Annotated in this window: 50 protein-coding genes, 1 tRNA gene and 2 pseudogenes (1 of these 53 only partly in view); 30 read left to right on the top strand and 23 right to left on the bottom strand. The window is 64.7% G+C overall.

Translation table 11 applies throughout. The annotated features are described in order from the left end of the window. The 4 genes and pseudogenes from IE191_RS17060 to IE191_RS17045 all read left to right on the top strand — a co-directional run. Nucleotides 1-441, top strand: partial view of a RecX family transcriptional regulator gene (locus IE191_RS17060; RefSeq protein WP_229815554.1) — the 3' portion only. Its footprint begins 141 nt before the window's first position; 441 of the gene's 582 nt are visible here — the last part of the coding sequence; the start codon falls outside the window, past its left edge; its stop codon occupies nt 439-441. Next, nucleotides 425-946: a DUF192 domain-containing protein gene (locus IE191_RS17055; protein ID WP_191325586.1), complete on the top strand. Its 522-nt coding sequence runs from the start codon at nt 425-427 to the stop codon at nt 944-946. Before IE191_RS17060 ends, IE191_RS17055 begins: the two co-directional genes overlap by 17 nt. Before the next feature lie 123 nt (nt 947-1,069). Next, on the top strand, nt 1,070-1,483 hold the full coding sequence (locus tag IE191_RS17050; RefSeq protein ID WP_191325585.1) for an NADH:ubiquinone oxidoreductase subunit NDUFA12: 414 nt from the start codon (nt 1,070-1,072) through the stop codon (nt 1,481-1,483). After that, a pseudogene (locus tag IE191_RS17045) lies at nt 1,483-1,911 on the top strand (DUF2155 domain-containing protein); the annotation flags it as partial. The gene IE191_RS17050 and the pseudogene IE191_RS17045, both read left to right, overlap by 1 nt. 35 nt (nt 1,912-1,946) lie before the next feature. Here IE191_RS17045 and aat read toward each other — a convergent pair. Then, a complete protein-coding gene (gene aat, locus IE191_RS17040; protein WP_191325584.1) occupies nt 1,947-2,750 on the bottom strand; it encodes a leucyl/phenylalanyl-tRNA--protein transferase in 804 nt (267 codons plus the stop codon). Nucleotides 2,751-2,819: 69 nt separating this feature from the next. Here aat and IE191_RS17035 point away from each other — a divergent pair. The 6 genes from IE191_RS17035 (at nt 2,820) to IE191_RS17010 (ending at nt 6,489) form a co-directional block, all read left to right on the top strand. Further along, nucleotides 2,820-2,895, top strand: a tRNA-Trp gene (locus IE191_RS17035). Nucleotides 2,896-3,145: 250 nt separating this feature from the next. Beyond that, entirely contained in the window at nt 3,146-3,340 is a 195-nt protein-coding gene (gene secE, locus IE191_RS17030) for a preprotein translocase subunit SecE (RefSeq protein WP_191325583.1), read from the top strand. A gap of 32 nt (nt 3,341-3,372) precedes the next feature. Further along, nucleotides 3,373-3,909, top strand: a complete 537-nt coding sequence (gene nusG, locus IE191_RS17025; RefSeq protein WP_191325582.1) for a transcription termination/antitermination protein NusG — start codon at nt 3,373-3,375, stop codon at nt 3,907-3,909. Between the two features lie 229 nt (nt 3,910-4,138). After that, nucleotides 4,139-4,570 carry a 50S ribosomal protein L11 gene (gene rplK / locus IE191_RS17020; RefSeq protein WP_191325581.1) on the top strand — a complete coding sequence of 144 codons (432 nt, stop codon included), beginning with the start codon at nt 4,139-4,141 and terminating at the stop codon, nt 4,568-4,570. A gap of 4 nt (nt 4,571-4,574) precedes the next feature. After that, nucleotides 4,575-5,276 carry a 50S ribosomal protein L1 gene (rplA, locus tag IE191_RS17015; protein WP_191325580.1) on the top strand — a complete coding sequence of 234 codons (702 nt, stop codon included), beginning with the start codon at nt 4,575-4,577 and terminating at the stop codon, nt 5,274-5,276. An 85-nt stretch (nt 5,277-5,361) separates the two neighbouring features. Then, the gene (locus IE191_RS17010) at nt 5,362-6,489 is read left to right on the top strand and encodes an FUSC family protein (protein WP_191325579.1); all 1,128 of its coding nucleotides are present in this window, start codon (nt 5,362-5,364) and stop codon (nt 6,487-6,489) included. Here IE191_RS17010 and IE191_RS17005 read toward each other — a convergent pair. The 4 genes from IE191_RS17005 to IE191_RS16990 form a co-directional block, all read right to left on the bottom strand. Further along, nucleotides 6,462-7,019 (bottom strand): hypothetical protein, encoded by a 558-nt coding sequence (locus IE191_RS17005; RefSeq protein ID WP_191325578.1) that lies wholly within the window; start codon nt 7,017-7,019, stop codon nt 6,462-6,464. The two genes, IE191_RS17010 and IE191_RS17005, sit on opposite strands and share 28 nt — an antisense overlap. After that, nucleotides 7,016-9,085, bottom strand: coding sequence for a DUF3857 domain-containing protein (locus tag IE191_RS17000; RefSeq protein WP_191325577.1), 2,070 nt, complete (start codon nt 9,083-9,085; stop codon nt 7,016-7,018). The genes IE191_RS17005 and IE191_RS17000 overlap by 4 nt, the downstream gene beginning before the upstream one ends. 94 nt (nt 9,086-9,179) lie before the next feature. Beyond that, on the bottom strand, nt 9,180-9,941 hold the full coding sequence (locus IE191_RS16995; RefSeq protein WP_191325576.1) for a competence/damage-inducible protein A: 762 nt from the start codon (nt 9,939-9,941) through the stop codon (nt 9,180-9,182). Further along, on the bottom strand, nt 9,938-11,473 hold the full coding sequence (locus IE191_RS16990; RefSeq protein ID WP_268249451.1) for a flavin-containing monooxygenase: 1,536 nt from the start codon (nt 11,471-11,473) through the stop codon (nt 9,938-9,940). Before IE191_RS16990 ends, IE191_RS16995 begins: the two co-directional genes overlap by 4 nt. Nucleotides 11,474-11,550: 77 nt before the next feature. On the opposite strand from IE191_RS16990, the gene IE191_RS16985 reads away from it, so the two are divergent. The 3 genes from IE191_RS16985 (at nt 11,551) to IE191_RS16975 (ending at nt 15,473) form a co-directional block, all read left to right on the top strand. Next, nucleotides 11,551-12,540, top strand: a complete 990-nt coding sequence (locus tag IE191_RS16985; RefSeq protein WP_191325574.1) for a magnesium and cobalt transport protein CorA — start codon at nt 11,551-11,553, stop codon at nt 12,538-12,540. A 120-nt stretch (nt 12,541-12,660) separates the two neighbouring features. Next, the gene (locus IE191_RS16980) at nt 12,661-14,439 is read left to right on the top strand and encodes a methyl-accepting chemotaxis protein (RefSeq protein ID WP_191325573.1); all 1,779 of its coding nucleotides are present in this window, start codon (nt 12,661-12,663) and stop codon (nt 14,437-14,439) included. A gap of 149 nt (nt 14,440-14,588) precedes the next feature. Next, entirely contained in the window at nt 14,589-15,473 is an 885-nt protein-coding gene (locus IE191_RS16975) for a cation diffusion facilitator family transporter (protein ID WP_373299320.1), read from the top strand. An 18-nt stretch (nt 15,474-15,491) separates the two neighbouring features. On the opposite strand, the gene rimO is transcribed toward IE191_RS16975, so the two are convergent. Then, nucleotides 15,492-16,904 carry a 30S ribosomal protein S12 methylthiotransferase RimO gene (gene rimO, locus IE191_RS16970; protein ID WP_229815552.1) on the bottom strand — a complete coding sequence of 471 codons (1,413 nt, stop codon included), beginning with the start codon at nt 16,902-16,904 and terminating at the stop codon, nt 15,492-15,494. Nucleotides 16,905-17,143: 239 nt separating this feature from the next. Here rimO and IE191_RS16965 point away from each other — a divergent pair, with 239 nt between their 5' ends. Beyond that, nucleotides 17,144-17,530, top strand: coding sequence for a DUF1761 domain-containing protein (locus IE191_RS16965; protein WP_229815550.1), 387 nt, complete (start codon nt 17,144-17,146; stop codon nt 17,528-17,530). Between the two features lie 130 nt (nt 17,531-17,660). On the opposite strand, the gene IE191_RS16960 is transcribed toward IE191_RS16965, so the two are convergent. Beyond that, nucleotides 17,661-18,434, bottom strand: coding sequence for a M23 family metallopeptidase (locus tag IE191_RS16960; protein WP_229815548.1), 774 nt, complete (start codon nt 18,432-18,434; stop codon nt 17,661-17,663). 4 nt (nt 18,435-18,438) lie between these two features. After that, complete coding sequence (gene serS / locus IE191_RS16955; RefSeq protein WP_191325571.1) at nt 18,439-19,719, bottom strand: serine--tRNA ligase; 1,281 nt, start codon at nt 19,717-19,719, stop codon at nt 18,439-18,441. 74 nt (nt 19,720-19,793) lie between these two features. Between serS and IE191_RS16950 the strand changes: the two genes are divergently transcribed. Then, entirely contained in the window at nt 19,794-20,630 is an 837-nt protein-coding gene (locus IE191_RS16950) for an enoyl-CoA hydratase/isomerase family protein (protein ID WP_229815546.1), read from the top strand. A gap of 281 nt (nt 20,631-20,911) precedes the next feature. Continuing rightward, entirely contained in the window at nt 20,912-23,869 is a 2,958-nt protein-coding gene (locus IE191_RS16945) for a TonB-dependent receptor (protein ID WP_191325570.1), read from the top strand. 118 nt (nt 23,870-23,987) lie between these two features. On the opposite strand, the gene IE191_RS16940 is transcribed toward IE191_RS16945, so the two are convergent. The 4 genes from IE191_RS16940 to IE191_RS16925 all read right to left on the bottom strand — a co-directional run bounded on the left by IE191_RS16940 (nt 23,988) and on the right by IE191_RS16925 (nt 29,212). Next, nucleotides 23,988-25,199, bottom strand: a complete 1,212-nt coding sequence (locus IE191_RS16940) for a M24 family metallopeptidase (RefSeq protein WP_191325569.1) — start codon at nt 25,197-25,199, stop codon at nt 23,988-23,990. Nucleotides 25,200-25,240: 41 nt separating this feature from the next. Beyond that, on the bottom strand, nt 25,241-25,888 hold the full coding sequence (locus tag IE191_RS16935; RefSeq protein WP_191325568.1) for a GntR family transcriptional regulator: 648 nt from the start codon (nt 25,886-25,888) through the stop codon (nt 25,241-25,243). A gap of 126 nt (nt 25,889-26,014) precedes the next feature. Beyond that, nucleotides 26,015-27,829 (bottom strand): DUF885 domain-containing protein, encoded by a 1,815-nt coding sequence (locus IE191_RS16930; protein WP_191325567.1) that lies wholly within the window; start codon nt 27,827-27,829, stop codon nt 26,015-26,017. A 45-nt stretch (nt 27,830-27,874) separates the two neighbouring features. Then, nucleotides 27,875-29,212 (bottom strand): peptide MFS transporter, encoded by a 1,338-nt coding sequence (locus tag IE191_RS16925; protein WP_191325566.1) that lies wholly within the window; start codon nt 29,210-29,212, stop codon nt 27,875-27,877. A gap of 102 nt (nt 29,213-29,314) precedes the next feature. Here IE191_RS16925 and IE191_RS16920 point away from each other — a divergent pair, with 102 nt between their 5' ends. From IE191_RS16920 to IE191_RS21370, 5 genes are all read left to right on the top strand, one after another. Further along, nucleotides 29,315-29,506 (top strand): hypothetical protein, encoded by a 192-nt coding sequence (locus IE191_RS16920; RefSeq protein ID WP_191325565.1) that lies wholly within the window; start codon nt 29,315-29,317, stop codon nt 29,504-29,506. A 327-nt stretch (nt 29,507-29,833) separates the two neighbouring features. After that, a complete protein-coding gene (locus tag IE191_RS16915; protein ID WP_191325564.1) occupies nt 29,834-31,027 on the top strand; it encodes a helix-turn-helix domain-containing protein in 1,194 nt (397 codons plus the stop codon). Nucleotides 31,028-31,109: 82 nt separating this feature from the next. Then, nucleotides 31,110-31,757: a ParA family partition ATPase gene (gene parA, locus IE191_RS16910; protein ID WP_191325563.1), complete on the top strand. Its 648-nt coding sequence runs from the start codon at nt 31,110-31,112 to the stop codon at nt 31,755-31,757. Nucleotides 31,758-31,761: 4 nt separating this feature from the next. Then, on the top strand, nt 31,762-32,052 hold the full coding sequence (locus IE191_RS16905; RefSeq protein WP_191325562.1) for a ribbon-helix-helix domain-containing protein: 291 nt from the start codon (nt 31,762-31,764) through the stop codon (nt 32,050-32,052). A gap of 308 nt (nt 32,053-32,360) precedes the next feature. Continuing rightward, complete coding sequence (locus IE191_RS21370; protein ID WP_373299319.1) at nt 32,361-32,546, top strand: efflux RND transporter permease subunit; 186 nt, start codon at nt 32,361-32,363, stop codon at nt 32,544-32,546. Here the strand turns inward: IE191_RS21370 and IE191_RS16895 are convergent. After that, nucleotides 32,539-33,666 carry a sulfite exporter TauE/SafE family protein gene (locus IE191_RS16895; protein ID WP_191325561.1) on the bottom strand — a complete coding sequence of 376 codons (1,128 nt, stop codon included), beginning with the start codon at nt 33,664-33,666 and terminating at the stop codon, nt 32,539-32,541. The two genes, IE191_RS21370 and IE191_RS16895, sit on opposite strands and share 8 nt — an antisense overlap. Before the next feature lie 146 nt (nt 33,667-33,812). Between IE191_RS16895 and IE191_RS16890 the strand changes: the two are divergent. Further along, nucleotides 33,813-33,986 (top strand): annotated as a pseudogene (locus tag IE191_RS16890) (transposase); the annotation flags it as partial. A 71-nt stretch (nt 33,987-34,057) separates the two neighbouring features. On the opposite strand, the gene IE191_RS16885 reads toward IE191_RS16890, so the two are convergent. Both IE191_RS16885 and IE191_RS16880 read right to left on the bottom strand, forming a co-directional pair. Continuing rightward, nucleotides 34,058-34,411 (bottom strand): hypothetical protein, encoded by a 354-nt coding sequence (locus tag IE191_RS16885; RefSeq protein WP_191325560.1) that lies wholly within the window; start codon nt 34,409-34,411, stop codon nt 34,058-34,060. Nucleotides 34,412-34,553: 142 nt separating this feature from the next. Beyond that, nucleotides 34,554-35,450 carry a LysR family transcriptional regulator gene (locus tag IE191_RS16880; protein ID WP_191325559.1) on the bottom strand — a complete coding sequence of 299 codons (897 nt, stop codon included), beginning with the start codon at nt 35,448-35,450 and terminating at the stop codon, nt 34,554-34,556. Nucleotides 35,451-35,725: 275 nt separating this feature from the next. Between IE191_RS16880 and IE191_RS16875 the strand changes: the two genes are divergently transcribed. The 4 genes from IE191_RS16875 (at nt 35,726) to IE191_RS16860 (ending at nt 39,030) form a co-directional block, all read left to right on the top strand. After that, nucleotides 35,726-36,346: a glutathione S-transferase family protein gene (locus tag IE191_RS16875; protein ID WP_191325558.1), complete on the top strand. Its 621-nt coding sequence runs from the start codon at nt 35,726-35,728 to the stop codon at nt 36,344-36,346. A gap of 23 nt (nt 36,347-36,369) precedes the next feature. Then, a complete protein-coding gene (locus tag IE191_RS16870) occupies nt 36,370-37,467 on the top strand; it encodes an alkene reductase (RefSeq protein ID WP_191325557.1) in 1,098 nt (365 codons plus the stop codon). A 118-nt stretch (nt 37,468-37,585) separates the two neighbouring features. Beyond that, complete coding sequence (locus tag IE191_RS16865) at nt 37,586-38,260, top strand: peroxiredoxin-like family protein (RefSeq protein WP_191325556.1); 675 nt, start codon at nt 37,586-37,588, stop codon at nt 38,258-38,260. Nucleotides 38,261-38,313: 53 nt separating this feature from the next. Beyond that, nucleotides 38,314-39,030, top strand: a complete 717-nt coding sequence (locus tag IE191_RS16860) for an SDR family oxidoreductase (protein ID WP_191325555.1) — start codon at nt 38,314-38,316, stop codon at nt 39,028-39,030. Here IE191_RS16860 and IE191_RS16855 read toward each other — a convergent pair. Continuing rightward, entirely contained in the window at nt 39,027-39,965 is a 939-nt protein-coding gene (locus IE191_RS16855) for a LysR family transcriptional regulator (protein ID WP_191325554.1), read from the bottom strand. The genes IE191_RS16860 and IE191_RS16855 overlap by 4 nt on opposite strands. A gap of 98 nt (nt 39,966-40,063) precedes the next feature. Here IE191_RS16855 and IE191_RS16850 point away from each other — a divergent pair, with 98 nt between their 5' ends. Continuing rightward, nucleotides 40,064-40,753 carry an SDR family NAD(P)-dependent oxidoreductase gene (locus IE191_RS16850; RefSeq protein ID WP_191325553.1) on the top strand — a complete coding sequence of 230 codons (690 nt, stop codon included), beginning with the start codon at nt 40,064-40,066 and terminating at the stop codon, nt 40,751-40,753. A gap of 51 nt (nt 40,754-40,804) precedes the next feature. Here the strand turns inward: IE191_RS16850 and IE191_RS16845 are convergent, their stop codons facing one another. Further along, nucleotides 40,805-41,734 carry an alpha/beta fold hydrolase gene (locus tag IE191_RS16845; protein WP_229815545.1) on the bottom strand — a complete coding sequence of 310 codons (930 nt, stop codon included), beginning with the start codon at nt 41,732-41,734 and terminating at the stop codon, nt 40,805-40,807. 180 nt (nt 41,735-41,914) lie between these two features. On the opposite strand from IE191_RS16845, the gene IE191_RS16840 reads away from it, so the two are divergent. Continuing rightward, nucleotides 41,915-42,814, top strand: coding sequence for a LysR family transcriptional regulator (locus tag IE191_RS16840; RefSeq protein ID WP_191325551.1), 900 nt, complete (start codon nt 41,915-41,917; stop codon nt 42,812-42,814). Nucleotides 42,815-42,908: 94 nt separating this feature from the next. Here the strand turns inward: IE191_RS16840 and IE191_RS16835 are convergent, their stop codons facing one another. From IE191_RS16835 to IE191_RS16815, 5 genes are all read right to left on the bottom strand, one after another. Next, nucleotides 42,909-43,466: a carboxymuconolactone decarboxylase family protein gene (locus IE191_RS16835; RefSeq protein WP_191325550.1), complete on the bottom strand. Its 558-nt coding sequence runs from the start codon at nt 43,464-43,466 to the stop codon at nt 42,909-42,911. Between the two features lie 170 nt (nt 43,467-43,636). Beyond that, a complete protein-coding gene (locus IE191_RS16830; protein ID WP_229815543.1) occupies nt 43,637-45,712 on the bottom strand; it encodes a 2Fe-2S iron-sulfur cluster-binding protein in 2,076 nt (691 codons plus the stop codon). A 47-nt stretch (nt 45,713-45,759) separates the two neighbouring features. Then, nucleotides 45,760-46,374 carry a glutathione S-transferase family protein gene (locus tag IE191_RS16825; protein WP_191325549.1) on the bottom strand — a complete coding sequence of 205 codons (615 nt, stop codon included), beginning with the start codon at nt 46,372-46,374 and terminating at the stop codon, nt 45,760-45,762. Nucleotides 46,375-47,182: 808 nt separating this feature from the next. Then, the gene (locus IE191_RS16820; RefSeq protein ID WP_191325548.1) at nt 47,183-50,710 is read right to left on the bottom strand and encodes an SIR2 family NAD-dependent protein deacylase; all 3,528 of its coding nucleotides are present in this window, start codon (nt 50,708-50,710) and stop codon (nt 47,183-47,185) included. A gap of 453 nt (nt 50,711-51,163) precedes the next feature. Continuing rightward, nucleotides 51,164-52,270 (bottom strand): IS5 family transposase, encoded by a 1,107-nt coding sequence (locus IE191_RS16815; protein ID WP_191325547.1) that lies wholly within the window; start codon nt 52,268-52,270, stop codon nt 51,164-51,166. Between the two features lie 195 nt (nt 52,271-52,465). On the opposite strand from IE191_RS16815, the gene IE191_RS16810 reads away from it, so the two are divergent. Together IE191_RS16810 and IE191_RS16805 are read left to right on the top strand one after the other, a co-directional pair. Continuing rightward, complete coding sequence (locus IE191_RS16810; RefSeq protein ID WP_191325546.1) at nt 52,466-53,731, top strand: SIR2 family protein; 1,266 nt, start codon at nt 52,466-52,468, stop codon at nt 53,729-53,731. Next, on the top strand, nt 53,728-55,473 hold the full coding sequence (locus IE191_RS16805; RefSeq protein ID WP_191325545.1) for an ATP-binding protein: 1,746 nt from the start codon (nt 53,728-53,730) through the stop codon (nt 55,471-55,473). Before IE191_RS16810 ends, IE191_RS16805 begins: the two co-directional genes overlap by 4 nt. Nucleotides 55,474-55,631: 158 nt before the next feature. Here IE191_RS16805 and IE191_RS16800 read toward each other — a convergent pair whose 3' ends face one another. Continuing rightward, nucleotides 55,632-56,078 carry a S1 family peptidase gene (locus tag IE191_RS16800; RefSeq protein ID WP_268249449.1) on the bottom strand — a complete coding sequence of 149 codons (447 nt, stop codon included), beginning with the start codon at nt 56,076-56,078 and terminating at the stop codon, nt 55,632-55,634. Nucleotides 56,079-56,148 lie beyond the last annotated feature (70 nt).

The following is a 56,148-nucleotide window of genomic DNA, read 5'->3' as shown; positions in this document are numbered from 1 at the left end:
AAGCTGCGCGAACGGGGGTGGCACGAGGAGGCGCCCGATCTTGCCGAGATCGTTGGCACGATCGTCGCCCGCATGGCGGCGGCGGGCTATGTCAGCGACGAAGGCTATGCCCGCATGCGCGGGGCCAGCCTGCGCCGCCGCGGGCTGGGCGCCCGGCGCATCGCGCAGGATCTGGGCCAGGCGGGCATCGCCGCCGATCTGCGCGACGAGGCGCTGGGTTCGCAGCGCGAGGCGCGCGCCGCCGCGCTCGCCCTTGCACGCAAGCGACGGCTGGGGCCGTTCGGCCCGCGTGACGAAGCCGGGCGGATCGATCCCGCCTTGCGGGAAAAGCAGGTGGCCACGTTCCTGCGGGCGGGGCACCCCCTTGCCATGGCGCGCGCGCTGGTCAATGCAGCGGGCGAACGCGAAGCGGAAGACTGGGTTTATGAAGCAGACGATTAAGACGGGTCTGATGGGCGCGGTGCTGGCGCTGGCCGGTGGCATGATGGCCTGTTCGCCGGCCACGGCCGATGCCGGCCACCACAAGTCCGATGCCCTCGCCGCGCCCTCGGGCGCCGCGACGGTGCACCCGATCTCGGGCCTCAAGGTCATTCCCCTGGCCATCGCCACCAAGACCGGCCGCCACGAATTCCGCGTGGAAGTGGCCGTGACCGGCGAAGAGCAGGAAAAGGGCCTGATGTTCCGCACCGCGATGGGCGCGGACGAAGGCATGATCTTCCCCATGGAGCCGCCGCGCATGGCTGCGTTCTGGATGAAGAACACGGTGATCCCGCTCGACATCATCTTCATCGGCGCCAACCACCGCGTGCTCAACGTGGCGGCCAATGCCGTGCCCTATGACCTGACCCCGCTCCCATCCACCGGGCCGGCGGCGGCCGTGCTCGAACTCAACGGCGGCCGCGCCGCGCAGATCGGGCTCAAGCCGGGCGACCGCATCGCCTGGTAAGTGTCACACGGCAAGGGTCTGCAAGCCTCACCGGCGATCAACAGCACCCTTGCCGACTCCCCCTTTCAGGCGCTAGGGGCGAAAGGCCCGTCAGCGGCGGGCTGCAACTGGAATAAGAGCTTCATGAGCATTCTTGGCAAGATCTTCACCTGGTGGAACGGCGCCACCTTCGGCACCCTGCTCGACAGCGCGCGCCATGGCGAGCTGGTGGGTCACGATGCCCAGGGCAACAAGTATTACCGCGCCAAGAAGCCCTATCCCAAGGGTCACCCGTTCCAGGGGCGCGAGCGCCGCTGGGTGATCTACAACGGCGCCAACGATGCCAGCCGCGTGCCGGCCGAATGGCATGGCTGGCTGCACGGCTCGCTCGATGGCGTGCCGGAAAGCAACCTGCCGCCGCCGCGCATCTGGGAAGTGGAATTCACGCCCAATGCCACCGGCACGGCGAAGGCCTATCGCCCGCAGGGCGCGCTGGAGCGGGGCGGCCATCGCGCCGCCGCCACCGGCGATTACGAAGCCTGGTCGCCCGAAGGCTGATGCCCATCCGCGCGCCGTCGGTTGCGGTCTTGCGGGCCGGCGGCGTGCTGTTGCTGGCCGCCGCCCTGGCCGGCTGCAACCGCGAACCGGCGGAAACCGCGCCTCCCGGGGAAGCCACCGCTGCCGCCCCGATGCCGGCGGCCAGTGGCGGCCCGGCCGAAAGCGACTATGGCACGCCGGTCAAGGATCGCGTCGCCACGCTCGGTTTCCTCAACAAGCGCAACAACATCACGCAGGATATCGTGCTGCGTTCGGGCGAGGCCAAGCGCATCGGCAATGCCATCGTGCGCCTTGCCACCTGCGAGCGCACCGCGCCGTGGGAGGATCCGGCCGAAACCGGCGCCTTCGTCCAGCTCTATGTCGAAGAGCGCGCCACCACCGAGCAGAAGCTGACCTGGCACAAGGTCTTTTCCGGCTGGCTGTTCAAGAATTCACCGTCGCTCAACGTGGTCGAGCACCCGGTCTATGATGTCTGGGTCAAGGACTGCGCGATGAAGTTCCCCGGCGAGGAAGACAGCCCCGCCTCGGCCGCTGCTGCCAGGAGCGCGGCAAAGCCGGCCGGCAAGCCCGCTGCTCCGGCCGCAGAGCCGGACGATACCGCACCGGCCGACGACGCGCCGGTGGTGGAAGATGGCGGCACGCCGGGCGATTCGACCACCGAATAACGCCCGGCCTCGTCCAGCAGGGCAAGGTATTCGGCCTGGGGAATCTCGATCGCGCCCAGCGAGGCGAGATGGGGTGTGGAAAACTGGCAATCGAGCAGCATGGCCCCGGCCCGGCGCAGCGCGGCGACCAGCCAGGCGAGCGCCACTTTCGAGGCATCGCTCTGCCGGCTGAACATGCTTTCGCCACAGAACACGCGGGCAAAGCCCACGCCATAAAGGCCGCCGACCAGCGCGCGCTCGCCTTGCGCGTCCACCGCCCAGGTCTCGATCGAATGAGCATGGCCCATGGCATGCAGCGTGCGATAGCTGTCGCGGATGCGCTGCGAAATCCAGCTATCCTGCGCCCCGGCGCGCGGCGCGGCGCACGAATCGATCACCGCATCGAACGCCGCATTGCAGGTCACCACAAAGCGCCCGCGCCGCAGCGTGCGCGCCAGCGAATGCGAGCAGTGGAACCCGTCGAGCGGCAGGATCGCGCGCAGGCGCGGCTCCACCCAATAGATTTCAGGGTCGTCGCGGCTATCGGCCATGGGAAAGATCCCGGCACGATAGGCCCTGAGCAGAAGATCGGGCGGGATGATGGAACTGTGGGTTTGCAACATGACGGTTGAAAATCTTCATCCGCCGGTTGCACTGCCCGCGTCAACCCACTAAGGGGCCGTCACCAGCACAGGAGTGTAGCTCAGTTGGTAGAGCATCGGTCTCCAAAACCGAGGGCCGGGGGTTCGAGTCCCTCCACTCCTGCCATCATCGCGCGATGATGGCTGACGCGAAAAAGGCCGCCAGCCCCACCGGGTTGGCGGCCTTTTTCGCATTGTGCCGCCCGGCCCACGGCGTGCCTGTCGTCCACCCTTGCCAAGCGGCGCGCTTCGCCCTAGATACGCTGCATCTTCCGACATCGGAGCCTTGACCTGCCCCTCCCGGACCTGTCCGGGGCGGCGATGGCCCCTAGGCGGAAGCGACGAGATTCATTCAGGCAGCGAAGGCGGCACGGAAAATGGCCAAGACCAGCCCCGGCGAATTCTTCAATCAGGTGAAGGCGGAAGCGCGCAAGGTGGTGTGGCCCACGCGCCAGGAAACCACCACCACGGCGATTTTCGTCGGCGTCATGATGCTGATCCTGGCGGTGTTCTTCCTGGGCATCGACAGCGTGTTCGGCATGATCGTCCAGTGGCTGCTCAAGCTGGCCTGACCCGTAGACCCCTTCGCACATAGAGACGCATTATGGCCCGCTGGTACATCATCCACGCCTATTCCGGCTTTGAAAACAAGGTCCGCGAATCGATCATCGCCGAAGCCGAGCGCATTGGCCTGTCGCAACTGGTCGAAGCGGTGGAAGTGCCCACCGAAACCGTGACCGAAGTGAAGCGTGGCAAGAAGGTCTCGGTGGAGCGCAAGTTCATGCCGGGCTACGTGCTGGCCAAGCTGGCGATGAACGACGATATCTATCACCTCGTCAAGAACACGCCCAAGGTCACCGGCTTCCTCGGCCATAACGGCAAGCCGCAGCCGATTTCCGAAAAGGAAGCCGCGCGCTATTTCGGCGCCCGCGAACAGGCCGCGGCCCAGCCCGCCCGCCAGGTCGCCGTGGATTACGAGATCGGCGATTCGGTCAAGGTCAACGCCGGTCCCTTCGCCACGTTCAACGGCGTGGTGGAAGAGCTCGATTTCGACAAGCACCGCGTCAAGGTCTCGGTCTCGATCTTTGGCCGCGCCACCCCGGTGGAACTGGGCTTCGACGAGGTCGAACTGGTCAAGTGATTGCTGCCGGGGCGCCTTGCCCCGGTGGTCCAAGCCAGCCGCCGCCGGGCCTGCCCGCGCGGCGGTTTGCTTTTCCCCGGCAGTTGCAAATGCGGTGCAACCTGCTATGGGCGCGCACTTCCGGTGGGCCATGCCCACCCGATTCCGCGCGGTAGAGTGGTTCGTGCCGCTCGCTATTGCCGCTTACTCTGCGGGGCCTTGTGCCCCAACAGGATGAAAGGAGGCCATCATGGCCAAGAAGATCGAAGGCTACATCAAGCTGCAGATCAATGCCGGCGAAGCCAAGCCTTCGCCGCCGATCGGCCCCGCGCTGGGTCAGCGCGGTGTGAACATCATGGGTTTCTGCAAGGAATTCAACGCAGCCACCCAGGAAATCGAAAAGGGCACGCCGCTGCCGACCGTGATCACGGTCTATGCGGACCGCTCGTTCACGTTCGTGACCAAGACTCCGCCCGCCACCTACTTCATCAAGAAGGCCGTGGGCATCAAGTCGGGCTCGAAGACTCCGGGCAAGGCTTCGGCCGGCACCATCAAGCGCTCGCAGTTGGAAGAAATCGCCCAGGCCAAGATGAAGGACCTGAACGCGAACGATATCCAGCAGGCCGCGAAGATCATCGAAGGCTCCGCCCGTTCGATGGGCTTGCAGGTTGTGGAGGGCTGATCCGATGGCAAAGCAGACCAAGAAGCAGAAGGCTCTCGTCGAGAAGCTGGGCGACAACCAGAAGCTCTACGGCGTGGATGAAGCCATCCAGTTGCTCAAGGACCTCAAGAGCGCCAAGTTCGACGAATCGCTCGAAGTGTCGCTGAACCTGGGCGTTGACCCGCGTCACGCCGACCAGATGGTTCGTGGCATGGTCAGCCTGCCCTCGGGCACCGGCAAGGACGTCAAGGTTGCCGTGTTCGCCCGTGGCGACAAGGCCGAAGCGGCGCTGGCCGCCGGTGCCGACCGCGTGGGCGCCGAAGACCTGCTGGAAGACATGCAGGCCGGCAACCTCGACTACGGTCGCGTGATCGCCACGCCCGACATGATGGGCCTGGTCGGCCGTCTCGGCAAGGTGCTGGGCCCCAAGGGCCTGATGCCGAACCCGAAGCTGGGCACCGTGACCCCGAACGTGGCGGACGCCGTGAAGTCGGCCAAGAGCGGCCAGATCGAATTCCGCGTCGAAAAGGCCGGGATCATCCATGGCGGCATCGGCAAGCTCTCGTTCTCGAACGAAGCGCTGCGCGCCAATTTCGACGCTTTCGTCGATGCGATCGTCAAGGCCAAGCCGTCGGGCGCCAAGGGCAAGTATGTCCGCAAGGTCGGCCTGTCCTCGTCGATGGGCCCCGGCCTGAAGATCGACGTGGCCCAGGTTCACGGTAGCTAAGGCGCCAGTCGCCAAGGCGAAAAGGATACAGGGGCCGGGAAGGTTTGCCTTCCCGGCCCCTTTCCGTTTGGGCTAGGCACATGGCGTGACCGTTCCTGTTTCCCCTGTCGACCCCACACCCGATCCCTTGGCGCCGCGCCTGGTGGACGAGGCCGAATGCGTGGCCTCGGTCCTGTTGGCGATCCTGCTGGCCCACGTGATCGGCGCCACCCATGTCTCGTGGGCGGCGTTCACCGGCTATATGGTCATGCGCGGCCATCCGCTGGAAACGCTGCGGCGTTCCCTGTTGCGGATCATCGGCACCGCGGCCGGCGCGCTGGCCTGCCTGGCCGTGCTGGAAAGCCCGCTGGGCACCAGCATGCCGGTGCTGGCCCTGGCCATGGCGCTGGCTGGCACGATCAGCCTCTATGGCGCGATCACCGCGCGCCATGCCTATGCCTGGCTGTTCATGGGCCTGACCTTTGCGATGATGCTCTACGATCGCGTGGCGCTGCCGCTCGCCGATCCGCGCGCTTTTGCGGTGATGCGGATGATCGAGACGCTGGCCGGTACGGCGGCCTGCATGGCGGTGAGCCTCGCTTCGGCCTGGACGCTGCGCCGCCGCTGGCCGGCGATCCGCGCGCCCAAGCCGCAGGGGGTGGGCTGGCGTCCCGATGCGATGCTGCACGGCGCGCGCGGCGGGCTGGCGCTGGCGCTGCTGCTGGGCCTGGCGACGCAGTGGGATCTGCCCTCGCTGGTTTCCGGCGCGATCACCATCATGGCGGTCATGCTCATCCCGGTGACGGCAGTGGATGGCCCCAATGGCCTGCGCCAGGTCAGCCGCCGCCTGTGGTATCGCCTGCTTGGCTGTCTCGCCGGCGGGGCGCTGGCGGCGCTGGTGCTGGGGCTGGCGGCCTTGCTGCACGGGCCGGCGCGCGCCGCGCTGATGCTGCTGGGTACCGCGCTGGGCGTGGCCTGGGGGCGGCACCTGGAAAACGGCAACCATGGGCGCGGCTATGTCGGCACGCAGTTTACCCTGGCCGTGCTGGTCGTGCTGGTGCCCGATAGCTGGGACGCGGCGCATATCGCGCCCGGCTATGACCGGCTGATCGGCATCCTGGTGGGCATGGCCGTGCTCGAACCCGTGCTGCTGCTGGGCGCGGCCCTGTCAAAGGTGCGCGGCGCTGTCACAACGCCCGCTGCCGCTCAACGCAGCGAAGCAGGCGGAGTCTGAACGCTGGCGCGGGTATAGCATTCCACCACCAGGCTGATCGCCAGGCCATCGGGCCGGCGCAGCACCGCGCGGTGTGACAGCACCGTGCCTGCCGGGCATTCCGCCATGCGCCCGCGCCGCGCAGCCAGGCGCGCGCGCGTGAAGTGCAGCGGCGTCACCACCGTGCCGAACGGAGTGTCGGTCTGCGCCAGCGTTGTGTTCATCGCCGGGGTCAGGCGCGCCGGCACGAACCAGTTCTGCGCATCGGACAGGACGACGTTACCACAGGCCAGGCGCACGTGGCGAAAGCCCAGCGGCTCTGTCGCGCCAACCCCGAGCGCGGCGCGCACGCTGTCGGGCGCCGGGCGCGGTGTGCGATCGGCCAGGGCGCGAATCGTGGCAGGATCGGCCAGATGCCCGGCGGCGCACCACTGCGTCAGCGCGGCCGTGGCGCTGGGCTGCGCGGCCAGAGTCGCTTCCAGCGCCGGCAGCCGCGCCGGCACGCAACCGACAAGAGCCAACGTGGCCAGCAGGGCTGCCACGCTCCTCATGGCGCGGTGCAGGGCGTCTTGGCCGCCAGCCAGTCGGTATCGTCGGCAAAGGGCGCGGGATCGTCCTTGGGCCGCTGCGCCCCCTTGAACAGGGGCTGGTCATAGACCGAGGACATGTCGTTGTCGAAACCGGGGATCTGGCGGTTGAGCTCGGCGGCTTGCGCGGCGCTCACTTCGGGCAACAGTACGCGCCGGCTCATCACCGTGCGCATCACGTTGCCGGTCAGCCCGGCCTGGCGCCAATAGGCCACGCCACCCAGCGAGCGGTTGACCGGCGCGGCGTGATAGCGCCACATCTCCGTGTCACCGGGCGCCGGCAGGCGCACGGTGGTCACCCAGCAGCGGAACGCGGGATAATCGGTTTCATAGGGCAAGGTCTGGTCCTGATCCGCCGGGCGGCGCAACCGCTCGGGCGGATTGAAGCCGGCGCCGGGCAGGGTGTAGCGATGGCTGCCCCCATCCAGCTCTTCCCAGTCCATGTCGCCCAGCCCCTGCGCGCTCAGCACCACGGCGCCGTGGGCATCGTCGATGTCCCACGCCACTTTGTCGGTCACCAGCCAGTTCTCCTGCGCCTGCCAATACTTGCGCAGCGCGCGCTCGGCATCCACGGCCGGCAGGCTGGACAGGTAGCTGCGGATCGCCAGCGCCTGGTCGCCGCGCAGGATATGCCGCGCGCGCACTTTGGCGCGGGCGTTCCTGCCGGCGCTGGCGTCGATATCCAGCACTGCGATGGCGCGCGCCAGCGTGGGCGGTGGCGCGGGCAGGGTCAGCACCGGCGCGCCCTCGCGGGTGATCGGCAGGGCCTGGCGCCAGGGCGGCGGCAGGATCAGGGCGAGCGAGCGATCGCCCAGCCGCGTACCGTCGAGCAGGATCGGCTTTTGGGCAATCGTGGCGCGCACCACCACGTGATCGAACAGCCCTGCGTTGGGCAGGCGATCGGCCAGCCCGTCACCACCCTTGGTCTGGATCAGCAGTGGCTCCGCCTCGATCCCCAGACCGTGCAGCAGGGCCAGCAGCAGCACGGTCTTGCCCTTGCAGTCGCCAAACCGGCGCTGCCAGGTCACATCGGCATCGGCCGGGGTAAGGTTGGCACCATCCATGCCCACGTAGACATAGCGCACCTGCTCTTCCACCAGGCGCAGCGCGGCGGCCGCGCGCGTTGCCGGATCGGGCGAGGCGGCCGCGATCCGCGCGATCTCGGCCTTGAGCGGGCTGTCGGCGCGCAGGCGCGTGGCCTTGTCATAGAGCGGGAACAGCCGGCGGGAGAAATCGGGCCAACTGGCATAGTTGGTGAATTCCACCAGGCGGCGCCAGCCATAGCGCGGCGGCGCGCCGGTCGGCACATCGGCCGGTGGCTCGGGATCGTGCATTTCCACGGCAATCCCCGCCAGCTTGCCCCCGGCGGGAAACGGTGCAGGCTTCACGTCCGGCGTCGCCTGCCAGCGCAGCGGGTGGTCCTGCGGCCAGGCAACGCGCAGCCGGTACGTCCCGGTGGAACTGGCCTGGGGCAGCAGATAGAGATCGCCGCGCGCATCGGCAAGCGTCGGGTCCTTGCTGGTGAGCGTGGTGGCCAGTTCCACCTCGTCACCCACTTCCAGCCCGGGAATCTGGTAGGCGGCGGTCAAGCGGCCATCGAGCGCGGCCAGTTCCAGGTTCTGTTCGCGTTGCATCACCGCGAATTTCGCGCTGCGGGTGAGGTCGCGGGTGGTCCCGCCGTGGATCACCCGCAGGCGGTGCAGCACCATGCTGCCCGCATCGGGAGACCAGGTGAGCGTGAGGTTGCCTGCGGCCAGGCCTTCCGGCTTGGTAATGCGATAGCGCACGGCGGAATAGACCTGGAGCCCTTCGGCCCCGGCCATGTACTGCGTATCGTTGTAGATCACGGCCAGCGCCGCTTGGGCCGAAGGCGGCGTGGCGGAAGGGGCTGGCGGCGGCAGCGTCCAGGGCGCCGGATCGGCCACGATCACTTCGCGCACGCCGGCGGCCTGTGCCGTTGCGGCGGTGAGGGCAAGACCCGATCCTGCCGCCAGCCAGGCCGCTGCGGCCCATTCCCTGCATCTGCTCAAGTCTATCCCCCTGCCAGGCACGGTATCCGCCGCGCCGCAACCGGATAATGCCGGAAGTGCCCGGACAGTCTAGGGAAAATTCTGTCGGTTTCGGTCAGATTCCGCCGGGTACGCCCGTGCGGCCCAAGGCGCCAAGGCCCGCCACCAGGTCTGCCGCGCAGGCATCGATCACGCGCTGGTCGATAGAGCGGATCACGAAATTGGCGCCCACCCGGCCTTCGCGGAAGAACGGGTACGATCCGATCTGGCAACCGGCGTGGGTCTGTTCGGTCTCGCGCAGCAGGTCGGCCACTTCGCTTTCCGTTACCCAGCAGCCGATCGTGGCAGAGAGCACCGGCAACCCGCCTTCGAGCTTGCCGGTCAAGGCGGCGAGCATTTCGGCGGCGATATGGGGCACGCCGGCGAGCAGGTGGATATTGGCCACGGCAATGCCGGGCGCGCCCGACAGCGCGTTTTCGATTAGACTGGCCCCGGCCGGCACGCGCGCCATGCGCAGGCGTGCTTCGTTCACGCCGCCGCGCGGGGCGTAATAGGCTTCCAGCATGGCGCGGGCATCGGGATGGATCACCACCTCCACGCCCAGCGCCGCGGCCACCGCATCCACCGTGATATCGTCGTGCGTCGGGCCGATGCCGCCGGTGGTGAACAGGTAATCGTTGCGGGCGCGCAGGGCATTCACCGCCTCGACAATGGCGGCCATGTCATCGGCCACCACGCGCACTTCCTTGAGGCGGATGCCCTGGACATTGAGCCAGGTGGCCACCTGGGCAATGTTCTTGTCGTGGGTCCGGCCCGAGAGAATCTCGTCGCCGATCACCAGCAGGGCAGCGGTCCAGATGCGTGAAGCGTCATTCATCGGGGGGTATCGATAGCGCAATCGGGCCAAGGCGCAAGCCGGGGCGGGGCATGGTCAAAGCGCAAGACCCCGTCTTCCAGCGGATCGCGGCGCAGGAATGCCCGATCGGACAGGTAATCGTGGTTCAGTCGCCAGCGCCGCTCCGTGCTGCTGCGCGGCAAAAGATGCTGGCCGCGCAGCAGATAGCCCGACGAAAAGGCCGGCGTCTCGTCGATCTCCAGGCCATGGTCGGCAGGCAGGACCGGGGTGGCGACCTGGGCGCCGGTCTGCGCCATATGGTTGAGCACGCGGGCGGTGAACGCGGCGACAAGATCGGCGCGCAGCGTCCATGAGGCGTTGAGATAGCCGAACACCTGCACCAGGTTGGGCAGGTTGGACAGCATGCAGTCCTTGTAGTGCAGATGATCGGCGAGGTTGATCGCCACGCCGTCGCGCCGCAGGGCGATCTTGCCGGCCACCGCCAGTTTCAGGCCGGTGGCCTTGACGATCACGTCGGCGGCCAGGCGCCCGCCATTTTCCAGCCCGCCGTTTTCCAGGCTGATCCCGTCGCGCTCGATCCGGGCGATCCGGCCGGTCACCACCCGGGCCTGACCGGATCGGATGGCGGCGAACAGATCGCCATCGGGCACCAGGCACAGGCGCTGCTGCCAGGGGCCATAGGGCGGCGTGAACGCCACTTCGTCCCAGGCCGGGCCGAGCGCGCGGGCGGCCCGGCGCTTGAGCCAGGCGCCGACTTTGCCCGGCGCCTGGCGGGCTCGGTTGTAGAACCACGCGCCCAGGCGGATATTGCGCCAGCGCACCAGCCGCGCGGCAAGCGGGGCGGGCAGAACGCGGTTGAGCAGATGGGCCAGCCGGTCCCGACGCGGGCTGGCGATGAACCAGGTGGGCGTGCGTTGCAGCATGGTGACCTGCGCGCCGCGCTGCGCCAGGGCGGGCACCAGCGTGGCGGCGGTGGCGCCCGATCCGATCACCACCACGCGCTTGCCGGCCACGTCCAGATCCTGCGGCCAGAACTGGGGCAGCACCATCGGCCCGGCAAACTCGGCCTGCCCCGGCAAGGCAGGGTCATGCGCCGCATCGTGATCGTAATAGCCGGCCGCCAGCACGAGGAATCGCGCGGTCAGGTGCCCGGCAGTGCCTTGTGCGCCCCCTTGCCCTTCGGTCTTCCAGTCCAGCCGCCAGCAGGCAGCCGTGCTGTCCCACTCGGCGGCGGTCACCTGCGTGCCGGTGCGGATATGCTGGGCCAGGTCATGCTGCGCGACAACCTCGTTCAGATAGTCCCGGATCGCCGCGCCATCGGCAATGGCATCGGCCCCGCGCCACGGGGCAAAGCCGAAGCCCAGAGTGTGCATGTCGCTGTCCGACCGCACACCGGGATAGCGGAACAGATCCCAGGTGCCGCCCACCGCCGCCCGCCGTTCCAGCACGGCAAAGCGGCGGCCGGGGCAATCGCGCGCGATATGTGCGGCCATGCTGATGCCGCTGATGCCGGCGCCGATGATCGCCACGTCCAGATCGGGAGCTTGTGTCACGGCGTTGGCAGTAAGGCCTGTGGCGGTTTTGGCCAGTGCGATTGCGCTTTGCGCGCGGCATTGCCACATAAGCTGCCATGACGATCATCGCCGCGCGCCGCTATGCGCCCGATCCTGCCGGCCGCTCCGCTGCCCGTGTTCCCGGCCCACTCGATCTGGACGAAGGCTTTTCGCCTGTCCCCGATGGTGCGTTCGACTGGATCGGCCTGTGCGAACCCTCGCACGAGGAGATGGACCAGGTTGCGCGCCACTATGGCCTGCATCCGCTGGCGATCGAGGATGCGCTCAATCCGCAGCAGATGCCCAAGGTGGACCAGTACCAGAAGCATCTGTTCGTGGTGGCGCGCACCGCCACGCTGGAGCCGGGGGAAACGCTGGTCTATGGCCAGACCGCGTTTTTCCTGGGTGCGGATTTCGTCATTTCGGTGCGGTTCGGGTCCAACCGGGCGCACCTGGGCCTGCGCGCCACGCTGGAAGCCGATCCCGAGCGCCTGGCCGAAGGCGCAGACTATGTGCTGCATGCCATTCTCGATTTCATCGTCGATGGCTATCTGCCGATCATGGATCAGTTGGAGTCCGTGGCCCATGCCATGGAAGAAGCCGCGATCGATGTCTTTCCCGAGCAACAGACGATCCGCCGCATCTTTCGTCTGCGCCGCCAGTTGCGCCGGTTCGAGCGCATCGTCGGGCCGATGGAGGAAGTGTGCGAGCGCCTGGCCGAGACCGAAGTGGCGCTGATCGACCCGACCGCGCGGATCTGGTTCCGCGACGTGCTCGACCATGTGCGCCGGGCCATGGCGCGCATGCGCGGGCTCAAGGAAACGCTGGCGGCCATCGTCGAGACCGCGAGCCTGCTCGAACAGCATCGCCAGGGCGAGATGACCCGCCAGCTTGCCGCCTGGGCGGGGCTGCTGGCCGTGCCCACCGCCATCGCCGGCATCTATGGCATGAATTTCGATTTCATGCCGGAGCTGAAGTGGCATTACGGCTATTTCGTCGTCCTGGGTGTGATCCTGACGGTCTGTGGCGGGCTCTACTGGCGCTTCCGGCGCATCGGCTGGCTTTGACGGCGACCGTCTAGCCACATTTCCTTATATGGCTCTCGCGCCGGTTTAACGGTGGCCAGTCCATTAACCCTGCCAAGCCGCGCCGTCTTGCGCGGATCATTACTGGCAAGGGTTGGTTGCATGTCCGTTCTTGGCTCTTTGCGCATCCGCACGATTTCGCTGTTTGGCACCCTGCTGCTCGCCCTGGCGGCGGTGGGCAGCGCGGGCATGGCGATCACCGCCACGTCCAGCCTGGGCGGGCGCCTTAACGCCATGGCCGACGATACGGTGCCCACGCTCACTGCGCTCATCCATTTGCGCGGCATTGTCGGCGATCTGCGGCTGACCATCGCCAAGCACATCCTGTCCAACGAACTCACCGAAACCCGGCGGCTCGATGCCGATTTGGAAACCAAGATCGCCGAATTCGACAAGGCCTTGGGCGATTATCGCACGATGCAGGAGACCAAGGGGGACAGCGACGAACTCCAGGCGGTGACCGAACTGCAAGGTGTGTTCAAGTCCTGGGTCAAGGAAGCACGGCCGGTGCGCGAGTTTTCGCTCCAGAACCGCAATGACGAAGCCTATGCTGCGTTTCGCGACAAGATGAATCCGATCGGCCTGGACATGGGCAAGCGCATCGCCGCCCTGGCCGCGCGCAATGCCGCCCTGGCCAAGGATGACACGGCCGCCGGCTCCGCCCAGGCGCACCATCTCCAGACGCTGGCGATCGCCACCGGCGTTTTTGCCGTGGTCGTCGGGCTGGGTGTCGCGCTGCTGTTCCGGGTGCGCGTGTCCACGCCGCTTGCCCAGCTTTCCGGCGCGATGCAGGACATGGCGGGTGGCCAGATCGACCGCGCCGTGCCGGGGCATGACCTGACCGACGAAGTGGGGGACATCGCCCGTGCGCTGGAGGGCATCAAGGACTTCGTCGCGCGGCGCGCGGCGCGGGCCGGGGAAGAGCGCATGGCGGTGCAGCAGCAGGTGGTCGGCGCGCTCGGCGCGGGCCTCACCGCGCTGCGCGAAGGCCGCCTGTCGCATCGTATCAATGAGACATTCCCGGGCGATTACGAACAGTTGCGGATCGATTTCAACCAGTCGATGGCCAGCCTAGCCGATGCCCTGGGGCAGGTGACCCAGGCGGCCCAGGGCGTGCGCGTGGGGGCAAGCGAAATCGCCTCGGCCAGCCACGACCTGTCGAGCCGCACCGAAAACCAGGCCGCCGCGCTGGAGGAATCCGCGGCTGCCGTGCGTGAGCTGAGCACCACCGTGACCCAGACCGCGCAGACCGCCAAGGAAGCCAGCGACACCGCCCGCCAGACCCGCCACGAAGCGCGCGCCAGTGGCGAAACGATGACCCAGGCCGTGGCGGCGATGGAGGAAATCGCCAAGTCCAGCAACCGCATGCAGGAAATCGTCGCGCTGATCGAAGGGATCGCGTTCCAGACCAACCTGCTGGCGCTCAACGCCGGGGTCGAAGCGGCGCGTGCGGGCGACGCCGGCAAGGGCTTTGCCGTGGTCGCCAGCGAAGTGCGCAGCCTGGCGCAGCGCTCGTCCGAAGCGGCCAAGGACATCACCGCGATCATCCGCGAGAGCGACCGCGACGTGGGCAACGGCGTGCAGATGATCGGCGAGACGCAGAGCGCGCTGGGCCAGATCGTGGAGCGCACCTCGCGCCTGTCGGAAATGATCGAGGCGATCGCCCGCTCGGCCGAGGAACAGGCGGGCGCGATCGGCCAGGTCGACACCGTGGTATCCGACATGGACCGCATCACCCAGGCCAATGCCGCGCTGGTTGAGGAGGCCACGGCCGCCTCGCGCAGCCTGTCGAACGAAGCCAATGCGCTGGGCCAGCTCGTCGGCCGGTTCGATCTGGGCCATGGCGGCGGTTCCTCGTCCTATGACCGTCTGGCCGCCTGACACACGCCCGGTCACGATTTCGGCGTGACATTTTGCCGACTTGCGCGTTAGCCCCCCAACATCGTGATGAAGTGGCACCGTCACGACAATGGCAACAGGGGAACAGACCGCGCATGGCCGGGGGATCGACACGCACCATCTTGATAGCCTTGGGGGCGAACCTGGGCATTGCCGGGGCCAAATTCGTGGCCGCGGCGCTGACCGGATCGTCTGCCATGCTGACCGAAGGGGTGCACAGTCTGGTCGATTCGACCAACCAGTTGCTGCTGCTGCATGGCCGCTCGCGCGCGACCAAGCCGGCTGATGCGCTCCATCCCTTCGGCTATGGTCGTGAGCTCTATTTCTGGAGCTTCATCGTCGCCATCCTGGTCTTTGCGCTGGGGGCGGGGGTCTCGGTCTATGAAGGCGTGCTGCACATCCTGCACCCGGAGCCGGCGACCAGCCCGCTGATCGCCTTCATCGTGCTGGGCATCGCCTTCGCGCTTGAGGGCTGGTCGATCCTGGCGGCGCTGGGCGATTTCAATCGTGGCCGGCGCGGCACGATCTGGGCGGCCATCCGCGATACCAAGGATGCACCGACGCTGGTGATCCTGCTGGAGGATTCGGGCGCGCTGACCGGCCTCGTGCTCGCGGCTCTCGGCCTGGGCATGAGCCTGGTGACCGGCAATCCGCTGTGGGATGGCCTGGCCTCGGTGCTGATCGGCCTGGTGCTGGGCGCGCTGGCGCTGATCCTGCTTTATGAAGCCAAGGGCCTGCTGATCGGTGAGGCGGCCGATCCGCAGATGGTCGCCGCGATCCGCAAGACCGCTGCTGCCCATGCCGGCGTGGTGCGCGTGCACGAAGTGCTGACCGTGCACAGCGCACCGACGATGGTGACGGTGATCATCAGCGCCGATTTCGAGGATACGATCACCGCGCGCGACGTGGAGCGGATCGTGCTGGCGATCGAGACGCAAGTGGCCGCGCAATTCCCGATCGTGGCGCGCGTCTATGTGCGTCCGCGCGACAGCGCGACCGAAGCGCTCGACGGTTGAGCGCTTCGGGCCGGGCGGTTACGCGATCACGCCGAACAGGTCGTGGGCGTCAGCCTCTTCGACCAGCACATCGACGAAATCGCCGGCCTTGAGGCTTTCGGGCACGTTGCGCAGATAGACCGCGCCGTCGATTTCGGGTGCGTCGGCCTGGCTGCGGCCGGTGGCGCCGATGTCGCCGTCCTCGTCCGGCTCGCCCACATCGTCGATGATCACGCGGATCGTGCGGCCGACCTTGGCGGCCAGGCGCGCGGCGCTGATCGCTTCGGTCTTGGCCATGATCCGGGCATAGCGCTCTTCCTTCACCGCTTCGGGCACCGGATCGGGCAGGGCGTTGGCTGCCGCGCCTTCCACCGGCTCGAACCGGAACGCACCGACGCGATCGAGCTGGGCTTCATCGAGCCAGTCGAGCAGGTACTGGAAATCTTCTTCCGTCTCGCCGGGGAAGCCGACGACGAAGCTGGAGCGGATGGCGAGATCGGGGCAGATCGCGCGCCAGGCCTTGATGCGGTCGAGCACCTTGGCCTCGTTGGCCGGGCGCTTCATCGCGCGCAGCACCTTGGGGCTGGCGTGCTGGAACGGAATGTCCAGATAGGGCGTGAGCAGCCCTTGCGCCATCAGCGGGATCACCTGGTCCACATGCGGATAGGGATAGACATAGTGCAGCCGCACCCACGGCACCTGGCCATCGGGCGTGCGCAACTGCCCCAGTTCGCGCGCCAGGTCGGTCATGTGCGTGCGCACCTCGCGGCCTTTCCACTGCCGCGTTTCATGGCGCACGTCCACGCCATAGGCCGAGGTATCCTGGCTGATCACCAGCAGTTCGCGAGTGCCGGCGGCAACCAGCTTTTCCGCCTCGCGCAGCACGGCGTCGATCCGCCGGCTGGCCAGTTTCCCGCGCAGATCGGGAATGATGCAGAACGAGCAGGCGTGGTTGCAGCCTTCGGAAATCTTGAGATAGCCGTAATGGCGCGGGGTGAGCTTGACCCCGCCCATGTCGTCGAGCGCCTGGGGGATCAGGTCGAAGTATGGCCCCATCGCCGGGGGCGCTGCTTCGTGCACGGCCTCCACCACGGCTTCATACTGGTGCGCGCCGGTCACGGCCAGGACATCGGGAAACCGCGCGCGGATCACGTCGGCCTCGTTGCCCATGCACCCGGTCACGATCACGCGGCCGTTCTCGGCAATCGCCTCGCCGATCGCGGCCAGGCTTTCCTCCTTGGCCGAATCGAGGAAGCCGCAGGTGTTGACCAGCACCACGTCGGCCCCGGCATAATCGGCGCTCATGGCATAGCCATCGGCGCGCAGGCGGGTGAGGATGCGTTCGGAATCGACCAGCGCCTTGGGGCAGCCCAGGCTGACCATGCCCACGCGCTTGGGCTCGGGGGCGGGGGTGGCGGAATTTTCGCGGGAATCGGGGGGAAGTGTGGCCATCGTGCGCGCGCCCATACGCGCAAAAGCGGCGCGCGTCACCTTGTCATGGCTTTTCCACGATTCGTGGCGGCCGGCGGCGGCAGCGTGCGATGGATCGTGAAGGGAAAGCGATGACTTTCTGTCACATGTTTGCGCTTTGCGCGCGCCGGGTCTAGGCAGTGGCACCTGGCGGGGGCGCATACGGGGGCGTGGCACGGGAAAGAGGTGCAATGGGTCCGGTTAACTGGTTGGCAGTGATAATGGCCGTGGTGGCGGCGCTGGCGGTGCAGGGCCTGTGGTATGGCCCGCTGTTCGGGCGCGCGCGGCTTGCCGAAGTTGGGCCGGGCGGCCTTGGCCTGCGCACCGCACCCTGGCGCACGCTGGCGATCACCGCCGGTCTGCTGCTGGTCAGCGCCACGATGATGGGCCACATGTTCGCCCGCGTCGGCACGGCGACGCTGGGCGTCAAGCCCTGGCTCTATTTCATGATGTCGGGCGGGCTGGCGATCTCGTTCGTCATTCCCGGCCTGTGGATCGGCTATACCCAGCAGCGCACCTCCACGCGCCTGGCCATGATCGACGCGGGCTGCGTGCTGCTGTGCTACCTGGCGATGGGCACGATCTTCTGGCTGCTGGGCGGGCACTGAGGTCGTCGCAGGCTTCCACCACCCCCAACCCCCTCCTCTAAAGAGGAAGGGGGCTTTCATATCAGCGGTTTAACTCCCCTTCCTCTTCAGAGGAGGGGGCCGGGGGGTGGTGCGAAACCAGGCGCAACCATCACAACCGCACCGGCAGATAGGGTGCCGGATCGCGCGGCACGTTGTCGCGGCGCAGTTCGAAATGCAGCGTGGGTTTCTTGGCTTCGCCGCTCTTGCCGATGCGGGCGATGGCCTGTCGGGCAAGCACGCGCTGCCCTTCCTGCACGTCCACGCGGCCGAGATAGGCATAGGCGGTAACCCAGCCGCCGCCGTGGTCGATCACGATCAACTGACCAAAGCGCTCCGGCTCGTTGCCGGCAAAGACCACGCGCCCGGCTGCGGCAGCGTGGACGCTCATGCCGGTGAAAGCGGCCAGGTCGATGCCGTTGTTGGCGCGTCCGCCCGGGTGGGGCACGCCATAGCGCGCCACGATCGTGCCCGAGGTTGGCCAGGCCAGGCGCGGGGCGCCAGCCTCGCGGGCATGGGACGGCGCCGGAGTCGGCACAGGGCGCGGTGGCGGCGCGGGGCGCGCAGCGGGCGGCGGGCGGCGCACCGGCGCGGTGGGTGATGCGGGTTTCAGCGCCTGGGGCGCCTGGGGCGGCGATGGCCGGCGCAGCACCTGGCCCTGGGTGATCAGATAGGGCAGCGGCACGCGGTTTTCCGCGGCCAGCGCCGCCATCGAAACCCCCATGCGCCGGGCAATCGCGGCGAAGGTGTCGCCGGGCTGGACCACATAGGTCCAGGCGATGATCGGCGATTCGTAAGATGGCGGCTGGCTTTGGCGCGGTTGGGCCAGCGCGGGCGCGGCCAGCAACAGCGCGAGCGCCAGGCCCAGGCTGTGCGGCCGCGCCACGGCCTCAGCCCTGCGGCACCAGGCGGGTCAGGCCGCCCATGTAGGGCGCCAGCGCCGCCGGCACGTCCACCGAGCCGTCTTCCTGCTGGTAGTTTTCCAGCACGGCGACCAGCGTGCGGCCCACGGCCAGGCCCGAACCATTGAGCGTATGAACGAATTCGGTGCCCTTCGCGCCTTCAGGACGATAGCGCGCATTCATCCGCCGCGCCTGGAAATCGCCGCAGTTGGAGCACGAGGAAATCTCGCGATAGGCGTTCTGCCCGGGCAGCCACACTTCCAGGTCATAAGTGATCCGGGCGGTAAAGCCCATGTCCCCGGCGCAGAGCAGCATCTTGCGATAGGGCAGGTCCAGCGCCTGGAGCACCGATTCCGCAGCCGCCGTCATCCGCTCGTGTTCTGCGGCCGACTCTTCGGGCTTGCAGATCGTGACCAGTTCCACCTTGTCGAACTGGTGCTGGCGGATATAGCCGCGCGTGTCGCGCCCGGCCGCGCCCGCTTCGCTGCGGAAGCACGGGGTCAGCGCGGTCATGCGCAGCGGCAGCACGCTTTCCGCCAGGATCTGCTCGCGTACGGCATTGGTCAGCGAGACTTCGGCCGTGGGGATCAGCCAGCGGCCATCGGTGGTGCGGAACAGGTCTTCGGCAAACTTGGGCAATTGCCCGGTGCCGAACACGGCCTCGTCCTTGACCAGCAGGGGCGGCGCGCATTCCACATGGCCGTTCACGCCGGTCTGGTGATCGAGCATGAACTGCGCCAGCGCGCGTTGCAGGCGCGCCATCTGGCCGCGCAGGAACGTGAAGCGCGCGCCCGAAATCAGCGCGCCGGTTTCAAAGTCCAGGCCCAGCGCGGGGCCAATGTCGGCATGTTCCTTGGGCGCGAAGGCGAACTGGCGCGGGGTGCCCCAGCGGCTGACTTCCACGTTGCCGGCTTCGTCCTCGCCTTCGGGCACGGCATCGGCAGGCAGGTTGGGCAGCGCGGCGAGCGCGGCGGCGGCCTGCGCGGAAAGCTGGCGCTCGTCTTCTTCCAGCGCGGGCAGCGTGGTCTTGAGCGCGGCGACTTCGGCCTTGAGCGCTTCGGCGGCGTCCTTGTCGCCCTTGGCCATGGCCGCGCCGATCAGCTTGGAGGCTTCGTTGCGGCGGCTTTGCGCCTCCTGCATGCGGGTCGCCACCTCGCGGCGGCGGGCGTCGAGCGCCAGGAGATCGGTGGCGACGGGGGCCACGCCACGGCGGGCGAGGGCGGCGTCGAAGCTTTCCGGATTTTCGCGGATCAGGCGGATATCGTGCATGGTTGCCGGGCTATGCCCGCAAGGTTCCCCGGATGCAATCGGGGTATGCAATCGGGGCGGCTGGTTTGTTTGGCATGGCGCCAACCGGGCTTGTCGCCTGCCGCGCGATGGGGAACAAGGCGGCCATGGCCAAGACCACGCACCACCTCGACCTCACCATTGCCGATCCGCTGGGGATCATCACGCTGGCCAACCCGCCGCTCAATTTCCTGTCGGTGGAGCTGCTCGGCGCCATCGCCGACGCGGTGGAAGCCTGCGATGCCGATCCGCGCGTGCGGGTGATCGTGCTGCGCGCGCAGGGCAGAACGTTCTGCGCCGGGGCCGATCTGGTTGGCGGCGCGGCGGGGGAAAGCGGGGCGGACGGCCTGGCCGCGATCCGCCGCCTCTATGACCAGGCGCTGCGCCTGTTTCGCCGGCGCAAGCCGATGGTCGCGGCGATCGGCGGCGCGGCGGTGGGCGCGGGGCTGGGCCTGGCACTGTCGGCCGATTTTCGCGTGGCCAGCCCGGCCGCGCGCTTCTCGGCCAATTTCGTCGCGCTGGGCTTTCACCCCGGCTTTGCCATCAGCCACACCCTGCCGCGCGTGATCGGGGCTCAGCGCGCCGCCTGGATGATGCTGTCGGCCGAGCGGGTCAAAGGTGCCCAGGCGCTCGACTGGGGGCTGGTCGATCGCCTGGTCGAGGCGGACGATCTCGACACGGCGGCGCAGGCCATGGCGCAGGAAATGGCCGCCAATGGCCCGCTGGCGCTGGTGGCGGTGCGCGGCACCATGGTGCGCGGGCTGGCCGATGCGGTGGCCGCCGCGCTGGACCACGAACTGGCCGAGCAGGCGATCCTGCGCGAGACCGCCGACTATGCCGAAGGGGTCGCCGCGGTGTTCGAGCGGCGCCCGGCGCGTTTCACCGGGCGCTGAACACCAGGTTTACATTGGTATCAAATATATCAAATAATTTCTGTGCTTGCCGCGGTGCTAAGACCTATCAACAGGCCTAGGCAGGGCTTGATTTGTCCGGAGAAATCGCAGGGTCCAGCGTTTCTAAACACATACAAAGCTATGATAATAAATAATAAAAATGGAAACCTAGATAAGCTTTTGTCCGGTTTGAAAGGGATGATCTGATATCGTATAATATATTTGACTCACATTCCGAGATATGATGGATTGCCCTCGTGAAAAAACATGAGGGGCAAAACATGCGATCCACATCATATCTTCTCAGGGGGTCGGTGGGCCTGGGCGCGCTGACCACGGTGCTGCTCTCGTCGGCTGCCATGGCGCAGGATTACACCGCGCCGCTGCCCGAAGCGCCCGCTGCCGCGCCCGAAGCATCGGACAGCGCGATCGTGGTCACCGGCACGCGCATCAAGCGCGCCGACCTGCAAAGCAACAGTCCGCTCAGCGTGGTGAGCGCCCAGGAACTGCAATACCAGGGCACCACCAATGTCGAAGCCGCGCTGAACCGCATGCCGCAGTTCACCGCCGACGCGAACGAGAACGTGTCCAACGGGTCTGACGGCACGGCGCAGATCAACTTGCGCAACCTCGGCTCGAACCGCGTGCTGACCCTGCTCAATGGCCAGCGCATGCTGCCCGGCCAGGCGATGGACATCAATTTCGTGCCCGCCGCGCTGATCGAGCGCATCGACGTGGTCACCGGCGGGGCCTCGGCGGTCTATGGGTCAGACGCGATTTCGGGCGTGGTCAATTTCATCCTGCGCGACAAGCTCGAAGGCGTACGCCTCGACGTGCAGGGCAGCATCAACAACCACCACAACACCGACGATTACCTGCGCGGCCTGCAATCCGCGCGCGGCTACCAGACGGCGCCGAACTGGGTGACCGATGGCGGCAAGGTGGACGTGAACGGTGCGTTCGGCCACAGCTTTGCCGGCGGGCGCGGGCATGTCACGGTCTATGGCGGCTATCGCAAGACCAACCCGGTGCTCCAGTCCTCGCGCGATTATTCGGCCTGCGCGCTCAATGCCAATGGCGCCAGCAACCTGGTCTGCGGCGGCTCGTCCAACACCACCTATGGCACGTTCGTGCCACTGTCCGGGCCCAGCTCGGGCCAGGGTTACCTGACCAACGCCAAGGACGGGTCGAAGACCTGGGTGCCCTATGACAGCACCTATGCCTACAACTACGCACCAACCAACTACATCCAGCGGCAGGATACCCGCTACACCGGTGGCGGCTTTCTCAGCTATGATTTTTCGGATGCGGCCCGGCTCACCGGATCGTTCATGTACATGAATGACCGCACTTATTCGCAGGTGGCGCCTTCGGCCCTGTTCCTGGGCACGACGTTCAACATCAACTGCAACAACCCGCTGATGAGCGCCAGCCAGGCCACGGCGCTGTGCGGCACGGCGGCCGGCACCGGCACCACGGTCGATACGCTGATCGGCTATCGCCTCAACAACGATTTCTCGCGCCGCGACGATCTGCGCCACAAGGACTATCGCTACAACCTCGGGCTGCATGGCGATATCGGCCACGGCTTCAGCTATGACCTGGCCTATACCTACGCCCTGGTCCGCTACAACGAGACCTACACCAACAACGTCGACAACGTGAAGGCGCAGCGGGCGCTCAACGTGGTCGATGTCAATGGCACGCCCACCTGCCAGTCGGTGATCGACGGCACCGATCCGGCCTGCGTGCCGATCGACGTGTTCCAGGCCAACGGCATCACCTCGGCCCAGGCCAAGTACCTGTTCAGCAACAGCAACACCGCCAGCCGCAACAGCCTGCGCCAGGTGACGGCGGGCATCAATGGCGATCTCGGCACGTTCGGCATCAAGTCGCCCTGGGCCACCAACGGCGTGGCGATCGCGCTGGGCGCGGAAAACCGCAAGGAAACGCTGCTGTTCACCGCCGATGCGGTGGCCAAGCAGGGCGGCACCAACGATTCCGACGGCGAAATCTCGGTGTGGGAAGGCTTCGGCGAAATCGAAGTGCCGCTGCTGGAAAACATGCCCTTTGCCCACAAGCTGACGCTCAACGGCGGTCTGCGCTATTCGTCCTACACCAACGACCAGCTCTCCAGCGGCAACCACTCGGCCTACCGCGTGTGGACCTACAAGGGCGAGCTGACCTGGGCGCCCGATACCTCGGTCCGCCTGCGCACCAGCTACAACCGCGCCATTCGTGCACCCAATATCGCCGAACTGTTCAACGCGCAGAGCGTGGGCAACGTGTCGCTGGACGATCCCTGCGCCGGCACCAGCCCGACCGCCTCGGCCACGGCTTGCGCGGCAACCGGCGTGGCCGCATCCAAGTATGGTACCGGCGCGATCATCCAGTGCCCGGCCGATACCTGCTCGCAACTGGCCGGGGGCAATCCCAAGGTGAAGCCGGAAAAGGCCGACACCATCACCGTGGGCCTGGTGCTGACCCCGCAGGACATCCCCAACTTCTCGATCTCGCTGGATTACTACCACATCAAGGTGAAGGACTACATCGCCACGATCGATCCTTCGCTGATCGTGTCGCAGTGCACTTCCACCGGCGACCCCTATTACTGCGGGCTGTTCCACCGCGATCCGCAGACCGGCGCGATCTTCGGCACCAACGGCTATATCGTCTCGACCACGCTCAACACCGGCTCGCTCAAGACCGACGGCATCGATCTCAACATCGATTACGCGCGCTCGCTGGGCCGCATCGGTCGCCTGAGCGTCAACCTGGCCGGCACGTTCCTGCTGAGCCAGGTGAACGAACCGCTTCCGGGCCTGGGCACCTATGACTGCAAGGGCTATTTCGGCTATACCTGCGGCCAGCCCAACCCCGAATGGCGCCACAATGCCCGCGTCACCTGGTCCGCGCCGCGCGACGTGGCCACGGTTTCGCTGTCCTGGCGGCACATCGGCGGCACCCGCCTGTCGACCACGTCGAGCAATCCTTTCCTCAGCGGCACCGGCAGCCTGATCAACGGCCGCATCAAGTCCTACGACTACATCGACCTGGCGATGACGGCGCGGATCAACAAGGCGATCAACGTGCGCGCCGGCGTCAACAACCTGTTCGATCGCGATCCGCCGGCGATCGCCTCGGGCGTCCTCGCCTCGTTCGGCAACGGCAATACTTATCCGGGGGTCTATTCGCCGCTCGGTCGCAACCTCTTCGTGGGCGCGACGCTGGCGTTCTGATCAGGATGGCGGGCGGCTGCATGAGGGTGGCCGCCCGTTCCCTCCTGCCGATCGACAAGGGAAAGGCCCTGATCGCGCTGGCGACCAGGGCCTTTCCCTTGTCGTTGCAGAGTGGCGGTCAGGCCGCCAGGCCGAAGGGATCGTCGATCGCGTGCGACGGCTCGGTAAACCACTGCGCGCCGGCTTCGGTCACGTGGAAATGGTCTTCCAGGCGGATGCCGAAGCGATCGGGCAGCACGATCATCGGCTCGTTGGAAAAGCACATGCCCGGCGCCAGCGGCGTGGCATCGCCGCGCACCAGGAACGGGCCTTCGTGGATCGACAGGCCGATGCCATGGCCGGTGCGATGCGGCAGGCCGGGCAGGCGATAATCCGGCCCCAGCCCGGCGCGTTCCAGCACGCGGCGCGCGGCGGCATCGATCGCCTCGCACGGAACGCCGGGCTTTACCGCATCGAACGCGGCCTGCTGCGCCTCGCGCTCCAGGTTCCAGATGCGGCGATGCTCGGCGCCGGGCGTGCCATAGACATAAGTGCGGGTAATGTCGGACGTGTAGCCCTGCACGAAGCAGCCGGTGTCGATCAGCACGACATCGTCCTGCTCCAGGCGCCGCTCGCCCGGCAGGCCGTGGGGGAACGAGGTGCCCCGGCCGAACTCGACGATGCAGAAGCTGTTGCCCGCCGCGCCCAGCGCACGGTGCGCGGCTTCGATGAAGCGGGTGACGGCGCCGGCCGTGATGCCGGGGTGCAGGATGCGCGCAACGCGGCGGTGCACTTCCAGCGTCATCTGCTTAGCCTGGCGCATCAGGGCCAGCTCTGCCTCCGACTTGATCGAGCGACAGGCATCGATGATCGGCCCGCCGTCCAGCAGGGTGACGCCCGGCGCGGCGGCTTGCAGGCGCAGTGCCATCTGGAACGGAAACGCCGGATCGACCGCCAGGCGCCCGGCCCGCGTGGCGTGCAGGGTCGCGGCGACCAGGGCATGGGGATCCTCGTGCTCTTCCCAGCCGTGCAGGTCGGCCGCAATCACCAGGTCCGCCTCCAGCGAGCCGTGCTCGAAGCGCGGCGCCACGATCTGCGGCCGTCCTTCGGGCAGCACGATCATGGCCACCAGGCGCTCGCTGGCGCCCCACGGCACACCCGCGAAATAGCGCAGGCTGGCGCCCGCATTGACCAGCAGCGCATCGATGCCCTGTGCCGCCATCAGCGCGCGGGCCTTGGCCAGGCGCGCGGCATATTCCTCCGCCGCGATCGGCGCGGCGCAATCCGCCCAGGGCTGCAACTGTGCCAGTTCGGCTGCGGCGGTGGAGCCGCCGACACCCAGGGTGGTCATTCTCGGTATCCTTTGCTTCGCCTGCCTGCGGCAGGGCCTGGTCAGAGCAGGTTCAACTGCTGGCGCAAGTCGTTGAGCGTGCCACTGATATGCGCGGCGGCCAATTCCTCGGCCCGGGCCGCGTTGCGCGCCAGCCAGGCCTGCAACAGGCCGTTGTGCTCGTCATGCGCGCGGTCGCCGCGGCCGGCGGGGGCCAGATGCGCCACGGTATAGCGCTCCGACAGGATCTGGAGCCGCTCGATCAGTTGCATGGTCAGCACGCGGCGGCAGGGGCGGGTCAGCGCGACGTGGAATTCACGGTTGCGCACGGCCACCTGTTCGGCCTGGGTGCTGGCCGCCTGGTCCAGCGCCTGCATTGCGGCCACGGCGGCGGCGCGTTCCTCGTCGGTGGCGGCCAGCGCGGCCAGGCCCACTGCCGCCGGTTCGATCGCCAGGCGCAGGGCATAGATTTCCTCCGCCTCGTCCGCCGTCATCGCCCGCACGAAATAGCCACGGTTGGCGTGGGAGACGAGCAGGTTTTCCTGCTCCAGCCGGGCCAGCGCCTCGCGCAGGGGAATCTTGCTGACCCCGAATTCGGCGGCCAGCGCATCCTGCCGGATCGGCTGGTCTTCGGCCAACTGCCCCGAAACCACTTTCTCGCGCACGAGGTCGAAAATGCGATCGGCCAGCGTCCGCACAACAAGGCTCATTCCTGATCACTCCAGCAGCCGCAGCAGGGCGGCACCTCGTGCGCCCCCGGCCTGGCGGACCATATATGGCCGGGGGCAATATCCGCAATGGCCGCGCACCATGACCGGCCTTTTACGAACGTTTCCTCATTCCTCGTCGGGATAGGGGCCGGTGCCGCCCTGCGCGATGAAGCGATCGACCGCCGCATCCAGCACCGGCAGCGGCACCGAGCCCAGTTGCAGCACGGTATCGTGGAACGCGCGGATGTTGAACTTGGCGCCCAGGGCCTTTTCGGCGCGGGCGCGGGCATCCAGGATGGCCTTCTCGCCCAGGTAATAGCTCAGGGCCTGGCCGGGCCAGGCGATATAGCGGTCGGTCTCGGTCTCGATCTCGTGGTCCGACAGGGCGGTGTTGTCGCGCAGATATTGCTGCGCCTGGGCGCGGCTCCAGCCCATCGTGTGGATGCCGGTGTCGACCACCAGCCGCGCGGCGCGCCACGCCTGGTAGCTGAGCATGCCGAAGCGTTCGTAGGGCGTGTGGTAGAGCCCCATGTCCTCGCCCAGCTTCTCGCAATAGAGCGCCCATCCTTCGCCATAGGCGGAAATGTAGGATTCCTGGCGGAACGCGGGGAGGTCCTTGTTCTCGGCGGCCAGCGGCATCTGGAAGGCATGGCCCGGCGCGCTTTCGTGGAGGGTCAGCGCGGGCAGGGAATAGAGCGGGCGCGAAGGCAGGTTGAACGTGTTGATCAGATAGACCCCCGGGCCGCCGCGCCCCGCCGTGTAATAGGGCGCGATGGCATCGGGCACGGGCACGATGGCAAAGCGGCGGCGCGGCAGGTGGCCGAACCATTCGGCGGCCTTGCCGTCGAATTCCTTGGCGATCCACGCCCCACGATCGAGCAGGGCCTGCGGCGTCTTGACGGTGAACTGCGGATCGGTGCGCAGGAAATGCAGGAAGGCGGGCAGGTCACCCTGGAAATGCACGTCCTGCATAACCTGCTGCATCTGCGCGCGGATTTGCGCCACGGCGTCCAGCCCGATCTGGTGAATCTGCGCCGGGGGCAGGTCCAGCGTGGTATATTCGCGGATCTGCGCCTGGTAATAGGCCTGGCCATCGGGCAGCGAAAAGGCATCGAGCCGCGTGCGCGCCTTGGGAATATAGTCCTTTTTCAGGAATTGCAGCAGCGCCTGGTGCGCCGGCACCACCGCCTGGGTGATCGCGGCGGTCGCCTCGCGGCGCAGCGCCGCCTGGCGATCGGCGGGGATCGTCGATGGCATCGTCACGAACGGGGCGTAGAACGGATTGTCCTCGATCCGCGCGGCGGCGGTTACCGGCAGGATCGTGTCCTCGCGGCCCTTGAGCGTGATTTGCGGCGGGGTGAAGCCGCGCGCCAGCCCGGCGCGCATGTTGGCGATCTGCTGGTCGAAATAGCGCGGCACGGCGCGCAGCGTGGCGATATAGGCGGTGTACTCGTCCTCGCTGCGCAAGTGGGCGTTGCGCGCGCTGTCGGCCAGGTCTCCCCAGAAGTTGGTGTCGGCGTTGAGCGGCTTTTCGTATTCGCGATAGCGCTGCGCCGAAAGCAGCGTGTCGATCTGATAGCGATAGACAGCCGCGTTGACCTGGTTGGCCGGCGAGAGGCGCGCCACGTCGATCGTGGCCAGTTGCGCGCGCACCTCTTCCCACTTCTTCAGGCGCGCCGCCTGCGCCGCAGGGCCGACATCGGGCAGATGGGGCACGGCATGGCGCGCGCTGTCCTCGTCATCGGCGAACTGCGTCTTGCGCCAGGCCCATTCGGCACTGCTGAGCGCCTCGAAGCGGGCGTCTTCCGCGCTGGCGGGCGCCGTTGACTTGGGCGCGGGAGACGCGGGCGCAGGCGCCGGAGTTTGCGCCAGGGCGACGGCGGGAACGATCGCGCCGGACAGGAGCACTGTGGCCAGGGCGCTACGCCAGGAATGCGGCATCGGGAGAGTCCTTGCTGAAACGAATGGAACGAAAAGGCGGGCAAATCAGGCGGCAGCCGGTTCAGGCGGGGTCAGCACACGGCGTAGCGCAATCGCGGCCAGCACGCCTAGCGTCGCGATCGCGCCGTTGCCTGCCCAGAACGCGGCGGCGCCCCAGCTTTCATAGAACCGGGCCAGCCAGCCGGCGGTGAGATTGGCGGCAAACAGTCCGGCATAGACAGTGCCGATCAGCGTGGCGGTGAGATGCGGCGGCGCCGCGCGTGCCACGGCCGCCAGCAGCACCGGCATGACGAAGAGATAGGCCGAAGAGGCGAGCAGGAAATAGCCGAAGCCAAGCAGCGGCGGCAGCGCATGGGCCTGGGGAAAGATGTGCGCCAGCACGGCCAGCAGCCCGTCGGCCAGGGCCAGCATCGCGCAGCCGATCCCGATCCGCGCCGCTGCGCCAGGCAGGCGGCCGGCGCGGGTCTGCCGCGCCCACAGGGCCAGGACGAGCGGCGTGGCCAGCACGGTGATCAGCCCGTCGCTGGCCAGATACCATGCCACAGGTATCTCCAGCCCCAGGATGTGGCGGTCGGCGGCATGGTCGATCCACAGCGGATAGACGTTGAAGCTCTGCCCCACGGGAATGTTGTAGAACAGGCTCAGCGCGATCAGGCCGAGCAGCGGGGCGACGCGCCCGGTTTCGGCCGGGCTGCCATCGTGCGCCGCCGTCGCGGCAAGCACGCCGTCAGGACCATCGGCCGGCAGGTGGCGCCAACCGGCGACATAGACGGCCATGCCCACCAGCATGCCCACCCCGGCGCAGGCAAAGCCCACATGCCAGCCGCCATCCTGCCCCAGGAAGCCGCAGACCAGCGGGCCGGCAAAGGCGCCGATGTTGATGCCCAGGTTGAACCACAGGAACGCCTGGTCGCGGCGCTCGTCCGCCGGGGCATAGAGCCGGCCCACTTGCGTGGCGATATTGCCCTTGAGGCAGCCCGAGCCAATGATCAGCAGGCCCAGCGCGACCAGAAAGCCCGGCGCGAACGCCAGCAGCAGGTGCCCGGCGGCCATCAACCCCGCGCCCAGCAGGACCGTGCGTCGCCCGCCCAGCACACGATCGCCGATCAGTCCGCCGACCAGCGGGGTGAGATAGACCAGCCCGGCGTAAAGCCCGAAGACCTGCGACGCAAAGGCCTGATCCGACATCGGCCCGAGCACGCCGGTGAGCAGGGCGCGCAGCCCCGCCAGGCCCAGAACCCGCCCGCCACTGCCCGCCCGCGGCAGCAATTGCGTGGTCATGTAAAGCATGAGCAGCGCCTGCATCCCGTAGAACGAAAAGCGCTCCCAGGTTTCGGTGGCGGCCAGCACGGCCAGGCCACGCGGATGGCGCCCGGTGGTCATGGGCGCCCACCAACGGACAGCAGGGAAGCGGCAGGCCGATTCGAACGGAACGGTGGGCAAAAGTGCATATATGGTATTTTGTATAATTTTTGCGAGCTGTCCATGGCCAAGCGTTCACGCGCCACCACGCCATGCCGCAAACGCATGGCGGCAGACTGTTCTGGCGCGGCGATGTTCAGGATTTCTCGAAGCGAAACACTGGAGAGACAATTCTCGATCCAGCCACAATCTCTTGATTTTCAGGAGATCATGGTGGGCGCGACAGGGATTGAACCTGTGACCCCACCCGTGTGAAGGGGAATGGCGATTTCGCGTAAGTGACTTGAAATTACGCGATAAAATCGGACCTCCAAAATTGCCGTGTACGAGCTTTGTACGAGGGTCTCATTTGTACGCTCTGCCTGCGTACGCCGAGGCTCTCTGTGCAAGGTTGCTAGCAGACATTGCGCACCGCGTCTTGCCTAAACATGATCCGGGTGAGGGGGCGCCGCCAGGCCAGCAAAAAACCGCTGGAAGGGCGGCAACCCTTCGCAGCGGCTGTTGGAATAGCTGTGCGGCTATGGCGGAATCCTATCGCTCCCGAGACTCGGTGGCAAGCGCCATTGATGGGGGAGGGGCGCCATGAGCACCACCCTTTCCCATAGGGGGCTGCCGTCAGGCGTCGGCCGGTTCGACCTGTTGCGTCTGTTCGAACAGGTGGCGCGGCCGGGTTTTGGCCTGTCGTCCACGGCTGTGGCGCTGGTCCGGCACTACGTCCTCAAGACCATGGATGGCGATTATCTGTCGGGCCGTATTTGCGCGGTCTGGACGCAGGCCTGTCGCTTCGCAGAGGCCTTGGGCCTGACACCTCGCTCGGTCAATTCGGCCGAGCGGGAGTTGGAAAAAGCAGGCTTCATCGTCCGCAATGCTGGGATCAATGGCGAGCGCGCTGGCGACCGGCAAGATGGGATCGTGGTCTGGGCCGCAGGCATCAATCTGGCCCCGCTGGTCGAGCGCTTTGCCGAGATGCAAGCCAAGGCCGAGGCGCTGGAGTTGCAAGCCTGCGCCATCCAGCAATGTCGCGCCGAGATCCGGCAGTTGGGCCAGCGCATACGCGAGGCTGGCGATGATGATCTGCGCGAGCGGGCCGAAACTATCCTGCCCGATGGGCGCACGGCGCGGATCAACAACATCGACCGCCTGATCGCCATCCGCGAGGCCTTGTCCGCCATGCTCGCTGCCGTTGAATTTGTGCCCGATCCTGAGCGCCGTGCACTGAAAACTTCCGACGCGCCGGAAGAAAACTGCGCACCCAATATACAGGACAAAAATTCATCACGAAGGCGTACCGCGCCGGCCCGCGATCCGCTCGATCGCATCCGGCCCGCAACTGCGCTGGTGGTGGCCACCGAGAGCTATCGCGGCATCGTCGAGGCGCTGGGAGGGCCGACATGGCCTAACCTTGTTGAGGCGTCGTGGCGCAGTTGCGGTCGGCTTGGCATCGCCCAGAGCACCTGGGGCAGAGCTTGCCAGCAGTTTGGTCGGGAACGGGCAGCGCTCAGCGTGCTGCTGATCGACAGGAATGCCGAATTGCCGCTGGGACATCGCTATCGAGTGGGCTCACCGGCGAGGTGTTTGGCGGGCATGGTGCGAAAATCGGGCTCGGCAGGGATGAACCTCGCAGGACTGTTCCGGGCCACCGAACGCATCGCTCAGCAGGTGCCGCCGCAAGCCTCTGCGCCTGAGCCCCCCATCGAGCAGCAGGCTGGCCCGCTGGCCAATCTGACCGCGAAGCTGCTGGCCAACATGGAGCGGCGCATCACACCTGACGGGTGATGCTGTCCTGCAATTCACCTGTCCAAACGTCCACACACTCACAAGCCCACACGTCCACATATGAACGGGCAAGGAAATCTCCATGACCATCATCGCCATCGTCAGCCAGAAGGGCGGCTCGGGCAAAACCACGCTGTCGGTAAATCTCGCAGCCGCTGCGGAAGCCTCTGGAGCCATCGCGCTCATCATCGACACCGACCCGCAGGCGACCGCCAGTCAGTGGGGCGCTTGGCGCGCCGACAAGGCGCCAGAGGTGATCGATAGTGCGCCGCCGCGCATCCAGGCCAAGGTTGAGGCAGCCAAGGCGCAAGGCGCTACCTTCATCGTGATCGACACGCCGCCCCATGCCGATAGCGCAGCCAGCAGGGCTGTGGAGGTGGCTGATCTGGTGCTGATCCCCTGCCGCCCCAGCGCCTTCGATCTCGCGGCGATCAAGACCACCGTCAGCCTCGTGCACCTATTCGACAAGCCAGCCTATGTGGTGTTCACTGCTGGCCCGCCCTATGCGCCGCGCATGTATGAGGAGGCCGCAGAACTGGTGCAGGGCTTCGGGATCGAGGCTTGCCCGCATATACTGCCGGATCGTGCGGCTTATCGCCATGCTAGCGCTGCGGGTGCCTCGGTCATCGAGTTCGAGCCCGAAGGCAAGGCTGCCGCCGAGATCAACGCACTTCACTCGTGGACCATCGCGCATGTGAACACGTTCACAACCGCACATGAGGGAGTGTGAACTGATGAGCCGCTTTGCCAATCTTGCCGACAAGCCCAAGGCGAGTCCCAAATCGCAACCTGAGTCTGCAATGCTCGGCAATGAAGATGGCGCTAACGCAACAGCGTCGCCCCGCACCACGCCCAGATCGAACAGCCGTGCTGGGCGTAAGGCCATCGCCGCGTACTTCTCTCCCGAGATGTCTCTCGCCATGCACGTCTGCGCCCGTAAGCATGGCCTTAGCCTTCAGGAACTCATGGCAGAGGCTTTCGATGATGTCCTTCGCAAATATGGACAAAGTCCCGTGGGTAAATGACCATCATCGGGGACAAACCTGCCTTTCACGATTTGGATGCTGAAAGTCGGCTTTCGGCAGAAGCGGATGGCCGAGGAGTTTACGATCCTGCAAGGGGAGCGCTAACGGGCAGTTTGGGCCGCCAAATGGCCGCCCGCTAGAAGTCGGTCAGTCTAATCATGCGGCCGCCGCCTTGATTGACGGATCTATCAATAGCGAAGACGCACGCCGGCCTCGAACCTTTGGCGGTAGAATTCCCGTTGGACAATCCGGTTCGCGAAGCCCTCGTAGTAGCGGAGCGGCGGGTTGTTCCGGTTACCATGACTACGATGGCCGCCATTCTGACCCTGACGCCGCTGGCGCTGGCCATCGGCCAAGGCTCGGGGATCCAGCAACCGCTCGACATCGTCATCATCGCAGGACTGCTGCTGCAATATCCGCTCGTCCTGCTCGCGATGCCGCCCCTGGTGCGCCTCACCGCGTCGCGTCCTGCGCTACAACCCACAGTCACCTGACCGCGACCGTACCACCGGGCGTAAATCGCCTTCGCGCGTTCGCGATCAGGTGCCCGGCGTCGACGGAGGCAACGCGGTGGCGCGGCGTTCCTTCGGGTGTCATGTCCGCCTTGTGGAGCACGTCGCCACGGCGCCAATAGATCTCGTAATATCGCTCGTCCCCCCGCACTTCTTCGATCATGACGATGGCCCCCGCAGCTTCGATGCTCGGCAGAACGGCAGCGACTGCGGCGGGCAGTTCGGATCGCGAAACCACTCGCTCGATCACCAGTCCGCCATGCTCCTCGCGCTCAACGGCGAACTGTCGCAGACCGCCCCAGTAGAGCTGAAGTTCGTGCTCGTCCCCAGGCGCCACGTACGAGACCCAAGCGCGATGGATCGCCATGATCTTGCTGCCCGACAGGCTGAACATCGCAACGCCTGATGCCACCATCGCAAGCAGCCCAGCGCGTCGGAAAATGCTCTCGTGCATCAACGACAGAAGACGGCGGGAGGCGAACGATGCGGCAAGCGCTGCAACCGCGACGAGCGCGCCCGCAATCAACGCCGATCGCGGCAGCAAGCCGAACGCCGCATAGAGCCCGATCTTCAGAAGGTGCAGCAGCACCTCGTTACTCGCGCGCGTCGCGACGATCTCCTCCTTGCCAAGTCCCATGCGGTAATAGGCGCTATTGAACACAACCCCGACGGCTCCGGTGAAGCCGGATAGCAAGCCTGCCGCGGCGCCCAGCCAGGGCAACCGACCGAGGGACAGCGGCTTCTCCGTTCCAGGCGGAGGTGTCCGTCGAAATAGCGATGGGAGGTTGAGCAGCAGAAAGCAGCCCAGCAGAAACTCGACGTAGACCGGTTCGAAGCGCGTTAGTAGCCACGCACCTAATGCCGCACCAGGCAAGGCTGTCGGCACAAAGCGGCGAACGACGTCCCATCGAATACTTGGCCACAGCAGCGAGATGCGGGAGACCGAACTCACCGCCGTGCCGATGGAGAGGGCACCGGGGATAGATGCCACCGGCAGGATCAACCTCAGGAGAGGCACGAGAACGAGGCCAGCGCCGCCACCCGCGACTGCACTGACGACAAAGGCGAGGAAGGCGGCGACAAAGACGAGCGCTAGGATCATGCGGCGCTGATAGCACGAGCGTTCGACGAATCCGATGCCACCGAACGGGGAAAACCTACCGCTGCAGTTGGACCCGTGCAGTGAGGTGGTGCCGGTTTTCTGGACAGGGTGTTAAGCTACTCCCGACCTGATGGATTGGTACGGGAATGAAGACGACGAGGAAGCGCTACAGCGCGGATTTCAAGGCGGAGGTTGCGCTGGAGGCAATCCGGGGTGACCTGACGCTGGCGGAGCTGGCAGCCAAGCACGGCGTGCACCATACGATGATCGCGTCCTGGAAGCGTCAGGCCATCGTCGGGATGACGATCACCTTCTCCGGGGCCGATGACTGACGTTCACATTGGTTCTACACGCGCCTTGAGCGATAGGCTTTCAGCCCGACGACCACACGTCACAGCAAGCCACGGCCAAGACGACGCTGCGATAGGGCGACTCCCGAGCTCAGTCCGTTGGCGGCTTCTGTCAAATGCAGACGTTCGCAGCGAGTGACCTGAACGACTGGCTCTGGTCGCCAGCAGACTGGCACAACACTCGAAAGAATTTCGCCGCCATTCCAGACGTTCCGGGGCTTGGGCTGCGGTGTCGGAACAAGTCTTTCGTTCACCGCCGCCGCGAGGTGCATAAATGACGAAGGGCGGGATTGAGCGGCCGTTCCGAGGAAGGCAATTACCAGCGCGTGGCGCATCAGTTTGCCGCCATTGGTATGCAATTGCACTTCAAGAACGTCTTTTACCTTGCGGTTCAAGCGGGCATTGGGGAAACTTGGCGATAGGATCCAAAGTTTGCCATTATGGCGCCCCTTATGCTTGGGGCGACAAAAATTGGTGGCGAAAGGATCGCGTCATCGCTTCTCCCTTGGCGCGGACGATGGTGCGCGGCGATAAGGATTATGCTGTCACGGAATGGTCCCGCGCCATGGCATTTTCAACGAAAGTGGCAAAGGCGCGCGCCTTGGCACTGGCCATTCGTCCGGCTGGGAACACGGCCCACAGGTCCAGCGAGGGCAATTGCCAGCCGGTCAGCACACGGCGCACCGCGCCACTCGCCAGTTCCGGGGCAAACATCCAATCCGATGTGATCGTCAGTCCCATGTCTGCGAGCACAGCGGCGCGCAAACCTTCTGCGGCGCTCACCCTTACCCGGCCATGCACAGCTACAGACGCTTCCGCGCCATCGCGGGTGAAAGACCAGACATTGGCGAGCTGGCTGTAAATGACGACGTCGTGCTCGGCGATCTCTGCGGGGTTTTGCGGTTCGCCCGCCCGCGCAAGATAGGCTGGCGTTGCCAGAACCGAGCGGGCGCCTGTCGCCAGTTTTCGTGCGATGGCAGAGGAATCGGGCAATGCCCCCATCCGCAGCGAGACATCCACCCCTTCTGCCACCAGATCGATGATGCGATCATCAAGGATCACGTCAATCTCCAGATCGGGATGCTGTTCAAGGAAGCGGGGCAAAAGCGGCACGATATGTAGTCGGGCAAAGGTTGTGGCGGCCGATACGCGCAAGCATCCCGACAGTCCCGCCCCAGCGCCACGCGCGGCCAGTTCCGCTTCGTCGGCCTCCTGAATGGCTGCCTTGGCGCGTTCGTAGAAACGCTGACCCGCCTCGGTCGGCGTGAGCCCGTGCGTCGAGCGGATCAGCAGGCTAACCTGAAGGCGGGCTTCCAACTGGGCAATGGTCTTCGACACTGCGGGTTGTCCCACGTTGAGCTGACGCGCCGCGGCTGAAAACGAGCCGGTCTCCACCACCCGCACGAGTGTCGACATTGCCTGATAGCGGTCCATTTCGGCGCCTTTCCTATTCCTCATGGGAATGAACATTATCGCCTCAAGCGGTCTGCTCTGTCGAGGGGCAATGAGGCATTTCCTGTTCACGCCACCGGATGGGCCGGAGGCGAGCAGGAGGTGCCAAGCGATGTTCTGGCTGATGCGTGCGCCCCACTCGCCGTCCATCCTTGGCGCACTTCACGCCTTTCAAACCACGGGCAGCCCGATCCCTGTGCTTCTCGTTCTGGCTGCACCGCTCATGGCGCGCCGCCAGCCTGCCAAAGGAGACAATCATGTTTGACGTTTATGCCTTCGCCACGCCCAACAGCATCAAGGTGCTGATCGCGCTGGAAGAGCTCGGCCTCGATTACAAGCTGCATGGGATCAACGTCCGCAAGGGGGAGCAAAAGGCGCCCGACTTCGTCGCGCTCAACCCCAATGCCAAGGTGCCCGTGCTGGTCGATGGCGATTTGGTGCTGACCGAGTCCGCCGCGATCCTGGTCTACCTAGTTGAAAAGGCCGGCGGACTGCTGCCCGCATCGGGAGAGGAACGGGCGCGCGCGTTCGAGCAACTCTTCTTTCACGCCTCTGGCCTCAGCCCGGCATTCGGCCAGTCAGGCTTTTTCCAGCGTTCCGCGGCAGAGCCACAGCCGATCGCAATCGAGCGCTTCTCGAACGAGGCCAAGCGTACCGTTGGCATCCTCGATGGCGTGCTGGCCCGGCGGCCGTTCGTGGCCGGCGATGCTTTCACCATTGCCGACATTGCCCATTTCGGTTGGCTGTGGCGCCGTGAATTCGCCCTGGTCGATCTCGACAACGCCCCCAATGTCTCGCGCTGGTATGACGACATGGCGGCCCGCCCCGCCGTCCAGCGCGCCATTGCGCGCATCAACACGCTCGTCCCGGCCGCCTGACCCTCCACTCGGGAGTTTCCTTCATGTCCAAGCTGTTTGCCCCGTTTACCGCCGGCGCCTTGTCGCTCAAGCATCGCGTCGTGATGGCGCCGCTGACCCGGATGCGCTCTGATCCCGGTGATCTCCCCAATGCCTTGATGCGCGAATATTATGAGCAGCGCGCCTCTGATGGCGGCCTGATTGTGTCCGAAGCCACGCCTGTCATGCGCCAAGGCTATGGCTATGCCGGAGCGCCTGGCATTTACGATGATGCGCAGATCGAGGGCTGGCGGGCGATCACCGATGCCGTTCATGCCAAGGGCGGCCAGATCGTGATGCAACTGTGGCATGTTGGCCGCCAGTCGCATCCAGACATCCAGCCGAACGGCGAGGCCCCTGTCGCACCCTCGGCGATCGCGGCCGAAGGCTATGGCTATGCAAAGCATGGGCCGGTGCCCTTTTCGACACCGCGAGCGCTGGAGCGGCACGAAATCCCGGCGATCATTGCCGCGTTTGGCGCCGGCGCCGCACGTGCCAAGGCTGCGGGTTTTGACGGTGTCGAGATCCACGGCGCCAATGGCTATCTGCCCGACCAGTTCCTGCAGGATGGTACCAACAAACGCACCGACGATTATGGCGGCCCGATCGAGAACCGGGTGCGCTTTCTGCTGGAAGTGACGCGGGCGGCCATTGATGTCTTCGGCGCCGAACGGGTTGGCGTGCGGCTTTCGCCGAGTGGCACCTACGGCTCAATGTCGGACAGCGATCCGCAGGCGACGTTCGGGTATGTGACGCGCCAGCTCGACGCGCTGGGCATCGCCTATCTCCATATTGTCGAGCCGCGCATCAAGGGCACCGAGCTTATCGAGGATGCCGAACCGGTCGCTGCTGAGCATCTGCGCCCGTTGTTTCACGGCACATTGATCGCGGCGGGCGGCTTTGACGGCACCAGCGCCGAGGCGATCCTTGAGGCTGGGCACGCCGACGCCGTGGCCTTTGGGCGCGACTTCATCGCCAACCCCGATCTGCCCGAACGCCTTCGGCACCATCTCCCGCTCACGCCTTACGACCGCGAGACTTTCTACGGTGGCGATGCGCGCGGCTACACCGACTATCCCTTCTACAATTGCGCCAATGTCTGACGATCATTCCGGCAGGGAATGGGCATTAGTCGGACGACGTGACTGCCAGTCCCTGCCGGAAGGTCCCATTGTTCCCCAAGACCCCGATCCCCAAGACCCGGATCCAAGGAGACTTCCCATGACACTGCAAGCCAAACTCGATGCTTTCAAGGCCGACTTCCAGGCGGGCAAGCCGCCCTACAACGTGCCGCCCGAAGTGATCCAGACAATGCACCGCGCCACGGCCGAGCTGATCGCCAGCGGCGCTGCGGCCCGCGCGCTCAAGGCGGGTGAGAAGGCGCCCGCCTTCACCCTCAACGATCCCGATGGTCAGCCCGTTTCTTCGGCGGATTTGCTGGCCAAGGGGCCGCTGGTGGTGAGCTTTTACCGCGGCGTGTGGTGCCCCTATTGCAACATGGAACTGCAGGCCTTGCAGGCCACGTTGCCCGAATTTGCCAAGCTGGGTGCCAGCCTGGTGGCGATCTCGCCGCAGACCGCGGTGAACAGCCGCAAGTCGGTGCGCCAGAATGAGCTGGGCTTCCCCATCCTGTCGGACACCCACAATGATGTCGCCGCCGCTTTCGGGCTGCGCTTCGAGCTGCCGGACTATCTGGTCGAGCTTTACAAGAGCCTGAAGAACGACCTGCCCGCCTTCAACGGCGATGCCAGCTGGACGCTGCCGATGCCCGCCCGCTATGTCATCGGCCAGGATGGCACGATCCTCTATGCCGAGGTGAACCCGGATTACACCCGCCGGCCTGAGCCTGAGGACATGCTGCCAGCGCTGCGCCGCGCCGCGCATGCCGCTGCCTGATCCCTCCGCCCCGGCCAGTCCGCCCGGCCGGGGCATTTGCAAAGTATCGATCCATGCCAAAAACCTTTCTCATCACCGGCGCCAGCAAGGGTATCGGCCTTGCTCTTTCGCAGCGCCTCGCCCGCAGTGGGCATCATGTCATCGGCCTGGCCCGCCATGCCACCGGCACGTTTCCGGGCACGTTGGTGCCTGTCGATCTGGCCAATGCCGATGCGACGCAGGGCGTCTTGCACGATCTGGCGGCACGTTTTGCCATCGATGGCGTGGTCAACAATGTCGGGCTGGTGGGCGCACAGTCACTGGCGTCCGTCACGCTACCGATGCTTGACGAGGTGATGCAGGTCAACCTCCACCCGGCGGTGCAAGCCGTGCAGGCGCTGTTGCCGGGCATGGTCGAGCGCGGCTGGGGGCGCGTGGTCAACATCACCAGCCTGACCGTGTTGGGCGCGGTGCAGCGCACGGCCTATGCGGCGGCCAAGGCGGCGCTGGTCAGCTTTACCCGCAGTTGGGCGTTGGAGCTGGCAACAACGGGGATCACCGTGAACGCTGTCTCGCCGGGGCCGACCGAGACCGAGCTCTTCCGCGCCAACAACGCGCCCGGCAGCGAAGGTGAGCGCCGCTACCTCTCTGCCGTGCCGATGGGCCGGTTTGGCCAGCCCGAAGAGATTGCCGCAGCGATTGCCTTCCTGCTGTCAGACGAGGCCGGGTTCATCACAGGCCAGACCCTGAATGTCGATGGTGGTGCCTCGGTGGGCAAGGCTGCGTTTTAGGCGGCGGGAACGGGTTCGCCCGATGCGGCGTCGATCGAGCCCAGCAGTTTGAGGCACCATTGCGAAAAGGCCGCAACCCGGGCGGACCTGTGATGGCGCATCGGGTAAATCGCGTAGAGCGGAAAGGTCTCATCGCGCCAGTCGGGAAACAGTTCAACCAGCCTGCCTTGTGAAAGCAAGGCGCCACTGCCCAGTTGCATGATCTGGGCGATGCCGACGCCCTCGCAACAGGCGTCGGTCATCGTCGCCACATCACTCACCATCAGCCTTGCGGATTGGCGCACCGGCACGATCTCCTTGCCCCTGCGAAACTCCCAGTCAAAGGCGCGGCCGGTCAGGGGATCGCGATAATCGATGCAGTCATGTTGGGCGAGGTCTGTGGGATGCAGCGGCCTTCCACGGGCCGCAAGATAGGCGGGCGATGCCACGGTAAGGATGCGCGTTTCGAGCAGCTTGCGCGCCGTGAAGCCCGCGACCTGAGGTTCGCCGAAGCGAAGCGCCAGGTCAAACCCATCGGCGACGAGATCGCCGACATGATCACGCATGACGAGTTCCAGCCGCACCTCGGGATAGGCGGCAAGAAAGCTGCCAAGTTCCTTCGCCAGCACCAGTCGCGAGAAAAAGGGATCGACATTGACGCGCAGGCGGCCCCGCACGGCATGCGCGCTGCCTGCGGCCTCCTGCGCGGCGTGGGCAATGCCATCGAGATGCGGGCCCACGCGATCACAAAACCGTCTGCCCTCGTCGGTAAGCCGCAAGGTCCGCGTGGTGCGGTCGAGCAGCCTGACGCCCATGCGCGCCTCAAGCCGCTGGATTGCGCGGCCCACGCCCGACTGGGTCAGCCCCAACGTTTGCGCGGCGCGGGTCATGGTCCCGGCCTCCACCACTGCCATCAGCACGGTGACACCTGACAGCAGGCGCGCATCGTAAAGCAATCTGCATGACTCCTGATCCGGAATGTTATGACAAATCGGCTTTATAGTCCGACGTCGTAAAGTGCCATAGGTGTCCTCCATGAATCCTGGAGGTTGTGATGACAAAGATTTCAACGGTGCTGGTGATGGGCGCTTCGCGTGGGCTTGGCCTTGCCTTGGCGGAGGAATGGCTGAAGCGGGGCTGGCACGTCATCGCCACCGCGCGCAGCGGCTCGGCAGGACTGGACGGCTTGGCTGCGCGCTTTCCTGCCAGTCTCGACATCGAGACGGTGGACATCGACCAGTCTGCCGGGGTGCATGCGCTGCGCCAACGTCTCGCTGGCCGGGCCATCGACGTTCTGTTCATCAATGCTGGCATTGCCAGGGCCATTGCGGAAAGCCCGGCCACCGCGTCAGAGCAGGATTTCCTTGCCATGATGCTGACCAACGCCTTGGCACCCGTGCGCGCGGCCGAACTGATGGGCGATCTGGTGCCAAAGGGTGGCACGGTTGCCATCATGACCTCGGAGCTGGCCAGCATCACCCATGCAACGGGCGGCTGGCAGCTCTACTCTGCCAGCAAGGCGGCGCTCAACATGCTGATGAAGGGCTATGCCGCCAAACATGCCGGGGATGGCCATGCGTTGCTGCTGGTCGCGCCGGGCTGGGTGCGCACAGAGATGGGAGGCGAGGATGCGCTGCTTTCGATAGAGGAGAGCATTCCCCATGTCGTGGACATGGTCGAAGCAAATCGGGGCAAGCCCGGCCTTCGTTTTGTAGATCGGTTCAACCGATCCTTGCCGTGGTAAAAATTGACGCCCGGCGGCCTTGGCCACCGGGCGCCGAGATGGGGCGGTCGTTCAACGGTTGGGGAGTGTGCGCCCCAGGAAGTCGCGGATCAGCGGGACGATTTCGTCGCTGCGGTCTTCGAGGGCAAAGTGACCGGAATCGATCAGGTGCAGTTCGGCCTGCGGGTTATCGCGCAAGTAGGCCTTGGCGCCATCGGCCGGGAAGATCACGTCATTGGCACCCCACACGATCAGCGTCGGTGGCTTGCGCGTGCGGAAGAACTGCTGGAATTGCGGGTAGAGCGCGACATTGTTGCGGTAATCATAGAACAGGTCGAGCTGGATCTCGTCATTGCCGGGGCGGTCAAGCAGCGCCTGATCGTGGGCCCAGGTGTCGGGATCGACGCGGCTCTCGTCCTTGGAGCCATTCACATATTGCCACTTGGTCAGCTCTGGCGTCAGCACTTTGCGCAGCGCGTTGCGGTTGGCGGGGGTCGGATTGGCCCACAACGCTTCGACCGGCTTCCAGAAGTCCTGAATGCCATCCTTGTAGGCGTTGCCATTCTGCACGATGAGCCCGGTCACGCGCTCAGGGTGGCGCAGCGCCAGACGCAGGCCAACCGGTGCGCCGTAGTCCTGAATGTAGATGGTGTAGCTGTTCACACCGATCTGGCCGAGCAAGGCATCGGTGACGTCGGTCAGATGCGCAAACGTATAGGCGAACTTTGTGTGATCCGGCGCGCTGGAATTGCCAAAACCGGGATAATCGGGCGCGATCACATGATAGCGGTCGGCAAGCGCAAGGATCAGGTTGCGGTATTGGAAGGATGAGCTGGGAAAGCCGTGCAGCAGCAGGACGGTGGGTGCATCCTTCGGGCCCGCCTCGCGATAGAAGACATCAAGGCCCTCGACCTTGGCGGTACGATAGTGGACGGCTGAAGCGGCGGGGAGCGCGGCGATTGTGCTGGCCGGGGCGGCCTGGCTGGCGGTGGGCACCGCCATGGCAATGGCTGCGGCGCAGACCGCGCGAAGAAAGTTTGCTTGGTACATGTTGGGCTCCTGTCGACAAATGGTGGCGATGGCTCCTTCTCTCTCATTCCCACCTCGTCGATAATCGTGAAATAATTCACTTCATTATTGCCATTTTGGCTGATAGTCCTAGCAGGCCGAAGGGAGTGCGCAATGGACCGGCTGAAAACCCTGCAAACCTTTGTCTGCGTTGCCGAACATGCCAGCTTTGCCGAAGCGGGGCGGCGGCTCAACATGTCGCCCACCACCGTGACCCGCAGCATTGCCGCTCTTGAGGCCAGCCTTGGCGTATCCCTGCTGATGCGCACCACACGCAGCGTTCGGTTGACCGAGGAGGGGGCAGCCTTTCTCGACCGCGCCCGCGCAGGGTTGGCCGAGATCGATGGCGCTTTCGAAACAGCCCGTGGCAGCCGCCTTGCCCCGCGTGGCACACTGACGGTGACGGCGCCGGTGATGTTCGGGCGGCTGCATATTCTTCCCGTCGTTGCGGAACTGCTTGGCCGTTATCCCGATCTGCACATCAGGCTGCTGCTGCTCGATCGCATGGTGCGCATGGTCGAGGAGGGCGTCGACATCGCGGTACGCATTGCCGATCTGCGTGACAGTGCGCTCCACATGCAGCGCATCGGCGAAGTGCGGCGGGTGCTCAGTGCGAGCCCGGCCTATGTGCAGGCGCATGGCATGCCAGGCGGTCTGGCCGATCTGCGCCGTCACCATCTGATCGTCCTGGAAGACGAACTTGGGCCGCAGCGCGGCTGGGGGATTGAGACCGGGGGCAAAGGCCGGTTGCCGCGCCTGTCGGTCAACAATGTCGATGCGGCGATTGCCGCCGCAGTGGCAGGGCTTGGGATTGTGCGGACACTGTCCTATCAGGTGGCCGATCACCTTGCTTCTGGCCGTCTGATCCCGGTGCCGGATGGCGATCACGCGCCGGCAGTGCCGGTCTCGCTGCTGTTCCAGAGCGGCCGCAAGGATCAGCCGAACATTCGCGCCTTTATCGATGTCGCACAGCGGCAAATGGCAATGACCGGTATCCGCAGCGCCAGCACCTGACAGTATGCCAAACGCGAAGCCCCGGCACCGCTTGAAGACGCGGAACCGGGGCGGTGCATGTGAGGCTACGCCTCGACCGGCGCCTGGCCTGAAATCAGGCGGCGGGCTTGGTCCACTCATTGCCCTTCATGAAAGCATCGAGCGGGGTGTGGACGATGTGGTTGGTGTAGTTGCTCATCAGCTTGGTCGCCGCGCCCAGGATCACTTCGAGCACGTTGCGGCGGGTGAAGCCGGCGGCGATGAAGGCATCAACATCGGCATCAGCGACAAAGCCGCGGTCGCGCACCACCAGCGTGGTGAAGCGGTGCAGCGCCTCAAGGCGAGCGTCGGGCAGTTCGGTGCCGGCGCGCAGCGCGGCGATCACGTCATCACCCATCTTCTGCATCTTGGCCAAGGTGGTGTGGCCAGCCATGCAATAGTGGCATTCGTTCTCGAAATTGGCGGTCAGATAGACCACCTGCTGTTCGTGGACGGTCAGCGTGGTCTTGGAAAACAGATCCCACAGCGCGGTGTAGCCAGCGAGCAGTTCAGGCGATTCAGCCATGTAGGACTGAAGGTTCGGCACAAAGCCAAAGGCACCCTTGACGCCCTCGAAGATGGGGCGGGCGGCTTCAGGAGCGGTCTCGATGGTGTAGGCGGTGAACTCGGTCATGGATGCGGTCCTTGTCTGGATCAGTGGAAGGGGTCGTTGTTCGACCCACACACATTGGCTCCTTTGTGGGCGGCAACGAAGATCGGCTGATCGACTAACGCTTATGCCCATTGGGAATAAGCGAGAACGAGGATGGGCCGGGCGCACGGTATCGGCGCCACCACAAAGGTTTAGATTTGCAGGGTCACCGGGCCGCTCTCCTTGGCGGGAGCCGCGCAGCAGATGAGCGCCTCGTCGGACGCAAGCGAAACGCCCACTTGGGTGGTGTGGACCACCTGCCCGGCCAGCACGCGGGTCCGGCACGCGCCGCACTGCCCCGACCGGCAGCCATAATCGGGAGACAGGCCCGAGCGCTCTGCCAGAGCCAGCAGATTGTCAACCTCTGGGGTCCAGATGGCGCTGGTGCCGTTATTGATGCTCGCATCGGCAAATGTAATGGCGACGGGCTGTTCGGCAGGCCCGGTCGAATCGATCACCGCCGCTCCCGCCTCGATCCTGCGGCTCAGCGCGGATGGGCCAAAGGCCTCGGCATGAATGCGCTCCTCGGCCACATTCAGGGCCCGCAGGCCGTCATACAAATCCTGCATGAAACCCGCAGGGCCGCAGAGATAGAAGTCATAATCACCAAACGGCAGCGTGCGGCGCAGCAGGTCGATGTCTATCCGGCCAAGGTGATCGTGGTTGCCGGGCAACCCATCAGGATCAACCCGACCCACCACCCGCAGCACCTTGATGGCCCCTTGGTTGGCCTGTGCAATGGCCGCCAGTTCGCTGGTGAAAAGCTGGTCATCGGGCGAATGGGCTGACGTTATCAGCCACGCCCGGCGCGGCTTGCCGCTGCGGGCACCTTGATCGGCCAGATGGCGGGCCATCGCCACCATCGGGGTTATGCCGATCCCTGCCCCCAGCAGAACGGCGGGGCGCTGCTCGGCCGTATCCAGCGTGAAGCTGCCTTGCGGCGCGCGCGCCTCGATCACATCGCCGACCGCAAGACTATGCAGATGGCGCGAGGCGCGACCGGCGCGCTTCACGCTGATGCGGTATAGTGGCGCGCCGGGGGCAGAGGAGAGTGTGTAGCTGCGGACCAGCGGGCGAGGCTGATCGGGCAGCGCCACGCGGATTGGCAGGTGTTGCCCGGCTAGCGGCACCGGCATGGATCCCCCATCGGCAGGTTCGAGATGGAGGGAGCGCACATCGCGGCTCTCATCGACGATCCGCGCAATCCTGAAGTGGCGCCACTCGGTGATTGCCTGCTTTGCCCGCGCCTCGGCCCAGATGCCGGTCGCGGCCAGATTGGGTGACCACCCGTGATCTGCCAGATCCCATGTCAGCGGCAGGGCGCTCTTGCGGCGCACGATGCGCTGGGGCGCTACTTGCCACAGCCGCTCGGCACCCTGAAATCCGGCGGTTTCGGGCGAATCCAGCAAGACCATGGCCTCGCCAGAGATCTGCAGCACATCACCCTTTGACCAGTCGATGAACACGAGCCCGGCCTTGCCCGTCTCGCTTATGTTGCCAAGCGTGCTGAAGAACTGGTTCCCGGCAAAATCGGGGATGGTGAGGGTGCCATCATCATCAATCCGCACAAAGCCTGGCCGCCCACCCCTGTGCGAAACATCGGCGCGCAAGCCTTGCGCCGTCTGCGCATAGCTCGCGACGAAAAAGCTGTCCGCCTGCCCGATCAGGGCACGGGCTTCATTGTCAAGCGCCGCCAGATGCTGTGGGGGGATCGCCACATGCAGGCGCGGATCGCGCGTGCAATGCGGTGATCGCTGCTGAATATATTGGGGGCAATTGCCAAAGGATTCCTCGACCGCGATCACGAAGTCGCCATCGCCCATGCCTACCACTTTGCCATTGAGCCGGTTGCGTCGCCGGGTCGCAGGTTCGATGCCGATCATAGCCACAGCGCCGCCGGGCACCAGACCAGCCTGCGCCGGGTCGCCGGGGTCCGCTGCGCTGGTCACGCGCAGATGCGTGGCGTCACTGGCCGACAGGAAGCCCGGCAAGCCAGCACGCGGGGAGGCCCACACCAGCCCATCGGGGGCGATAGTGCCAAAGACCGCGAAGGGCAGTTGTTCGTAAAATTGGCGATGTTGGTCGATCATGTGGTCACGGATCACGCGCCGACCCAGCTCGGCCATTTGCGCGGCGACGCCGACGGTGTGCTGCAAAGCGATTTCGCCGCGGTGCCAAGGTGAAGCCGCTTCCATCGCGGGGTGTTCAGACATGATCGTGATCTCCATGCGGCGGGGAAACGCGCCAAGGGCTTCCCCGCCGACCGGATAAGGCGTCAGACGGTCAGTCCCGCTGGCGTGGTCTGGAACGGCACGAAACCTTCGAGCGCCTCGACCCGCTGCAACCAAGCGCATGTGAGGGGATAGGGCGCGAGGTCCACATTCCCTTCGGGTGCGCGGGCGATGTAGCTGTAGAGCGCGACATCCGCGATGGATGGGCTGGTGGTTGCCGCCAGCCATGTGCGCGTGGCCAGCGTCTTTTCCACGACGACCAGTGTATCATGCGCCCGGCTGATCACTTCATCGGCGTCAAATGAGGCGCCGAAGACGGTGATAAGTCGGGCCGCACAGGCACCGTATGCGAGTTTCCCCGCCGCGATAGACAGCCAGCGCTGCACTTCCGCTTCGGTCGCAATGTCTTTCGGCAGCCATGCATCCGTTTCGGTCTTCCGGGCAAGATAGACGAGGATGGCATTGGAATCGGCAATAACCGTCTGTCCATCCTCCAGCACCGGTATTTCGCCAAAGGGGCTCAAGGCCAGAAACGCGGGTGCCTTGTGGGCGCGGGCGGCAAGGTCCACCTCGATCAGCTCATGGTCGAGGCCCAGCAGGGACAGAAACAGGCGCGCGCGGTGCGAATGGCCAGACAGTGGATGATGATACAGCTTCATGGTGCTCTCCGTTCGATACAGCGGGGAAAAGATGCGGTGCTGGCTGCAGGTGGACCAGTTTCCGTCCTCGCCCCGCAATGCGCGACGTGGAGCAGCTCTTTGTCGTGCGTTCAGCTCATGAGGCCATGCTTGTCATCGATCGTTGATGACGATAATCGTGAATTTTGGAAGTTTACTATTGCTCTGCCGGAAATAATGGATTTGGCGGTCCGCTCCGTTGGGTGGGCATTCCAATGCCGTTCGCGATCACGAGCTAACTGCCTCCCTGTGCATACTCGCATATCGTGCAGGTCATTCGGCCCAGTATAAACACGCGGAATGTGTGGGCTTTCGATGTCAGTGACGTTTTGAACTGTGGGAGACGAATGGCAGTTTTCCGCAGACCACATCTTTCAGCAGACCAGCAGATCGAGTGAGCGTGTGGCCGGTGTCCGCCTAGACCGTCCTTCCATCCACCCCCTCGGAATGACGTGATCTGGTCGCGTGCTGCCGGTTCGCCGTGGTTGGAATTGCCGCCGCGAAAGGCGACATTCAGCGGCTTGGGCCGGGCCATCGAAACCGGCCGTACATTAACGCTGTCGGTGGTACTACCGAAGGACGAGGGCTGGGACTTACCCGCCGGTCGCAATGGCAGCAGGTGCTATCTGACTGCGCCGAAAGCCGCCATTCATCGAACCGAGTATGCCCTCTCACCTTCGGTTGGGGATGGACAGACCGGCAGGCCTCCTTTGGACTGCGAGAAAAACTTTAGCTGACCTTCACCTAATTCACCTGAGGATAAATGCTCGACCCCCTAGTGGTAAAGCTGTCAGCGGCAATATCGCACTTCAGGTAGAATGTCTTCCGATCCTTCTCGCAGCCATGCGTCAAGGATCGGGGCTTTGCTGCCTTGTTCGCGGATTGCCTGGCAAAGGCGAACGGCCTCGCGGCGCACCAGCGAGATGTCGACAGCGAGCTTAGATTTCGGATTGACGAGCTTATATTGGGCCATGTTGAGGAGGTCACCTAATGCTGCCTCAAGGCGGTGCCGCTGTTCCAGTTGGAGCAGCTTATGCACGACCACTTCACGCATCGTGTCTAAAAGCATCGGCATTTCGAAATCGGTTTGGACCTCAATCATCATTACCAGACGATCAATGATGGCGGGCGGCAGGACTCTTCTAATTGCCGGTGGGGCACCGACCCATCGCTGAATCGCGTCATAACTATTGCGGATGGTCCTGCTGTCAGATGACACGAAGCCCTTCAAAATTTGCCCCGAAAGACGCGAGCGCCAGTCGCTGAATTTTGCTGTGAAATGTATAAGCGCGCCCAAACCGGCATTGTCGGATGTCGCTGTGACGAAGTTCCAGAGCGCGAGGGCGCGCTCACCGGTTTTGTCTTTGGAACTTAGGAACGGAGTCAGGGCCTCGGAAAGAGCCAGTCCGGCGGCGTGTCGAATCGCACCCTGCGTTTGCTCATGTAAGGGCGTGAGTAGGCCGCGGTCTGGGGTGATGGCCGAACTACGCCACGCGCAAAACACATCGAAGAGTTCTCTGGCCTGCTTGTATGTCGGCTTAAATGTTTTCGATCTGACGGTATAGAGGATCGAGATCGCACCATGTTCGCTGGTCAGATCGGGCGGCATCGCGAATATACGCTTCCTGAACGCGTCGCTACCTGAAGTCCTGTCAGGCTTGGGAATGTCGGTCAGGCTGAAGGGATACAGCACCTGCTGTCGTGGCAGAGGAGGATCGCCAGCATCAAGATCTCCCCACAGCCGTTCAGACAAGATCTGGTTTTGGGCATCGGAGAGATGACCAGCCTGCCTCAAGGAAATCAGGCGATGAAGTGCAGGATTCCGACATTGATCCACTTCCATTTCCGCCAGCCATTGGTCAATTAAGGCTGCTGTGTTGGCGTTAGGCTTAATTGCACGCATATCATCGTGCCCAATCCACTTGAGCGGATCGATGGCATGGGGATCTAGCGGAAGGGGCAAGGCAAGGCCTTTTTGCGCTGCTTGAGGCCGAAGATCCGGCGCGATGGCGGCGTAGCTGTTGCGCAGGAGAAGCGCTATGGGCTCAAAAAGAAGCGGACTGCGCAAGCTGCTGCCGAGGATCAGCCCGAGCATCTCGATATGAAGATTATAGGCAGCAGCACTGGGTAAGCGAATGACAAACCGAGCCAGAACTTGGAGAAGTGACTTCAGACGATCAGCGGCGAGGTGGCGCTCGCTTTCGATCGGTGCGCCTTGCATCTGCGCAAGCCAGTAGTTCCGAGCCTTGATAAGGGCATTGGTGGCTGTTGCGGCATCATCATTCGACAGGGTCGCGATAACCAGCCGCGACAGGTAGCGATCAAGCAGTGCGTCACGGTCTCCAGCCAGATAGCGGATCAAATTGAGAAGCCATGGCGCATTGCGCTCCTCCTTGAGCGTATGCGCGTCTATCCGTTCATCATTGAAGAGGTTCAGATAGCGAAGGCGCGGAGGCACGCCGACCGTTTCGAATAGGCCAGCCAACTCGTCAATAGGCTCTACCGTTGCATAGCTGCCGAAACTGAGAGTTACAGTTGGCGTAACCGACGATCCGGCATCGAAGCGGGGCGTCCCAACATCAGGGCGGCGCCGGCTGTCTCGCACGGCTTTTGCGATCGAGGATGTTAGGGCGTCGATTTCACTCCAAGGATCACAATGCCTTGCCCGATAGCGATCATTCCATGCATAGTCCTCGAACCTATCACGACGATAACTGCCTGCTATGAACTCGAAATAGGCAAGCCGCGATTGAATCCAGAGTGACGTTCGATTAAGCCTCTCTCGGCGCTGCAGATCCTTAAGTGTCTCGTGGACGAGAGCCTCGGCGTTTTCGAGCTTGCCGCATTCGGCCAAAATTGCCGCTTGACGCAGTGCCCATATCGGATCCTTTCCCTGTATGTCGGCGGTCACGGCAAGCGCAGCTGCCAGATCGAACCGCGCACAGTGGTAAAGCGCAGTCTGATGGGCGGCCTCGGCCTTCATTTCGCCCGCGAAAGAAGGTAGGCTCCTGATAAACCTAGCAAGTCGCTCGAAGCTTGCCTCGTCGCCCTCAAGCCTCGCGTGATTTAGCAGGGCAAGAGCCAGATCTGCCTGCGCCTGCTGTGAAATCTGAGACATGCCTTCGGGATCGGCTAGATCGCTAATCCAGGACGCGATCACCGGATCGAGGGGCCATAAGGCAGTACGATGGCGCCAAATCAGCTCGCTGAAAAAGCCGATAATCTCTTCTTGGGGCAGTGCTTGCAGCACCGGAAGGGACATCGGAGCGTTGCTAGTGGCGCTCCTGATCGCACGCCTCTGACTGTGAGGGCAGATCAGCCAGCCAGGGTAACTCTCCCGATCCAACCGCCATTGATTGATGCAGGTACGCAGGTTTTCCGCCTGTTCCTCAATGGTCTTAGCATCGGGAGTTGGCGTCACTGGACACTCGCCAGGCTGCCACTCATGGCTGAGCTTGGGGCGATGATCGCGCAGAAGTTGCAGAAAGCGATACGTCGCGGCCTCATGGCGCCGATTACTATCCAGGTGCGCCACTAGCGGGTGAAGATCGATGGGAACGATGTTATGAGCGACAAGATAGCGGCGTTTCGCCGCGCCGAGATCAAGAGCACCGACCAAATAGATGCGTCGCGCGGAATCTCCTAAATGATCCCGAACCCAGCCCGCCCAGGCTAGAAAATTGGGGTCGTCGCCGGAAAAACCGAGCAAACATAGGTCATTCTCGATGAAGGTCTGCCGAGCGAAATTGACGAAGGCGCCATGGGTCTGTGGGTAGGCACGATAGTCTTCTGCCGCGAGGATGAACGGTCCGCCCTTGTCAATCGATCCATGCAGCTTGACGATTCGCGGCGCCCGGGTTCGTGCCAAGTCGGCAGGACTGGTCACAGGTTCGTAACTTCGATCGACGGCTTGGGACGCCCGTTCAAGAAGGGTGTCGTAGTTGGTGGTCAGTACGTCCGACCAGTCCAACTCCAGCAGGATCCGATGAAGCGGCGCAGGCGCCCAAGAAGAATCCCTGATGTGCCCGTGAATGAAATCGTCGAGCGCATTCTGGCCAAAGTAGACCCGATATTCCTCGGCTAGGCGCAAAGCATCATCGGGCGCTCGGGTCGGATCCGCCGCATAGAGTTCCCGCGCCATTGCCTGCTTGAGATGAAACCAGAGGGGAGGCAAGGGGATATCATCCGCGGCCAGAATGGCTGACCGGCTAATTCCGGCGCCCACCATCACGGCTGCGCCACGAGCTCCCTCGCTTTTCCAAAGCGTCTGGGAAAGCCGCAGCAGGGCGGGATAGTCCTCGAGATCTTCAACCTTCATCGGCAAGGCGTCCAGCATGCGAAAATAAACATGTGATCAGTGCGATGGCCTATTCGGTTTGGCGATTGCTTTCAATTTAGAAGATGTCTCACTTGCCGATCCAGCTCCTTGAATGAAAGCCCGCTTTGGACTGTATGGATTTGGCTTGCGAACGTTGCATTTGAGGGCGGCAACGATCAACATGGCACGGCGCGTGGAATGGCCGGTGTTGGCCTAGAATGACCTGCCCGGCGCTACATCGCAACGTCGTGTTCTGGTCGGAAGCGAACGCGGCGTCGTGGGATCAAGCAGTCATTTCCCTTGACGGACTCTTAACAGGCTGCGGAAATAGGCCCTGTATGGCGGGGTCTATTCCCTTTGATGCGATGCACTGCGGGACTGGGCCCCGTTTTTTTCGTGTGATGCGCGCCGATCCAGACTTTTCACCGCCCATTTGGCGTACATCAGGCGCACTTATCCTGTCGCCAGCAGCTTTGGCAGGCGCACCAGATTGTAGGCGGCGGCGGTTAGTGTGAAGGCCCAGCCCACGCGTGGCAGTCCACGGTGGCGGGTCTTGCGCAGATTGCCACAGGTCTTGGCCCAACCGAAGACCTCTTCGATCCGCTTGCGGATGCGGATGCTGGCGGCATAGCCGGGGTGCCGGGTGGTGCGGCCGTCGATGGCCGAGCGCCGGTTGGCGGTGTTTTGCGCGACATGGGGCGTCACGTTCAACGCGCGCAGATTGGCGATGAAATCGGCGGTGTCGTAGGCCTTGTCGGCCCCCAGCGTGATGCGGTGGCAGCCGTCCAGGCGCTCCAGCATGGTCAACGCGGCCTCCCGCTCGGCAGTGTCCGTGGCATGCGTGAGCGTGGCATCAACCACGAGACCATGGCGGTTTTCCATCAGGACATGACCCATGTGGCACAGCTTTGCGGCTTGTCCGCGTGCCTTCTTGAACAGACGTGCATCCGGATCGGTGGTTGAAGCGTGGGTGGCATTGCTGCGCTTTTCGCCGTGAAAATCCCGCTCGGCGTTGCGTCCCTTGTGTTTGGGCGGCGGCGGGGTGTCGTCGTCATCGGAACCCTCGCCCGCATCCCTGGGCATGAAGCTCTTCATGCTGGCCCAGGCCTCGATCAGCGTGCCATCCACCGAGAAATGGTCATCCGAAAGCAGCGCCTTGACCCGGGCCTGCTGCAACACCGCCGTGAGAAACTTTGCCGCGATGTCGCCGGCCAGCAGCCGCTCGCGGTTCTTGGTGAACACCGTCACGTCCCAGATCGGCGCGTCCATCGACAAGCCCACAAACCACCGGAAGAGCAGATTATAATCCATCTGCTCCATCAACTGGCGCTCGGAACGGATGGTGTAGAAGGCCTGCAGCAACAGCGCGCGCAGCAGTTTCTCAGGCGCAATCGAGGGCCGACCAATCGGCGCGTAAAGCCCTGAGAAATCCGGCGAAAGGATGTCCAGAGCCTCGTCAACGATCGCCCGGATGGCCCGCAGCGGGTGCCCTGCTAGAACCCGTGCCTCGCAACTCACGTAGGAAAACAGTCCTTCGCTCCGCTCGTCAGATCCGCGCATCGCTTCGTCCTCAACCTCATCCTGGGCAGAGGCTGAATCACATCAAGGTGCTCAACGGAAGCCTTTTTCCGCAGCCTGTTAATGTCAGCCTTCCACATAAGGGGACCTGTCGAAAAAATGCGGGCCTATCGCTTCCCTTTAGCTCAAAAGCCCGCGATGGTCCTAGAAACAGGATGTACAAGAACAGGGATCCAAATGCCATTCTGGGACGGCCGTGCTGCCAATGCTGCGGATATCAGACTCTATGTTCCGGGCACGGGCTGGCGGGCAGCGGTCAGCATTGAGGGCGATTCTGACGACACGCCGGTCCCAGGGTCGGCCAACGCGGTCGGCAGCGTGCTACTGAATATCCTCAACGCCACCAATCTGGTAGTCCTCACCGGCACCGGCTCGTCCTTCGGCGTCAGCAACCCGCCAGGGCGACCGACGCCGGCGGGGATGTCGGATGTCTGGGTCGCTGTGCGCGCGGCGGCAGGCGACGCTGTTTTCGATGCGATCGTCGCCAGCTTCGGCGCCGAGCGCGTGAGCGAGAATATCGAGAAGCTGCTCACCTTATGCAAACTCTATCTCGAGCTTCATGACGGCGAGACGAGCGAGCCCGTGCTATCCATGCAGGCTTTTGTCGAAATCGCTGAGCAGGCCATCCTAGCGCGCGTCGATTTCATCGATCGGGAGAGTGGCCTCGATGCTCATGACGCCCTGATCCGCAAAATCGGACGCCGTGGGGTACGCAAACCCCGCGCCAAACTCTTCACAACCAATTATGATCTCTGCTTTGAAGAGGTGGCGCGCCGGTCACGTTTCACGTTGATCGACGGTTTTTCGCACCATCTCGACCAAACCTACGATCGCACCAATTTCGATCTCGATATCGTGCGTAGGGATGGGCACCGCGAGAACCCCGACTATGTGGCCAATGTCCTGAAATTCTACAAGTTGCATGGCTCGATCGACTGGCGCCGTGTCGGAGGCGACATCCTGCGCACCCGTGCGCAGGTAGGCAAGCCGGTCCTGATCTATCCGCGTTCGAGCAAATATCAGGAGAGTTTCGACGCGCCCTATCTCGACATGCTCTCGGCATTCCAGGCGGCCTTGCGCGAACCGGATACCGCGCTCCTGATTTCCGGGTTCGGGTTCAATGACGACCATATCAGCAGTCCGATCATGTCCGCGATCGAATCCAACATGTCGCTGCGGCTCGCGATCTGCGACATCGCTTTCATCCCCGACGAGCAGCTGCTGCTCGGCGGCCACGATCTGGCGGGCAAGGCCGAGCTTCCCAACCGCTTTCTTACCCGGTTCCGGCGCTTGGCCGATAGTGGCGATGCCCGTGTGCACCTGATGAACGGCCGGTTCCAAGATCTCGCTGCCGCGATGCCAGACCTGATCGGCGAGACCGACCGCGAGCGGCATGTCCAACGCATGCGTGCGATCCAGCAAGGCGCGGCGGGTCCGGCATGACCCCGATTAATCCGATCGAGATCGATCGCTACGTCGGCACGGTGACCCAAGTCACGGCGTCCCATATCCATATGAACCTGCCCAACGCCGTGCCAGGGCGCGAGAGCCGGGGAACGTCGTTGGGAGCGGTCGGCGACTTCGTGTTCATCGACTGCGAGCGATCCTTCATACTTGGTCGCATCGTCGAGACTCGCCTGCCCGACGGCGAGCGGCTGACCGTCGAGCCCAAGGTGGGTGACGGCGGTACGGTCAATCCGATCGGACGGGTGCAGCTGCTCGCCGCCGTCGAACAGCGATCCAATCGGCTGAAGCGAGGCCTTGTCCAATTCCCGCAGATCGGTGACGCAGTCTATCTCGCCCAGCCCCAGCTACTCGCGACCCTGATCCGCAATGCGGTTGCAGGATCGGACGATCTAACCCTGAGCATCGGCCGGATCGACGCCGCCGATGGGGTTGATGTCTGCCTCCCCCCCGATCGCCTCTTTGGGCGTCATTGCGGGGTGTTTGGCGCGACCGGGGGAGGCAAGAGCTGGACAGTCGCAACGCTGGTCGAGCAGGTGAAGGCCGCCGGAGGCAAAGCTGTCGTTCTCGACCCAACCGGCGAGTTTTCCGACCTCGCCTGTGTCGACAAGGTATTCACCTTTGCGGCGCCGGCTGCGGGTCAGGATTTAGCGTATTTCCCCTATCGGCACATGACAGAGGACGATCTGTTTTCGCTGTTCCGGCCATCGGGACAGAGCCAGGGACCCAAGCTGCGCGAAGCGATCCGCAGTCTCAAGCTGGTAAGCGCAATGGGGGCTGCCATCCCGCAGGGCGTCACTGTCGCGGACGGAACGATCATCAAGCGCATGAAGCCGCGCGCGCCATTCCTCACAGCCGTGCGCGATCACGCGGTCACGCTGCATGCGCCGGGATGCGCCTTCGACATTCATCGCCTCGCCGAGCAGATCCGGGCCGAGTGCATCTATCTGACGGGAGAGCCCGGTCATTTCGGCAACGCCGACCAAGGCAGTGTCGCCTTCTGCGAAAGCCTGACTGCGCGGATCAACACGCTCCTCGCGTCGCAGGAGCTGCAATGCGTCTTCGGACAGGACGGGGTATCGCTGGTCGACGAGCTTCGTGCTTTCTTCGAGGACGGTGCGCGAGATGTCGCCGTAGTGTCCTTCAAGGAGGTACGTTTCGAACATAATACACGCGAGATCCTTCTCAACGTGATCGGACGTTTCCTGCTTAGCGAGGCGCGCGCTAATCGTTTCCGGACCGACCCTCTGGTGGTGTTCCTCGATGAGGCCCATCAATTTCTCGGGCGGACCGTTGGGGACGATTATGCGTCGATCAAACTCGATTCCTTCGGCATAATCGCCAAGGAAGGCCGAAAATATGGGCTGACATGCGTGCTCGCGACGCAGCGCCCACGCGACGTGCCGCCGGACGTGCTCAGCCAACTTGGCACCCTTATCGTTCACCGCCTGACCAATGATCAGGATCGCGAGACGGTCGAGCGCGCCTGTGGCGATCTTGACCGCAGCGCCGCTCAGTTCGTGCCTATGCTTGCACCGGGCGAGGCTGTGGTAATTGGCCCTGAACTGCCCGCACCGGTGCCGATCTTCGTGCGCCGCCCCACGACCCCGCCCGACAGCAAAGGGCCGGCGTTCCAAAAGGCGTGGCAAGATCGCCTTGCGAAGCGACAGGTGCCTCCAGAACCGCCCGGGGCTCCTGTGCAGGGCGAACCCGCACCGTGATCGAGAACCGACTTTGTCGTGGTCCCTTCGTTGCTGACCCTGTTCGAACCAGCGCCATCCTAGTCGATGAATTCGATAATCGCGCGGCTATGACCAGTGTCGAATATTTTTTCGGATAAATTCAGAATGGAACGCTGAACGTCTGGAGTCGGGGAGCATCATGGCAACCAAGCGTGTAGCACCCCGATGCTGATCGCGAGTTGCCGACCATACTCGGGTCCCCCTTTGTGGACGACGCCAATGATTCCGTCGTCCGCATTCAATAGCGGCCCGCCGGACATGCCCTGTGTTAACATTTGCTGGACCTCCACCATCTGCACACCACTCTTGATTGGCAGCGAAGTCACGGGGCCCGGACGGACATTTAGTTTATCACCTGGGCCATATCCTGGATATCCTATAGCGGTGGTCGGGTCGCCTGTGGTAGCGGGCTGTTTAGCTGTCATGAGCTCATAGTATTCATTTTCTGAGATATTATGGTCAAGGACCGCCAGATCGCGGTGCTTGCACCGGTGCTTCACAGATGCCGAGAACTTGTTCGATGGCTTTGACGGATGATAGAGCTCCACCATTCCGGACGGTGAAACGCAGTGTTCTGCCGTCACCAAGCCAACTGACGTGACCCCCTGATTTTCCTCCAAGCTTGATTAGAGTCTGGTCCATTGGAAGGACGGA

Origin of the sequence: Novosphingobium pokkalii (genome assembly GCF_014652855.1) — a bacterium.
Taxonomy (GTDB): Bacteria; Pseudomonadota; Alphaproteobacteria; order Sphingomonadales; family Sphingomonadaceae; genus Novosphingobium; species Novosphingobium pokkalii.
Note: the sequence above shows the minus strand (reverse complement) of the source record. Positions and strands in the feature narration are given on the sequence as shown.

Excerpts from the sequence above, each read along its gene's own strand:
- IE191_RS17055 (WP_191325586.1), top strand. The coding sequence starts at position 425 with ATGAAGCAGACGATTAAGACGGGTCTGATGGGCGCGGTGCTGGCGCTG.
- IE191_RS17050 (WP_191325585.1), top strand. The coding sequence starts at position 1,070 with ATGAGCATTCTTGGCAAGATCTTCACCTGGTGGAACGGCGCCACCTTC.
- aat (WP_191325584.1), bottom strand. The coding sequence starts at position 2,750 with ATGTTGCAAACCCACAGTTCCATCATCCCGCCCGATCTTCTGCTCAGG.
- secE (WP_191325583.1), top strand. The coding sequence starts at position 3,146 with ATGGCCAAGACCAGCCCCGGCGAATTCTTCAATCAGGTGAAGGCGGAA.
- nusG (WP_191325582.1), top strand. The coding sequence starts at position 3,373 with ATGGCCCGCTGGTACATCATCCACGCCTATTCCGGCTTTGAAAACAAG.
- rplK (WP_191325581.1), top strand. The coding sequence starts at position 4,139 with ATGGCCAAGAAGATCGAAGGCTACATCAAGCTGCAGATCAATGCCGGC.
- rplA (WP_191325580.1), top strand. The coding sequence starts at position 4,575 with ATGGCAAAGCAGACCAAGAAGCAGAAGGCTCTCGTCGAGAAGCTGGGC.
- IE191_RS17005 (WP_191325578.1), bottom strand. The coding sequence starts at position 7,019 with ATGAGGAGCGTGGCAGCCCTGCTGGCCACGTTGGCTCTTGTCGGTTGC.
- IE191_RS16995 (WP_191325576.1), bottom strand. The coding sequence starts at position 9,941 with ATGAATGACGCTTCACGCATCTGGACCGCTGCCCTGCTGGTGATCGGC.
- IE191_RS16985 (WP_191325574.1), top strand. The coding sequence starts at position 11,551 with ATGACGATCATCGCCGCGCGCCGCTATGCGCCCGATCCTGCCGGCCGC.
- IE191_RS16980 (WP_191325573.1), top strand. The coding sequence starts at position 12,661 with ATGTCCGTTCTTGGCTCTTTGCGCATCCGCACGATTTCGCTGTTTGGC.
- rimO (WP_229815552.1), bottom strand. The coding sequence starts at position 16,904 with ATGGCCACACTTCCCCCCGATTCCCGCGAAAATTCCGCCACCCCCGCC.
- IE191_RS16965 (WP_229815550.1), top strand. The coding sequence starts at position 17,144 with ATGGCCGTGGTGGCGGCGCTGGCGGTGCAGGGCCTGTGGTATGGCCCG.
- serS (WP_191325571.1), bottom strand. The coding sequence starts at position 19,719 with ATGCACGATATCCGCCTGATCCGCGAAAATCCGGAAAGCTTCGACGCC.
- IE191_RS16950 (WP_229815546.1), top strand. The coding sequence starts at position 19,794 with ATGGCGCCAACCGGGCTTGTCGCCTGCCGCGCGATGGGGAACAAGGCG.
- IE191_RS16945 (WP_191325570.1), top strand. The coding sequence starts at position 20,912 with ATGCGATCCACATCATATCTTCTCAGGGGGTCGGTGGGCCTGGGCGCG.
- IE191_RS16940 (WP_191325569.1), bottom strand. The coding sequence starts at position 25,199 with ATGACCACCCTGGGTGTCGGCGGCTCCACCGCCGCAGCCGAACTGGCA.
- IE191_RS16935 (WP_191325568.1), bottom strand. The coding sequence starts at position 25,888 with ATGAGCCTTGTTGTGCGGACGCTGGCCGATCGCATTTTCGACCTCGTG.
- IE191_RS16930 (WP_191325567.1), bottom strand. The coding sequence starts at position 27,829 with ATGCCGCATTCCTGGCGTAGCGCCCTGGCCACAGTGCTCCTGTCCGGC.
- IE191_RS16925 (WP_191325566.1), bottom strand. The coding sequence starts at position 29,212 with ATGACCACCGGGCGCCATCCGCGTGGCCTGGCCGTGCTGGCCGCCACC.
- IE191_RS16920 (WP_191325565.1), top strand. The coding sequence starts at position 29,315 with ATGGCCAAGCGTTCACGCGCCACCACGCCATGCCGCAAACGCATGGCG.
- IE191_RS16915 (WP_191325564.1), top strand. The coding sequence starts at position 29,834 with ATGAGCACCACCCTTTCCCATAGGGGGCTGCCGTCAGGCGTCGGCCGG.
- parA (WP_191325563.1), top strand. The coding sequence starts at position 31,110 with ATGACCATCATCGCCATCGTCAGCCAGAAGGGCGGCTCGGGCAAAACC.
- IE191_RS16905 (WP_191325562.1), top strand. The coding sequence starts at position 31,762 with ATGAGCCGCTTTGCCAATCTTGCCGACAAGCCCAAGGCGAGTCCCAAA.
- IE191_RS21370 (WP_373299319.1), top strand. The coding sequence starts at position 32,361 with ATGGCCGCCATTCTGACCCTGACGCCGCTGGCGCTGGCCATCGGCCAA.
- IE191_RS16895 (WP_191325561.1), bottom strand. The coding sequence starts at position 33,666 with ATGATCCTAGCGCTCGTCTTTGTCGCCGCCTTCCTCGCCTTTGTCGTC.
- IE191_RS16880 (WP_191325559.1), bottom strand. The coding sequence starts at position 35,450 with ATGGACCGCTATCAGGCAATGTCGACACTCGTGCGGGTGGTGGAGACC.
- IE191_RS16875 (WP_191325558.1), top strand. The coding sequence starts at position 35,726 with ATGTTTGACGTTTATGCCTTCGCCACGCCCAACAGCATCAAGGTGCTG.
- IE191_RS16870 (WP_191325557.1), top strand. The coding sequence starts at position 36,370 with ATGTCCAAGCTGTTTGCCCCGTTTACCGCCGGCGCCTTGTCGCTCAAG.
- IE191_RS16865 (WP_191325556.1), top strand. The coding sequence starts at position 37,586 with ATGACACTGCAAGCCAAACTCGATGCTTTCAAGGCCGACTTCCAGGCG.
- IE191_RS16860 (WP_191325555.1), top strand. The coding sequence starts at position 38,314 with ATGCCAAAAACCTTTCTCATCACCGGCGCCAGCAAGGGTATCGGCCTT.
- IE191_RS16850 (WP_191325553.1), top strand. The coding sequence starts at position 40,064 with ATGACAAAGATTTCAACGGTGCTGGTGATGGGCGCTTCGCGTGGGCTT.
- IE191_RS16845 (WP_229815545.1), bottom strand. The coding sequence starts at position 41,734 with ATGGCGGTGCCCACCGCCAGCCAGGCCGCCCCGGCCAGCACAATCGCC.
- IE191_RS16840 (WP_191325551.1), top strand. The coding sequence starts at position 41,915 with ATGGACCGGCTGAAAACCCTGCAAACCTTTGTCTGCGTTGCCGAACAT.
- IE191_RS16835 (WP_191325550.1), bottom strand. The coding sequence starts at position 43,466 with ATGACCGAGTTCACCGCCTACACCATCGAGACCGCTCCTGAAGCCGCC.
- IE191_RS16830 (WP_229815543.1), bottom strand. The coding sequence starts at position 45,712 with ATGGAGATCACGATCATGTCTGAACACCCCGCGATGGAAGCGGCTTCA.
- IE191_RS16825 (WP_191325549.1), bottom strand. The coding sequence starts at position 46,374 with ATGAAGCTGTATCATCATCCACTGTCTGGCCATTCGCACCGCGCGCGC.
- IE191_RS16820 (WP_191325548.1), bottom strand. The coding sequence starts at position 50,710 with ATGAAGGTTGAAGATCTCGAGGACTATCCCGCCCTGCTGCGGCTTTCC.
- IE191_RS16815 (WP_191325547.1), bottom strand. The coding sequence starts at position 52,270 with ATGCGCGGATCTGACGAGCGGAGCGAAGGACTGTTTTCCTACGTGAGT.
- IE191_RS16810 (WP_191325546.1), top strand. The coding sequence starts at position 52,466 with ATGCCATTCTGGGACGGCCGTGCTGCCAATGCTGCGGATATCAGACTC.
- IE191_RS16805 (WP_191325545.1), top strand. The coding sequence starts at position 53,728 with ATGACCCCGATTAATCCGATCGAGATCGATCGCTACGTCGGCACGGTG.